Here is a 40,489-nt window from a genome sequence, read left to right on the forward strand (position 1 = left end):
GATATTCATCTTCTTCAGTAGTATTGGGATAGTTACACCCGCAACACCTGCCACAAGCAGGTTGGTCAGCATGGCTGCCGAGATAATCCCGCCAAGCATCCAGTTACCTTTCCAAGCTACTACAATACCACCGATGATCAGCGCCCACATGATGCCGTTCAGCAAGCCGATAGCCGCTTCTTTCATCAACAGTTCGCGTTTGTTCGAGTCACCGATATGACCGAGTGCTAAGCCACGGATCACAAGCGCAACGGTTTGGTTGCCTGCTACACCACCCATTGAAGGTACGATCGTCATCAGGACGGCAATCGCAGCCATTTGGTCTAGAGTCGCTTCAAACATGTTGGAGACAGAAGCAGCGGCCAGTGCAGCAAGTACGTTGGCACCAAGCCAAATACTACGTTTACGAGCAGACTTTACCACAGGCGCGAAGGTATCTTCGTCGTCATCCATACCCGCCATACTCATCATTGAGTGTTCGGCATCTTCACGGATAACGTCAACCACGTCATCGATGGTGATACGACCAACGAGGTGCTGATTTTCATCCACAACCGGAGCAGATACCCAGTTACGACGCTCAAACAGGCTTGCTACGTCAGAGTCACTAGTATCAACAGTAATCGCATCATCCGCATCTTCCATCACCTCACTGACTTTGACATCAGGTTGTGTGGTGATCAGCGTCGTGATCGGTAGTTCACCAATCAGTTTGCTCTCATCATCAATAACGTACAGCGCGTCAGTTGCTTCAGGCAGTTCGCCTTTCATACGCAGATAACGCAGGACAACATCCACATCAACGTCACCACGAATGGTGATTACGTCGGTGTTCATCAGTCCACCCGCGGTATCCTCAGGGTAGGATAGGGCGGTTTCCACGCGCAGACGATCGGCAGAGTCCATTTGAGAGAGAACTTCACGTGAGACGTCGTCAGGCAAGCTACGCAGTACGTAAGCCACGTCATCGGTGTCCATGCCTTCTGTCGCTTCTGCAAGCGCTTCAGGAGCCATTTTGGACACAAGACTGTCTTTAACATCTTCGTTCAGCTCGTCAAGAATCTCACCGTAATCTTCTGGATCGGTGAGCTGCCAAAGAACCTCACGACTCTTACGCGGCGAGGCTTCTAAAAGGTGTGCGATATCCTCAGGTTCCATGTCCTGCAGTTGGCGACGAACATGGACAAAGCGACCGTTTTCCAGTGCTTCTGTGACTTCTTGGAGGGCTTGGTGAGCTTGGTCGAATTCTATTTGCTCTGCCATTCATTCCTCCCAATTCCTGATATTTACAATGCTTTGAATAATAACTTAATTCTAGGCACCTTTTAATAACAACTTATGAAAGTCGACAAAATTATTTATCGGAATTTAAGCAGGAGGTGAAAGTTATGTGGGATATCTGGCTAGAGATAATAAAAAAGCGAGTGAATCACTCGCCTTCGTCAAACTTATCTTCAATCAAATGGCAAACCGCATCAAGAGCTTGCTCGGATTGATCGCCAGTGGCGTGGATGGTCACGTATTGTCCTTGGGCGGATTCCAGCATCAATAAGCCCATGACGCTGTCTGCGGTCGCGGTTTTGTCTTCTTCGTTGTCGATGGTGATTACCGCATCGAAGCTCTGTGCCAGTTCTACCAGTTTAACCGCTGCACGGGCGTGCAAGCCTAAGCGGTTTTGGATCAATACTTTACGACTTAGTTCCACCGTTATTCCTTAACATTCTTTTCCAGTGAAGTGTGGCGAATTTGTACTTGGTTTCCTTTATCCGCAAAGTACTCACCGATTTTTTGAGTGAGATAAACCGAGCGATGTTTGCCACCAGTACAACCAATCGCAACGGTCAGGTAGCTGCGGTTGTTTTTCTCTAATAGAGGCAGCCAAGTCTCAATGAAGCTTTCAATCTGGTATTTTAGGTCAAGTACCGACTGATGCTGCTCTAGGAACGCACCGATCGGAGCATCCAAACCAGTAAGAGGGCGCAACGCAGGCTCCCAATGTGGGTTTGGTAAGAAGCGCACATCAAACACGTAATCTGCATCTGATGGTAAACCGTATTTGAAACCAAATGACTCAAACACCATCACCAAGTCTTTACGCTCGCGCCCTTCAACACGCATACGTACGGTTTCGCTGAGATCATGCAGAGATTGACCGCTACTGTTCAGGACTAAGTCAGCATGCGCTTTTAGTGGCATCAGTATTTCATGCTCAAGCTCAATGGCTTGATCCAGTGATAAAGACTGGCTTCCCAATGATAAGGGATGAATTCGGCGGGTTTCGCTGTAGCGTTTAAGTAGCGTTTCTTTGTTCGCATCTAAGAACAGTACCGTAACGTCCAGCTCAGCCTTTAGCTTTTCTAGCGTGGTGTTTAGTTCTTTGAGTTTCTTAGGGATATTTCGAATATCGATGCTTACTGCAACGTTTTGTTTGCTCTCAGAGACTGATTGAACAAACGCGTCGAGTAAGTTGACTGGTAGGTTGTCTACACAGTAATAACCTAAATCCTCAAGTACGCGTAAGGCAACACTCTTCCCGGCACCAGAGTGCCCGCTAACAACGATTAATCGCATGGTGATTGCCTCGATTACTGATGAATCATAATGTCGTAGAGTTCTTCGTCACTCTGAGCTTTACGCAGCATTTTGAGTACTTGCTTATCACTCAAGCGCTCTGCCATAGAGGAAAGTGTTTTGAGGTGCTCTTTGCACTGTTCTTCGGGAACAAGAAGAGCAAAAAGAAGGTCGACAGGTCGGTTGTCGATAGCGTCAAACTCAATTGCTTCGTCGCATTGTAGTAAAACGGCGATAGCTTTGTCGCTGGATTGCATTCTTGCGTGAGGAATAGCAATACCATTACCGATACCAGTACTCCCCATTTTTTCTCTGCTGAGCATACACTCAAACAGTTGTGTAGAATCTTGGCCCGTGTTTTCAGCGACAATCTGACTGATCATCTCTAGGGCACGTTTCTTACTTGTACAATGGACTGCACTTTTGGTGCAGTCCAGTGACAGTATCTCGCTCAATTGCATGATTAATGACTGTTTAGTTTTTCTTTGTGCTTGTTAAGTTGACGAACTAATTTATCCACCAGCGAATCAATTGCTGCATACATATTTTCGTCATTCGATGACGCATGGATTTCGCCCTGATTTATGTGGAGCGTAGCTTCCGCTATTTGGTTGAGTTTTTCAACTTTTAGTACGACTTGTACTTGATTGATGTGGTCGAAGAACCTTTCGAGCTTCTGAAACTTAGATTGAACATAGTCTTGCATTGAATCGGTAAGATCAACGTGATGGCCTTGAATATTGATTTGCATAGACTTTCCTTTTCAGTTGGTGCCTTAAAGTAGGCGTTTACGCTGACTTGAAGGGGCGATACCCAAGGATTCACGATACTTCGCGATCGTTCGTCTTGCGACTTGAATCCCTTGGTCAGCCAGAAGAGCAGCAATTTTGCTGTCACTCAATGGTTTAGCGGTATTTTCCGCTGCGACCAGTTTTTTTATGAGAGCGCGAATTGCTGTGGACGAACATTCTCCACCATTGTCTGTACTAACATGACTAGAGAAGAAGTACTTCAATTCAAAAATGCCACGTGGGGTATGCATAAACTTCTGTGTAGTCACACGAGAGATCGTTGACTCATGCATGTCCACATCCAATGCTACATCGTTAAGTACCATTGGTTTCATGGCTTCTTCACCATACTCGAAGAAATCTTGTTGATGTTCAACAATACATCTTGCAACTTTGAGAAGCGTCTCGTTTCTGCTTTCTAGGCTCTTGATTAGCCATTTTGCCTCTTGCAAATTGCTGCGAATGTACTGGCTATCCGCACTGTTGCCTTTGCCTAGTTGCGCATATTGTTGATTTACTTTTAGTTTCGGAATGCTGTCAGGGTTTATGGAGACGGTCCATTTACCATGATCTTTAAATACGGACACATCCGGAATGACGTATTCAGTGTCATCGGGTGTGATACGACTACCTGGGCGCGGATCAAGTTGTTGAATCAACTTCAATACTTCACGCAAGTCCGCCTCTTTAAGCTTAGTTTCTTTGATTACCAGCTTGTAGTCGCGATTACCAAGGTGGTCGATATGATCGCTTAACACCATTTTTGCTTCAGCGAGCCACGGCGTGTCTTCAGGGAAGGTCGCCAGTTGCAGTAGCAAGCATTCTTGCAGGTTGCGAGAGGCTACACCAAGTGGGTCAAATTGTTGGATACGCTTACGTACCGCTTCTACTTCATCTAATTCCACTTCTTCGTTATCGAAGCTTTCGTGGATTTCTTCAGGAGAAAGGGTTAGGTAGCCGTAGTCGTCGATGGCATCGATTATCGCGAGGGCGATGGTGCGGTCGGTTTCACTGAAAGGTGTTAAGTCTAACTGCCACATGAGGTAATCGTGCAGCGACTCCGTGGTCTCACCTTGGTAGACTGGCATGTCGTCATCCAGCGCTAGGCCAGTGCTGCCCGTGTTTGCGCTGTATACGTCATCCCAAGTGGTATCAATTTCTAGCTCAGAGCTGATTTCCGATTTTTCAATCACGTCTGAGCTGTCTGGAAGGTCGGGCTCTGAGGCATCGTTGGCTTCGTTCGCACTGTTATCAGCAGATTCAGACGCTGATTTGTCTTCACCGTTTGCTTGAGGTTCTTCGTGGCCTTCTTCAACTTCCAGTAGCGGGTTGGAGTCCAGTGCTTCTTGGATTTCTTGTTGAAGATCGAGCGTCGACAATTGCAACAAACGAATCGCTTGCTGCAGCTGCGGCGTCATGGCTAACTGTTGACCTAGCTTGAGTTGTAATGAAGGTTTCATTCAGTGTTACTTACCTTGTAATGCTCAGAATCTTACCGTTCCTAATGTAATCATAGACGGAATTGTTCGCCGAGATAAACTTGTTTCACTTGTTCGTTGTTGAGAACTTCGTCCGGAGTCCCAGAAGCGATGAGGTGACCTTGGCTTACGATATAGGCTTTTTCACACACGTCCAAGGTTTCACGTACGTTGTGGTCAGTGATTAATACACCAAGACCGCGATCGCGCAAGTGTTCGATGATTTTCTTGATGTCGTTAACCGAAATTGGGTCAACACCCGCGAACGGTTCATCCAACAAAATGAACTGAGGGTTTGCTGCCAATGCACGAGCAATTTCTACACGGCGGCGTTCACCACCTGATAGTGCCATACCTGCACTGTTTCGTATGTGCTGTATGTGGAATTCTTCCAATAAATCTTCCAGTTTATCTTGGCGCTCTTCTCGTGTTAACTCTTGGCGAGTCTCAAGAACGGCCATGATATTGTCTTCAACAGATAGCTTACGGAAGATTGATGCTTCTTGTGGTAAGTAGCCGATCCCCATACGAGAACGGCTATGCATAGGTAGAATACTAATATCTTGGTCGTCGATAGTGATGATACCTTCATCACGAGGCACCAAGCCTACAATCATGTAAAATGATGTGGTTTTACCTGCACCGTTTGGCCCGAGCAGACCAACAATTTGGCCAGATTCGACTTCTAGACTCACATCAGTCACAACCTTGCGCTTTTTGTAACTTTTCGCAAGGTTCTTTGCGCGTAAAATTGACATTTTATTTTACCTGATTAGGTTGTAAGACCGTTGTTACTCGTTCTGTCTTTGAGCTATCGGCAACTAACTTCTGTTGTTGGATGTGATAGCGAATCGTTGAACCTCGAATAGTATTTCCTTCTTGCTCGAGTTCAGCATTTTTACGCATAACAAGCTGATCTGTTTTGATTATGTAATCAAGTTCGTTTGCTTGGCCATTAAGCGTCTTTCCATCATCCATTAGTTGAGAAAAAGTAGCGGGTTTTCCGTATGCCTCAATTTGGGATATTTCTTGAGTATTCGCATCTCTCGTAACAATTACTTTGTCAGCATTTATGTTAATACTCCCTTGCTTCAGGGATACATCCCCCTGAAAAACAACCTTGTTACTTTTCATATCAACTTGTTGTGTATCAGAGTTAATGTAAACAGGTTGCTCGGTATCTGATTTTAGAGCTAGTGCTGTTGGGGCTGCTAAAATCAATGTTAGTAAGCTAAGGTGTAACAGTTTCATATCGACCTTGAACATCATTTGTTAGAGTTGCAATGTGACTATTTAAGTTTCCGTGCATTGCGCCTCCAGTATTTTCAAACTGTGGTCCAACTAGAATAACTTTCTGATTGGCGTAAAAATCTCGATTATTTAGATTGATTGTCATTTTATCTGTCGCCATGGTGTCGAAGCTAGCGCCAGGTAATAGATTGTGCATTAGAACATCATCGTACAGAGTTAATACTTGGTCATCATCCAAGACTGCTGTTCTAGATGTTACTTTCCACTCTACAATTTCACCACCTTTGTATACGAACAAAATAGGCTGCTCAAAAAGAGTGCTTCCACTTTTAGCAAAGTAGTCTAAATGGTTTGCGACAATGACATAACTTCTAATGCCATCATCTCCGTATGTTGTATTTTCTAACTTGTTACCACTAAACATTGGCAACTCGGTGTTAGGTGCTATCTGGACATCTGAATTTCTTTCAGATGAAAAGATATAATAGCTACACCACGTGATGGAGACTATCAGCATCAAATATATGAAACGAGTAAAACTCATATAATAAAGGCCTTTATTTTAGCTCAGTACTTCCCTGACTATTGCCTTATTTAAATTGGGTGCAGTGCGCAGTACAGTGAGTACTGATCACATTACACCTGCTTTTAACAAATCATGCATATTCAGTGCACCAACAATTTTGTTGTCTTCGCATAAAACTAAAGCGTTGATGTTCTTATCTTGCATTAAATTTAAACCTTCCACTGCAAGCATTTCTGGGTGCGCTGTGGTTGGATTTCTAGTCATTACGTCACCAATCGCAGTCGTGTGGATATCAATACGTTTATCTAGCGTGCGACGCAAATCACCATCGGTGAATATTCCAAGCATAGCATCGTGTTCATCGACGATAGCCGTCATCCCCAAGCCTTTTTCTGAAATCTCGAGTAAGGCATCACGAATCAGTGCATCCGGTGAAACTTTTGGTAGTGAGTTTCCAAAGTGCATAATATCAGACAGCTTCAACAACAGTTTTCTTCCCAGCGCACCGCCGGGATGAGATAAAGCGAAGTCTTCTGCGGAAAATCCACGTGCCTGAAGTAAAGCTACCGCCAATGCGTCACCCATAACCAAAGTTGCAGTGGTACTACTGGTTGGCGCGAGACCAAGAGGGCAAGCTTCTTTTGGCACGGTGATTTGCAGATGCAGATCAGACAGCTTCGCCATGTTCGACTCTGGCTTGCCAGTCATGCTGATGATTTTGATGTTCAGGCGTTTCAACACAGGGAATAGAGATAGAATCTCATGAGATTCACCCGAGTTTGAAATCGCGATAACGATGTCACCCGCGCTGATCATACCAAGGTCACCATGCGCTGCCTCACCTGGGTGGACAAAAAATGCAGAGGTTCCAGTACTTGCTAGTGTCGCAGCAATCTTATTGCCAATATGACCTGATTTGCCCATCCCCATCACGACAACTTTACCGCTATTGGAAAGAATCAACTTACAAGCTTGTTCAAACTGCTCATTAAAGTATTGGTCTAGCTGTTGTAGAGCTGAAACTTCAATATCAAGAACTTGTTTAGCAGCTGCGCGAAAATCAAATTGAGTGGGCATATCAGAGCTCCAATTCGTGTTTACTTATTTTGTTATTAAGCGGCCATGTTTGCGAATAGGTATACTTGGTAAGCCAAGAAACACACAAACAGAATGGAACCTTCTAGTCGGTTGATGCTTCGAGATTTACCAAGACACATCGCTACGAGTAGCAGAGACACGCCTAGCATTACCCAGAAATCACGCCCCATTGCATATTCGCTCAGCATCGATGGGTTGATAATGCCTGGTAGGCCCATTACCGCAAGAATATTGAATACGTTTGAACCGATGATGTTACCTACAGCCATGTCGTCTTCGCCTTTAAGAACACCTGCAAGAGAAGCGGCTAGCTCTGGAAGGCTAGTACCAATGGCAATGATAGTTAGACCGATCACAAGGTCGCTCATACCAAAGTATTTAGCGATGATAACAGCATTGTCTACCAGCATGCTCGCTGCTAAGGGAAGTAGTATCAAGCCAATCACGACCCACATAATTGCTTTAGGGTTAGTTACGCCTTCTGGAACTTCAGATTCTTGTTCATCAACAAACGCGTCACCGGCTTTCTGCTCTTTACGGCTGATTTGCAGCATGGCAAATAAGAAACCAGCGAACAGAATGAATAACAAGATGCCTTCATAGAAACCTAAGTGGCTATCCCATAGCAAAATACCGGCAAGCACAGTAACTGCTATCATCAAAGGCAGTTCACGGCGAATCACGGCAGAGCTTATAGAAAGTGGTTTGATAATCGCAGTAATACCTAGGATCAAAGCAATGTTAGCGATGTTTGAACCCAGTACGTTACCAACCGCTGTATCGGTTTTGCCATCCCATGCTGCGGTTGCTGAAACCATCATTTCTGGTGCAGATGAGCCCATTGCTAGAATGGTCATGCCGATCACTAGTGGTGAAATACCGACGTTGCGGGCTAGAGCAGCGGAGCCAAAAACTAACTTATCTGCACTCCAAACAAGTAAAACAAGACCGACGATAAGCAACGCAACGGCTTCGAGCATGATGATTCCTAGGTAATAAATAAGCAAAATGAGTAACCGCTAATTTTGACCTTTTGCGACCAAAAATGGAAGATAAACAATGCATAAATTAAAAGTTAGTAACGAATTTGTGTTTAATTGTTGCTCAATCGCGAATGAAGATAATGCAACCGAGTGTAGGTCAACTCTAAACCGCTCTACACCTTAAAATGTGTGCTCTTTTGAGAATTCTTTGAAATTTTATGGTTTTCTTTAATTGAACAGTGCTTTTAATTCACTTTTAATCCACCGCCGATCTGCTTATGATGACAAGCTTGAGTCGTACTCAAATGATTTTTATTGCCAAGTCAGTTGGCTGAAATGAGTAGCTATTGGAGCAATGGGTATACTTTACTGATTGTCTTTACCTATGAGTAAGAGAAAAATGCTATGCCAAACGATGATTTAGTTACAGTGAACAATCTTACTTTCTCGCGAGGAGAACGTAAGATTTTCGATGGCATTGAGTTACATATCCCGAGAGGGAAAATTACCGCAATTATGGGGCCATCTGGAATAGGTAAAACGACTCTATTGCGCTTAATTGGTGGCCAATTATATCCAGAGCAGGGAGAGATTTGGTTTGACGGTGACAACATCCCTAGATTATCTCGAAAGCACTTATACCATGCTCGTAAAAAGATGAGTATGTTGTTCCAATCAGGCGCTCTGTTTACTGATTTGAACGTTTTCGATAATGTCGCGTTTCCTTTGCGTGAACATACAGATCTCCCCGAAGAATTAATCCGAACCATGGTGCTGCTAAAGCTTGAAGCTGTAGGGTTACGAGGGGCTGCGGAGTTAAAACCAAGCGAGCTCTCTGGTGGTATGGCTCGCCGTGCTGCATTAGCCCGCGCGATAGCGCTCGACCCTGACCTTATCATGTACGACGAACCTTTTGTTGGTCAGGATCCAATAACCATGGGTGTGCTTGTTGAGCTGATCAGTAATTTGAATCGAGCGTTAGGTGTGACCTCCATTATCGTTTCTCATGATGTGCCCGAAGTGATGAGCATTGCCGATTGGGTTTACTTGATGGCCGATGGCAAAGTGATTGCGTTTGGCACACCACAAGAGTTGAGAGACAATCCTGACCCTCGCGTGCAGCAGTTTTTACAAGGCGAAGCGGATGGGCCAGTACCATTCCGCTTCCCAGCTCAAAGTATCGAAAAGGATTTATTTGATGGTCGATAGCTTTATTCAATTTGTCGCTTCTTTAGGAAGACGCACATTAGCCATCTGCGAAGCATTCGGTCGTGCAACCTTGATGCTTGTTGGTGCATTATTGACTCGACCTCAGCCAATTAAAAATTTGCCTTTGCTGGTCAAGCAGCTTTATTCCGTAGGCGTTCAATCGTTGGCTATCATCGTGGTATCTGGTTTGTTCATCGGCATGGTGCTTAGCTTGCAAGGCTACGTGGTGTTGGTGGATTACGGTGCAGAGGGCAGCCTTGGTCAAATGGTGGCCTTGTCATTGCTACGTGAACTTGGGCCCGTAGTAACTGCGCTGTTGTTTTCAGGTCGTGCTGGTTCAGCATTAACGGCAGAAATCGGTCTGATGAAAGCTACTGAGCAGTTGTCTAGCTTGGAAATGATGGCGGTTGACCCGCTGAAACGAGTGATAGCGCCACGCTTTTGGGCGGGGGCGATCTCAATGCCTCTACTTGCTATGATCTTTATGGCTGTGGGGATTTGGGGCGCTCAGCTTGTTGGCGTCGATTGGAAAGGCGTAGATCATGGTAGTTTCTGGGCTGCAATGCAGTCTTCGGTCGAATTAGGTCAAGACATCGGTAACAGCATGATCAAGTGTATCGTGTTTGCTATTACCGTTACTTGGATTGCTTTGTTTAATGGCTATGACGCTATTCCGACGTCTGAAGGGATCAGCCGAGCAACGACGCGCACTGTAGTGCATTCTTCTTTAGCAGTACTGGGCTTAGACTTCGTACTGACCGCATTGATGTTTGGGAATTAATCATGCAACAAACACGTAAAACAGAATTATGGGTTGGCAGCTTTGTATTAGCGGGAATTTGCGCGATTCTTGTGATGATTTTTCAGGTTGCTGACGTAAAAAGCATTGGCTCTGGCAATACTTACACCTTGAAAGCCGAGTTCGATAATATTGGTAGTTTAAAAGTTCGCTCACCTGTGAAGGTTGGTGGTGTGGTTATCGGTCGAGTGAGTGATATTACGCTAAATGCGGATAATCTACTGCCAGTAGTGAGCTTGTCGATTAACAGTCAATACAACCAGTTCCCAGAAACCTCGAGTGTGCAAATATTGACATCGGGATTGATTGGTGAACAGTACATAGGCTTAGTGCCTGGTTTTGTTTTTGACGATGAAGAAATGCTTGTAGATGGCGATACCATCGAAGACACCAAGTCAGCATTGGTCTTGGAAGACCTAATCGGGCAGGTTCTATATAGCATTGGTGGCTCAGGCGATACGAGTAAGGAATAACCCATGTTTTCTAGATTATTACTTTCTTTTTTAGCAACGTTCGCAGCATTTGGTGTTGTTGCTGATGAAGTCGATAAAACACAGCCATACCAAATGATGAAGCAAGTTGCGGAAGTGACGTTTGACCGCCTCAAGGCTGAACAGCCGAAGATCAAACAAGACCCTAATTTGTTAAAAACCATCGTTGAAGAAGAGCTGATGCCTTACGTTAACGATCGCTACGCTGCATTGAAATTGCTTGGACCTAACTTAAAAGGGGCAAAGCGTGAAGATGTAGGGGAGTTTATCAAAGCATTTCGGGCTTACTTAGTGACATCTTATGCGCAAGTATTAACGCAATATTCTGATCAACAAATCGCTTTTGGCCCAGAACCAAAATTGGATTCATCTAAACGTATTACGAGCATTAAGGTAGATATTATTGATGCTCCGCGTCCTAACATTAGGCTTGAATTCAAATTGCGCAAAGACAAGAAAACAGGCGAGTGGTTGGCATTTGATATGGTTGCTGAAGGTATTAGCTTACTGTCGAGCAAACAATCTGAATGGAACACGAAAATCCGTCAAGATGGTATTCTTGCGGTAGCAAAAGATCTAGAAAAGCTGGCGGAACAACCGATTCGCTTTGAGGCGGAAAAGTAATGGAACAGTGGCATTTACAGGCTGGTATTCTTAAACTTACAGGAGCGCTGGATCGTGAAACCGTTCCGGCTCTTTGGGTTGAGGCACAGAAGTGGCAACCATCACAAACCGAATTAGAGTGCTCTTTATTGGATATTGAGCGTGTTGACTCTGCAGGAATGGTGATGTTAATCCACTTATTAGAGCATGCAAAAAAGCAAAACTGTCATATAATGCTGAGTTTCGTGCCAGCGCAACTGCGCACTTTGTTTCAACTTAGTAATGTTGAATCCTTAGTGGCAAAACACATACAGAATTATCAGGGGTAAATTGTGGATAGCGCAAAAGTACAACAGCTATTAGAAGAAGCACTAAACCTTCAAGAAGTGCATGTAAAAGGTGAAGGTAGCCATTATGAGGTGGTTGCTGTTGATGCTTGTTTCGATGGAATGAGCCGCGTTAAGAAGCAGCAGTTAATTTACGGTCCTCTGATGGATTACATTCAGCGTAACGACATTCACGCACTATCGATTAAAGCGTTCACTCCAGATGAGTGGGCTCGTGATAAAAAGCTAATGTCGCTATAAGGTTTATAATGGAAAAGTTTCGAGTTATTGGGTCAGATCAGCCGTTGGTTGGTGAAGTGACCATTTCAGGTGCAAAAAACGCAGCACTGCCGATTTTATTTGCGTCAATTTTGGCTGAAGAGCCAGTAGAAGTAGCAAACGTACCACACCTTCGTGATATCGACACAACCATGGAACTGCTAAAGCGCTTGGGCGCTAAAGTCAGCCGCAATGGTTCTGTTCATGTCGATCCAAGCAGTATTAATGAGTACTGTGCGCCTTACGACTTGGTGAAAACCATGCGAGCATCAATTTGGGCACTTGGCCCATTAGTGGCTCGTTTTGGTAAAGGTCAAGTTTCTCTACCTGGCGGTTGTGCGATTGGTGCTCGTCCTGTTGATCTACATATCACAGGTCTAGAGCAGCTTGGTGCAACCATCACACTAGAAGATGGTTACGTTAAAGCGGAAGTAGATGGTCGCCTAAAAGGTGCACACATCGTGATGGACAAAGTAAGTGTTGGTGCAACCATCACTATCATGTGTGCAGCAGCACTTGCTGAGGGCACAACAACGCTAGACAACGCAGCGCGTGAACCTGAAATCGTTGATACAGCGGACTTCCTAAACACGCTAGGTGCGAAAATCTCTGGTGCAGGTACTGATACCATCACTATCGAGGGTGTTGAGCGTCTAGGTGGTGGTAAGCACAACGTCGTTGCTGACCGTATCGAAACCGGTACTTTCCTAGTAGCGGCAGCGGTTTCTGGCGGCAAAGTGGTATGTCGTAATACCAATGCACACCTTCTAGAAGCGGTACTGGCTAAGCTAGAAGAAGCAGGCGCATTGGTAGAAACTGGCGATGACTGGATTTCTGTTGATATGACTGACCGTGAGCTGAAAGCGGTAAGCATCCGCACGGCTCCGCACCCAGGTTTCCCTACTGACATGCAGGCGCAATTCACACTATTGAACATGATGGCGAAAGGCGGCGGCGTAATCACAGAAACGATCTTTGAAAACCGTTTCATGCACGTACCTGAACTGATGCGTATGGGCGCGAAAGCGGAAATTGAAGGCAACACGGTTATCTGTGGCGATGTAGATTCACTAAGTGGTGCACAAGTAATGGCAACTGACCTACGAGCTTCGGCAAGTTTGGTCATTGCGGGTTGTATTGCGAAAGGTGAAACCATCGTTGATCGTATTTACCACATTGACCGCGGTTACGACAAAATCGAAAATAAACTGGCTGCACTTGGCGCAAATATTGAGCGAGTGAGCGAGGCAAGTTAAACTGCGGTGCAGGTGACTTGGATATGAAGAGAGCCGAAACGTTGGTTTCGGCTTTTTTGTATCGCGCTTTCTTGCATAGTTCATGACTATGTCAAAAGAGACAATAATAGCTGTAGCTGGCGTAAAGCTGGTTCTTGGAGAACAACAATGATTGCACTGTTACGTGTATTTGCTGTCGCAATTTTCGCAATTGTGATGTTTATTGGTGGTTGTGGTTACTGCCTACTAAGCCCTAGAAACCCTAAGCATGTTTTCACCTTCGGCCGTCTATTCGGCAAGATGTCGCGTGTATTTGGTATCAAGCTTGAGCTACGAATTCCAGAAGATGCGTATTCGCGTGGTCAGCATGTTTATATTGCAAACCACCAAAACAACTGGGACCTGTTCACCGTGTCTTCGGCGGTTACACCAAAAGTGGTTACCGTAGGTAAAAAGAGTTTGGCGTGGATGCCTCTATTTGGTCAGCTTTACTGGCTAACTGGCAATATTCTGATCGACCGTGCGAATCGTTCTAAAGCGAAAGGTACCATTGACCAAGTTGTGGATAGCATCAAGAACAGTGATGTTTCAATATGGATGTTCCCAGAAGGTACTCGCTCTCGTGGCCGTGGTTTGCTGCCATTTAAGACTGGTGCGTTTCATGCGGCTATTGGTGCAGAGGTGCCAATCATTCCAATCGTATGCAGTTCGACTGATCATATTAAATTAAATCGTTGGAACAACGGACATGTAATCATTGAGATGCTGCCGCCAGTAAGCTCTGAGGGCTACGGTAAAGAGAGTGTCCGTGAGCTGGCGAACAGCTGTCGTGAGCAAATGAAAGAGAAACTAGAAGCGTTGGATGAAGAAGTGAAACAGCGCAACGCAGCTTAAGCCTGACTGCGATACAGCAGCAAAAAGACAATAGAAAACGGGTAGCCTGAGCTACCCGTTTTTTTATGCTTGTTAGCAAGTGCAATTATTTGCGAACTGCGATTGCTTCAATCTCGATGCCAACATCTTTAGGCAGACGAGCGACTTCTACACAAGAACGTGCAGGGTAGTTTGCTACTTCGTGTTCATCGAAGAATTTACCGTAAACTTCATTTACTGTACCGAAGTCGTTTAGGTCTTTCACGAATACTGTCATTTTAACGATGTCTGTTACTTTAAGGCCTGATGCTTCAACTACAGCTTTTACGTTTTCTAGAGATTGACGAGCTTGCTCTGCGATGTCGGCAGACACTTCACCTGTCGCTGGGTTTACCGGGATTTGGCCAGAAGTAAGAACCATGTTGCCTAGATCTACGCCTTGAACGTAAGGACCGATTGCTGCTGGTGCAGACTCAGTGTGAAGTACTTTCGTCATTTGAATTGTTCCATCTGTTTAGGGGAATAAAGAGTTTACTCAAGCATTTTGAGTGTTCTTAAGAATAAGCAGTGTGCCTTTAAACATGAAGCACGTAAAGAGCAAAATACCCCGCATGAGCGGGGTATTGGTCAATTTATCGTTAGCAAGAATCGAAGCGAGAAATTAACGCTCAGTGACGATCTCACGTGCGAATACTTTCTCACAGTATTTACACTTTAGACGGATTTCTTCCTTCTTCTCGAACACTTGGAAGCTGCTCGCTACAGGCTCGTTGTGTGTAATACAGTTGCTGTTCGGACACTCAAACACGTTGTTAATTCGCTCAGGCAGTTCTAGTGCAAGCTTCTTAACTACTTCGTAGTTTTCGATTTGGTTTACGGTTGCATGTGGTGCGTAAAGTGCAAGCTTGCTTGCCTGCTCTTCATTGATAAACACGTTTTCAATCTTTAGTAGGTCTTTGTGACCCAGAGCTGAAGAAGGCAAGTTCAGACCGATAGTTACGCGCTGAGAAGAATTATGCATGTCGAACAGTTTCAGCACTTTGATACCAATTTGCGCAGGAATATGGTCGATTACCGTGCCGTTTTTGATTGCCTCTACCTGCAATTGAGTTTCTTTAGTCATGTCTTTTCTCCCTCGATTACAGTGTTTCGTTAAGAACCAATGCCAACAACGCTTGACGAGCGTATACACCGTTCTGTGCTTGTTGGAAGTAGTACGCGTGTGGAGTTGCATCCACATCCGTGGTGATTTCATCCACGCGAGGTAGTGGGTGGAGTACTTTTAGGTTGTCACGCGCACCTTCTAATAGTGCTGCTGTTAGGATATAAGCGGACTTGATATGTGCGTATTCAGACTCGTCAAAACGCTCTTTTTGTACGCGCGTCATGTAAAGAATATCTAGCTCAGGGACGACACTTTCCATATCAGTGTGCAGGCTGTATTGAATGCCTGCTTCGTCAAGCTCCTCACAGATGTAATCTGGCATTGCCAGTGCGTCTGGTGCGACGAAGAAGAAACGAATGTTGTTGAACTTTGCCAGTGCTTGCGTCAAAGAGTGCACAGTGCGACCGTACTTTAGGTCACCAACAAACGCGACGTTAAGGTTATCCAGGCGGCCTTGCGTTTCGGCGATTGTGTATAGATCGAGTAGGGTTTGCGTAGGGTGTTGGTTTGCGCCGTCACCTGCGTTGATGACTGGTACACCGTTAGAGAACTCAGATGCAAGGCGAGCCGCGCCTTCCTGAGGGTGGCGCATCACGAATGCATCAACGTAAGAGGAGATAACTTGTACCGAGTCAGACAGTGTCTCGCCTTTTTTTGCCAGGGAGGTGTTTCCATCATTGTCAAAACCAATCACATCGCCACCGATACGTTGAATCGCAGTCTCGAATGACAAGCGAGTACGTGTGGATGGTTCAAAGAAACAGCTAGCTACGACCTTGTTTTTAATCAGTTCTGGACGAGGTTCTTTTTTTAGTTGACCTGCAGTTTCAACAATCAGTTCCAGTTCTTCACGTGAAAGCTCTGGAATAGAGATGATGTGCTTCTGGTAAAGCGAGTTCGCCATGATCTTCTTCCCTATAACAGTAGTGACTATCTCCAAAATTCACCACGATTGAATTTTGGACATAAAAAAACCTCCCCAAATGGGGAGGTTTTAAAATTCAATAGAATTAACAAAAATAACCGCACGTAAGCGTAGTCGCTTAGCTAGAGCAAATCGCGTTTTTACGTCAGCAATCAGCTTGGTCATTTCGTAATCCTCAGACAAATTGCCGAGCATTATACGCTTAACTTTCGTGAGCGCAAGCGATTACATCATGGTTTTTGTTACCATTTCTAATGCTTTGCTTTAGCTACCTAGTGTTGCTACCATCACGGCTTTAATGGTATGCATTCGGTTCTCAGCTTCATCAAACACGACTGAGTATTCTGACTCAAATACTTCTTCTGTTACCTCTAAACCATTCATGCCGTATTTTTCTGCCACCTCTTTGCCCACCGTTGTTTCGTCGTTGTGGAAAGCTGGTAGGCAGTGCATGAATTTCACGTGAGGATTGCCTGTTTGCTTAATCACGTCCATGTTAATTTGGTATGGCGTCATGAGTGCAACACGCTCGTCCCAAGCATTGGCGGACTCGCCCATGGAAACCCAAACATCGGTGTAGAGAAAGTCGCAACCTTTTACGCCTTCTTCGACACTTTCAGTTAAAGTGATTTTCGCACCGGTTTGTTGAGCAATCGCTTGGCAAGTCGCGACTAATTCTTCTTCTGGCCAGAATGCTTTTGGCGCCACGAGACGAATGTCCATGCCGACTTTGGCGGCTCCGACCATGAGAGAGTTACCCATGTTGTTACGTGCATCACCCAGATAGGCAAAGGTCATCTCATGCAGTTGTTTACCACGTCCGTGTTCTTGCATGGTGAGGAAATCCGCCAGTATTTGTGTAGGGTGAAACTCATCAGTCAAGCCATTCCATACCGGAACACCTGCGTAAGCCCCTAGCTCTTCCACAATAGACTGACCAAATCCGCGGTATTCGATGCCATCATACATGCGACCAAGAACTCGAGCCGTGTCTTTCATTGATTCCTTATGACCGATCTGCGAGCCAGAAGGGCCGATGTAAGAGACTTGAGCGCCTTGATCAAAGGCCGCGACTTCAAACGCACATCGGGTACGAGTAGAAGATTTCTCAAAGATTAGTGCAATGTTTTTGCCTTGAAGTTTCTTCTGCTCTGTCCCTGCATATTTAGCTTTTTTTAGCTCAGCAGACAGTTCGAGCAAAAAGAGAATTTCTTTTGTGGAGAAATCCAATAGCTTCAAAAAGTTGCGATGATGTAGATTGAAAGCCATAGCTCGTCCTTTAGGTCGTTTGGTTGATAAGTAATAAAAGCATTAAAGCATGAAAATGCTATATATGTGAATAATTATTTTCAAGTAAGGCAAAAAAAGGTTGATGCATTCACATCAACCTTAGTCTTTATTGGTTTTATTTGGTGAGAGAGATTTCTCAAATATCGTCACGTTCGATTGGGCAACTCATACAACGTGCACCACCACGACCGCGACCAAGCTCGTTACCCGGAATGGTCAGGACTTCAATGCCAGCTTTGTCATACTTTTCGTTAGTGTAGACGTTACGTTCGTAACCAATCACAACACCAGGTTTAACTGTTAGTACGTTGTTGGCATCGTTCCATTGCTCACGCTCAGCTTCATAGCTGTCACCACCAGTGGTAATGATCTTCAGTTGGTCTAACCCCAGTGCCGATTCAATTGCGTGCAGATAGTTGTGTGATGCTTCGACATGCATTTCCCCATTGCCTTTTGGTGTTAGGCGCCATGTGTCTAAGTCTTTACGCATGATCTCTGGGTATACCGAGAAAGTATCGACATCCATATGCGTCATTACCGTATCAAGGTGCATGCATGAACGGTGTTTCGGTAGGTCGATGGCAATGACTTCTTTCGCCTGACCGGATTTGAATAGGCTTGCCGCTAGGTTTTCTACACCCTGTGGAGTTGTACGCTCAGACATGCCAATCAGAACCGCACCCTTACCGATAACCAGAACATCACCGCCTTCAACGTTGGCATTGTCGTAGTGTTGGTCTTCATCGCCAAAGTAGTTTATGAAGTTTTGCCCAGCAAAGGTTGGGTGCCAACGGTAAATCGCGCGCAGGTGGTTGGTTTCGCGCTGACGTGCAGGCATCATCATTGGGTTGAGTGATACACCACCGTAAACCCAGCATGAAGTATCGCGAGTGAATAGGTGGTTAGGTAAAGGTTCGATAACGAAGTCTAGAGAACGCTTCATTTTCGGTAGCATCGATGAAGATTTGATTGGCAGTTCCGAGTAAGCCAATCCGCCAAGAAGAATGCTGGCCAGGTGTTCATCGTCCATCTCTGCGAAGTACTGGCGCAGGTCGCGAGCGAAAGTCGGACCGTAACGGAAGTCAGAAATCTGAGTGTTTAACAACCATTGTTTTGCTTCTGGAACCGCAAGGGTTTCGACTAGTAGATCATGAAGCAGTAACACCTCAACACCTTGCTCACTTAAAGTTCGAGCGAATGCATCGTGTTCTTCACCTGCAGCTTCGACTGCCAATACGTCATCAAATAGTAATTCATGGCAGTTTGATGGTGTTAAGTGGGTGAGGGCACGCTCTGGGCGATTTAATAGAACTCGTCTAAGTTGACCTACTTCTGATCCAACGTACAGCTTGCTCATTTTGTATCCTTACAAATATTCCAGCCATTAGTTATGACAAGCTTGGTGCTAAGATGCAAGTTCCTTTGGTTGGCTTATATTTTGTAAAAATATCATTTTTTAGATTTATGTTTTGTGAATTTTAATTTGGTGTATTTTGATTCTATATTTTGCAGTTCATTCATAGCTTTTAGAAAGTGCGTTTTTATTCTTTTTAGTTTGGTGAAGAGAGGGTACATCAATAGTGCATAAAACGTGCATAACCATTCTGAAATATGCAGTTTTTAGCTTTTCTTTATTCGTTAGGCCAGAGTAACCGAGCTGTCACTGTATTCACTCCAAGATCATAAACACGCAAACAAGTCTAAAATTACTCGTTTAAGGCTCAATTAGGATCTTCTGAATATTAAAGATTACCCGTTTTTGTTAAATTTTTGTTTCTGTGAGCGAGGTTTCGATTTGCGAGTCAAAATTATCATCAAGAATCACCGTAGTTTGGTGTTTGTTTGTGGCTTTTCATCGCAATCCGTGCCATATTTCACCGCATTAACGTACTCAGTTTAGAGTATAGTGTTTCCATCAAGTAACTAATCTGGAGCCAAAACATGTCTCACGAAGATGAATATCTATCAGTAGAAGAATTAATTGAGATTCAAAAGGAAGAGACTCGCGATATCATTGCAGCATTGCTAGAAGATGGCAGCGATCCAGATTCACTATACGAAATCGAGCACCACCTATTTGCTGAAGACTTTGACACACTAGAGAAAGCGGTTGTTGAAGCGTTTAAGATGGGCTTTGAAGTTCTTGAAGCTGAAGAAACAGAAGATGAAGATGGCAACAAACTACTTTGCTGTGATGCAACAATGGAATCTGCACTAAACGCAGAAGCAATTGATGCACAGGTTGAGAAATTGGTTCATCTTGCGGAAAAATACGACATCATCTACGACGGTTGGGGTACTTACTACGAAGGCGAAGATGCGCTTTACCCTGAAGAAGATGATGAAGACGAAGAGTAATCAGCTCATTTATATTAAGAAGCCAGCGTTTATCGCTGGTTTTTTTGTGCCTTGAAAATGATAACCGCTGGTGAGGATAAATAATTCTCATTGAGTTTGTGTGCTTATTATCTCTATAATGCGTGAAAATTGATCTAGCTCAAGGTAACTATGCAACTCTCACTCGCCGGTTTATGGCAAGTCTCTCCACTGACGGACCTTTCTATCCCACAGGATGACATCACTTTCCCTGCGCCTTTGAGTCAGGTATTGCCTGCTGAGCTGACAGAAGAAGCAATTCGTCAGCAAGAGTGGCATCTGATGCACGACATTGAAGTAGATGAATCCATGATGGCATTCCCAGCGGTAGAAATGGTGTTGGGTGGTGTGGATTACCATGCTGAAGTGCGTTTAAACGGGGTAGCATTGTTCGACTGTGACGGTTCACAAAGCATGTACAAAAAAGACATTCGTCCGTTCATGCAGATGGGGCGTAACCGTTTTGAGATCCTGTTCCTTGAGGAAGAAGAAGATCTTCTGCTGGATGAGGATAAACCAGAGTTGTGCTCACTTGCGGATCATGAATACCAAAAGAGTGATGAGCGCTTGGGGGTATGGCAAGAGCCGTATCTGCAGTTTATTCGCAATGTGCGTTTAGACCGTGTAGCAACCGAGCAGATTTGGCACCACGGTGGTGGTTGTGAGTTTAAGGTGGATTTGTACTACCAAACTTTTGCGCCGGGTCTAGTATCGGCATCGGTTAAGTTTAATGGCATGACTTACCATATTCCTATTGATGTCCGAGCGGATCATGCGAGTGCTTTATTCCAGATCGAAGCGCCAAAGTATGCCGATCTTAATGATCCCGATCCAAAAGATCTCTACGAACTCGTGGTGGAGTTGGATGGGCAACGCCAAGCATTTACAGTGGCGCTTAGCCAAGAGCTCTGTGTTACCCATCTTGTACTTTAAGTTTGGGGATAAAATTCTATAACGTTTTAAGCATCACGACTTCACATGCATCATGCCCTGTTTGTCCAAGCGGGGCATCGAGATGCTCAAAGCCTAGCTTTTCATACAAGCCTACCGCTTCTCTTAGACATTCTGTCGTTTCTAAATAGCACTGCTGATACCCAAACTGTTTCGCTAGCTGTAAGCTCAATGCGACGATGCGTTTAGCTAAGCCGTGCCCTCGTGTTTGAGGCAAGAAGTACATCTTTTGTAGCTCACACACATTTGGCTCACCAGCTAAAGGTGCAAAGCCGCCGCCACCCACAATCTCGCCTTGGTATTCGACTACCCAGTAGGCTGCGCCTTGCTGGTCGTAAACCGAGTACATGTCATCAAGCGTTGGATCTGCCACACCATAACCTTTGTCTGCGGTTAAACCATATTCTGCAGAGACTTTACGAATCACGTCTGCAACTCGTGAGTTATCTGCTTTGGTAAGAGGTCGAAGAACGTATTCCTCTGCCTGACACACTTTTGTTAGCCCTTTTAGGTAAGTCTCTAAACCAAGTTTGAGTTGCTCTTGTTCAATGTCACCGAGTTGGGTAAGCAGTTGTTCAAAGAAGCGGTTTTGTTGTTGGTCTAGTTGCGATAACGCCTGTTGCCCTTGCTCTGTAAGCCCTGCGAGTTGGCTGCGTTTGTCTTTTGGGTTTTCGATACTCTCAACCAGACCTAATTTGATCAGCCCGGTAACGGTTCGGCTCGCATTGGACTTGTCGACATTAAGCTGCTGTGCCAATTGATTGATGGTCAACGGCTGCAATTGGATTTCACCCAATGCGTGCGCTTGCACTGGAGTGAGTGCGACATCGCCGCATTGTTTATCGAGCAGACCAAGCAATCGGACGGCTTGGCGGGAATAGTGTCGGAGTTGACGAGCATGCATTATCACTTACCTCTAAAAACAAAGTTGCGCACCGCAATCAAATTAATTGCGGTGCGCAACTTTGTCAATGGTAAATGTCATTTTGCTTGTTAGGAGGCGTATTGAGCTTCCATGTTTAAGCGTGTTGGTGTAGGCAAAATTGTGGCGCTTGGCTATCTGATTTACGCATCCATACTTTCTCGTGGAAGTAGTAAGCCACAGTGTTCAAGCTAGGCTCTAGCATCGCCATAATACCGCCGACAAACGCATCACCTGTTAGCAAGTAAACCACGGTAAAAGCAACACTGAAGTGGATAGTGGCAAAGCTTGCGGTTTTTAATTTGGTCATCCACTGACGAGCTTTAAGCGCTGGGACTTTTGCCCATGCCTTTTCATGAAAGTAGAAAGCGACGGTGTTCACTGAAGGCTCAATCATGGCAATTAAACTACCAATTAGAATGTCGCCAGTAAGCACGTAAGCGACACTAAACGCGATAGTAAAATGGAGTGCTGCAAAGGTTAGTGTCTTTTTCATGATAATTACTCAATCGTTGTGTTGTTTCGATAGGTCTATTATTGAGAATTATTATCATTAAATCTAATGGGCAGTAAAGATTAGTTTGATAGGTAAAAACTATTAAATAGGAGGGAGACTAGGGGAGAAGAGTGAATATCTTTGAAAGCTTTCCGAGTGATAAAATGCAAAAAGGGTTGATGCTTTCACACCAACCCTTTGATTCTTTTATTCTAGCCTTTAGCGATTAAAGTGCAGCGATCGTTGTCTTCTGCTCTTCTAGCTTAGCTAGTGTCTCTTTGTAGCCTTCAAGCTTCTCACGCTCTTTAGCAACAACTGCTTCAGGTGCTTTCGCTACGAAGCCTTCGTTACCTAGTTTGCCTTCGATACGCTTGATTTCGCCGTGAGTTTTCTTGATTTCGCCATCTAGACGAGCAAGTTCTGCGTCTTTGTCGATCAGACCCGCCATTGGGATCATCAGCTCAGACTTAGCAACCAATGCTGTCGCACACGCTGGCGTTTCTTCGTCAGCAGCAAGTACGCGTACAGATTCTAGTTTCGCTAGAGACATCAGTACTTGTTTGTTTGCTTCTAGACGAGCTGCGTCTTCTGCGTTTGCAGCTTTCAGCATAACGTCAAGCGGCTTACCTGGGTTGATGTCGTATTCAGCACGTAGGTTACGGATGCTGGTAATGAACGCTTTCACCCATTCAATATCGTCTAGCGCTTCTTGGTTGAAGTTTGCTTCGTCGAATTGAGGCAGTGCTTGAAGCATGATTGTCTCACCTTCTACACCTTCAACTAGTGGCTTGATGCTTTGCCAGATAGTTTCAGTGATGTAAGGAATCACAGGATGAGCCAGACGTAGAGTCTTCTCAAGAACCGTGATTAGCGTACGGCGAGTACCACGTTGTTGCGCTTCAGTACCTTTCCATAGAACTGGTTTAGTTAGCTCTAGGTACCAGTCACAGAATTGGTTCCAGATGAATTCGTAAAGCGTGTTAGACGCCATATCTAGACGGAAGTTGTCGATATGGTTGTTGAACGCTTTCGCTGCAAGTTCAAACTGAGACTCGATCCATTTATCCGCTAGTGAGTATTCAATCTCACCACCGTTGAAGCCACAATCTTGCTCTTCTGTGTTCATCATTACGTAACGGCTCGCGTTCCATAGCTTGTTACAGAAGTTACGGTAACCCTCAAGACGCTTCATATCCCAGTTGATATCGCGACCTGTTGATGCCATTGCAGCAAGAGTGAAACGTAGTGCGTCTGTACCGTATGCTTCGATACCATTTTCAAACGTCTTACGAGTGTTCTTCTCGATTTTCTTCGCTAGCTGAGGCTGCATCATGTTGCCACAACGCTTCTCTACTAGAGACTCTAGGTCGATACCATCGATCATGTCGATTGGGTCAAGTACGTTACCTTTCGACTTAGACATCTTGTCGCCGTTTTCGTCACGGATTAGACCAGTAACGTAAACCGTCTTAAATGGTACTTGTGGTTTGCCGTTTTCGTCTTTCACGAAGTGCATGGTCATCATGATCATGCGCGCAACCCAGAAGAAGATGATGTCGAAACCAGTTACTAGTACGTCTGAAGGGTGGAATACTTTCAGATCGTCAGTTTGCTCTGGCCAACCTTGAGTACCGAATGTCCATAGTGCAGAAGAGAACCATGTATCCAGTACGTCTTCGTCTTGGTGAAGTTCGATAACTGACTCTAGGTTGTTGTTCTTACGAACTTCTTCTTCGTCACGACCTACGTAAACATTGCCTTGGTTGTCGTACCAAGCTGGGATGCGGTGACCCCACCATAGCTGACGAGAGATACACCAGTCTTGAACGTCACGCATCCAAGAGAAGTACATGTTTTCGTATTGCTTAGGAACGAATTGGATGTCGCCGTTTTCTACTGCTTCAACCGCTGTTTTCGCTAGAGGTGCAGTACGTACGTACCATTGGTCAGTTAGCATTGGTTCGATAACCACACCACCACGGTCGCCGTAAGGAACTTGTAGATCGTGATCTTTCACTTCTTCAAGTAGACCTAGCTCGTCGAATTCTGCAACGATAGCTTTACGAGCGGCAAAACGCTCCATACCGTGGTACTTAGCTGGTAGCTCAGTGCTGTATGCGTCGCTTGCTTCGCCGTTGGTGTTGAATACTTCAGAAGCGTCACGGATGTTCGCGTCGAAAGTCAGAATGTTGATCATTGGTAGCTGGTGGCGCTTACCAACTTCGTAGTCGTTGAAGTCGTGCGCAGGTGTGATTTTCACACAGCCAGTACCTTTTTCCATATCTGCGTGCTCATCGCCCACGATTGGGATGCGACGATCAACGATAGGAAGGATGATTTCTTTACCGATAAGATCTTTGTAACGTGGATCTTCTGGGTTAACCGCAACACCAGTATCGCCTAGCATGGTCTCTGGACGAGTGGTTGCCACAACGATGTAGTCTTTGCCATCCGCTGTTTTAACGCCATCCGCTAGTGGGTAGCGGAAGTGCCACATGTTGCCTTTGGTGTCTTTGTTCTCTACTTCTAGATCTGAAATCGCTGTGTGTAGCTTTGGATCCCAGTTAACTAGACGCTTACCGCGGTAGATTAGGTCGTCTTCGTATAGACGTACGAACACTTCTTGAACCGCGTTAGATAGACCATCGTCCATCGTAAAGCGCTCACGATCCCAGTCTACAGATGCGCCAAGACGACGAAGCTGCTTAGTGATAGTACCGCCGGATTCGCCTTTCCATTCCCAGATTTTGTCGATGAAAGCTTCACGACCGTAATCGTGTTTTGTTTTGCCTTCTTCTGCAGCGATCTTACGCTCAACAACCATCTGAGTTGCGATACCTGCGTGGTCAGTACCTACTTGCCAAAGAGTGTTCTTGCCCTTCATGCGCTCACAACGGATAAGAGTATCCATGATCGTGTCTTGGAACGCGTGGCCCATATGTAGGCTACCAGTGACGTTCGGTGGCGGGATCATGATGCTGTAAGCTTCTTTAGTAGTGTCACCGTGTGGCTTGAAGTAGCCTTTTTCTTCCCAAGTCTGATACAGAGCTTGTTCGATTGAAGTTGGGTTGTATGTCTTTTCCATAGCGCTCTTTTAATGGATACGTTGATGGTTGAATCTAAGTCAATCTTTATAAGTGAACTCTCTGAGTGGAGAGCTTAACTATAAGGATTGACCGTTAAGGATATTGAATTTCGATCGTTTGCAGTTGATAACCTGCCTGACGGTAAATTTTATACCTTTCTCTTGCGAGCTGTTTAGCTTTTTCTTCGCAAGGCACGAAGTCTACCACTTGAGCAAACTTGTTCGCAAAGGTTGTCTCATTTTCCGCCAAATTAATTACTAACTGACGATTCCAATTCGGCTTTACGCCGTTATGGCCGATCTCAATATTGGTGGCGTATTTCGGTCCTTCGCCTACGAGATTATGTGCCATGAACTTATCTGCATCAATTTGCCAAAAGGTTTCGGCGAGTTGTTCAGCGTGCGGTTTATCTTCGCAATTCAAGTACACTTTTGCGCCTTGGCGAGCAAAGTGCTGAGCCAAAAACACGATGTATTCTTCAAAGCCAGCCACGGTTGCTTGCGGGCTATCTTCTTTAATGATGTAGAAAGTTGCAGTTTGCATCATTCTCTCGCTTGCCGTTGGTCTCATCCTAAGACCATCATAAGTCCCATTTTCAATTAAGAAAATCGAGGTAATAAAAAAGGGCCTTGCGGCCCTTTTAGATTTTGTTCAGAAATTACTCTTCTGTCTCTTGGCCGCTGCGGTTCAAAAGGAATTGGACAAGCATTGAGACAGGACGGCCCGTTGAGCCTTTCGCTGCGCCTGATTTCCACGCAGTACCTGCGATATCGACGTGTGCCCAGTTGTACTTCTTAGCAAACTTAGACAGGAAGCAACCCGCAGTGATAGTGCCAGCAGGACGACCACCGATATTTGCCATGTCAGCAAATGGGCTCTTTAACTGCTCGTGGTATTCGTCTGCCATTGGTAGACGCCAAGCACGGTCACTCGCTTGCTCAGAAGCGTTTACTAGCTCATGAGAAAGTGGGTTATGGTTAGAGATTACGCCGCTGATATGGTGGCCTAGTGCGATAACACAAGCACCAGTTAGCGTTGCAACGTCTACTACGCAGTCTGGTTCGAAACGCTCTACGTAAGTCAGTGCGTCACAAAGAACAAGACGACCTTCCGCATCCGTGTTCAGAACTTCTACAGTTTGACCAGACATGGTTGTTAGGATATCACCAGGACGGTAAGCGTTGCTGCCAGGCATGTTTTCACAGCCTGCTAGGACACCAATAACGTTGATTGGTAGGTTTAGCTTCGCTAGCGCTTTCATTGTACCGAATACAGATGCCGCACCACACATGTCGTACTTCATCTCATCCATACCTTCACCAGGTTTGAGAGAGATACCGCCTGAATCGAACGTCAGACCTTTACCAACTAGTACGATAGGTTTTGCTTCTGACTCTGGGTTACCTTTGTATTCGATGATAGACATCATTGATTCGTTTTTCGAACCACGACCTACTGCTAGGTAAGATGTCATGCCCAGTTTTTCCATCTCTTGTTCACCAATGATCTTGGTGGTTACTGTTTCGTAGTCGTCAGCAAGGCGACGAGCTTGAGATGCAAGGTAAGCTGGGTTTGCAACGTTTGGTGGCATGTTGCCAAGATCTTTTGATGCTTTTACACCAGAAGAAATGGCTAGACCGTGAGTGATTGCTTTCTCACCTAGGTTCAGTTCACGACGTGTCGGTACGTTGAACACTAACTTACGTAGTGGACGACGGGTTTCCGGCTTAACGCTCTTGAACTGGTTAAATGTGTAAAGACCATCTTTAGTCGCTTCAACAGCTTGACGTACTTTCCAGTACGTATCGCGACCTTTAACGTGCAGTTCAGTTAGGAAACATACTGCTTCCATAGAACCTGTTTCGTTAAGTGTGCTGATCGTCTTTTGAATGATTTCCTTGTACTGGCGCTCGCCTAGCTCACGTTCTTTACCACAACCTACGAGTAGAACGCGCTCTGACAAAACACCTGGTACTTGATGCAGTAGCAGCATCTGACCAGGTTTACCCTCTAGATCACCACGGCGAAGTAGTGAACTGATGTAACCGTCACTGATTTTATCAAGTTGCTCGGCTACTGGAGAAAGGCGACGTGGTTCAAACACACCAACAACGATACATGCGCTACGTTGTTTCTCTGGACTGCCACTTTTAACACTGAACTCCATGCGTACTCCTACATCCTGAAGACAAATTGCTCTAAATGTTAGATAATGATCGCTTACTTGTTGAATTTAAGCTCAGGTCTTACCAATAGAGCTGATTTAAGCGCTAACATCTAGTTTATAATTTTTAAAAAAATAAATGGTTCAACGGGAAACTATAGTGATTCGACCAAAAAAACAAGTTTTGTATAGGTAATTTGAGCGTGATTATTGTTAGATATTTGATCCGCGAAACACTCAAGAGTCAATTTGCGATCTTTTTCGTACTTTTTTTGGTGTTTGTGAGCCAGAAGTTTATCAGTGTTCTTGCCGATGCTTCAGACGGAGACATCCCAGCAGGATTAATTTTTTCTATTGTTGGCTTAAACATGCCAGCGATGGGGTTATTAATGCTGCCTTTGAGTTTGTATATCGGCATATTGATCACTTTTGGCCGCTTATACGCAGAGAGTGAAATTGTGGTAATGAATGCGACGGGGATTGGGAATAAATTTTTGATCCAGGCCGCCTTGTCTTTAGCTGTCATTACGTCAAGCGTTGCTGCTTTTAACTCGTTGTGGTTGTCCCCTTGGTCTCAAGACAAAGTAGAGTCTCTCCTAGAACAAGTTGCTTCTGAAAATAGCGTTGATTTGCTCAAGAAAGGACAATTCCAAGGTACGCCTGATGGGTCTTCAGTTGTTTTTATTGATGATATAAGAGACAACGAGCTTAAGCATGTGTTCGTGGCTCAAATGCGTCCAAGAGACTCGATCTTACCAAGCGTGATTTTTTCGACCTCAGGGGTTGTGAAAGAGCTATCAGATGGCCGTCAGGTTATTACCATGCAAGATGGGACGCGTTATGAAGGCGTGCCAACTCGTGTTGAGTATATGGTAACAAAGTTTGATGAGTACGAAGGCCTAATCGGTCAGAGGGAAGTAAAACACAAAGGTCGAGATTGGGAGGCCTTTGCTACAGTAGATTTGATTGGTCATCCTAGTCGCCATGCCCAAGCCGAATTGCAATGGCGTATTTCGCTATTTGTATGTATTCCACTTTTGACCATGTTAGTCATTCCCTTGTCTGCGGTGAACCCACGTCAGGGGCGATTTGCCAAAATGGGTCCAGCTATATTGATTTACCTAGCTTACTTCTTAGCTATGAGTGCAACAAAGTCGGCAATTGAGGATGGCTCTTTACCTACATATGTTGGTATGTGGCCCATTAATATAATGCTACTTATAGTCGCTGTTATGGCAAACATGATGGACAGTGTGTCTGTCAGAAAAGTTAAAGATAAATTCCGCAAGAAGAGGCTCGTGTAAGCTGTGTTTAAAATTCTAGACCTTTACATAGGTAGAACAATTATTTCTACAACAGCCTTGGTTTTAGCGACCTTCGTTGGCCTCTCAGGGATAATCAAATACGTAGAACAATTGCGAAAAGTAGGAAAGGGTGCTTATGACTTACTTCATGCATTGTATTTTGTCCTACTAAGTGTGCCTAGAGACATTGAAATGTTTTTCCCTATGGCAGCTTTATTGGGGGCATTGATTGGTTTAGGTATGCTGGCATCAAGTTCTGAACTGGTTGTTATGCAAGCATCGGGTTTCTCTAAGTTGGATATCGGTCTATCGGTGCTTAAAACTGCGGTGCCATTGATGCTTATCGTGATGACGCTCGGTCAGTGGGGAGCCCCTGAAGCTCAGAAAATGGCACGAGACTTACGCTCATTTGCGCTGTCTGGAGGGAGTATTGTCTCTGTACGAGCCGGCGTATGGGCAAAAGATGCGAATGACTTCATCTTTATCGGTAAAGTCGAAGATGAAAAGCTGTACGGCTTGAATATGTGGCGTTTTGATGACGATAAGAATCTTGAAAAAGTGATCTTTTCTGAAGAAGTTGATTATCAAAATAACAATAATTGGCTAATGCACAATGTTCAAGTTACTGATATGCAGAATGAAAATGTCATTTCTAAGCGTCAAGTGGAACAGATGGAGTGGCATACCTCATTGGCGCCAGACAAACTGGCAGTCGTAACGGTGAAGCCAGAAGAGCTCTCTTTAAGTGGCTTGTATGACTATGTGACCTACTTGAAAGCCTCGGAACAAGATGCTTCACGTTATGAACTGGCATTTTGGCGCAAGCTATCTCAGCCGCTGTCTATTGCAGTTATGATGCTGATGGCGTTGTCGTTTGTCTTTGGGCCGTTACGTAGTGTTACCATGGGCGCAAGGGTACTCTCAGGCGTGGTAGCGGGTTTTACTTTCTATATATCCAGTGAGTTCTTTGGACCACTTACCTTGGTATATGGCATACCGCCTGTATTCGGCGCACTAGCGCCAAGCTTGGTGTTCCTAGCCATTGCAGTATCTTTGCTAAGAAGAAAACTGTAGGTTTTCAAAAGCGATAAATATGAAAAAGGAAGGCACCGTGCCTTCCTTTTTTATTCTACTTTTGCCACTAAACTATTTTGCTTTAGGCAAGACCACGACTTCAGTTTTTGCCCAAATATCGTGGAAACCACGTTTTTGAGGGTCAATTGGCACCGTTAGGTTAGCCAGACCAAAACCAGATGTCGCTATACGAATAAGAGCCTGTGTCACTGTAATTGGTGCACCATCTTTGCTATTACGTACTTGTATCTTCCAAGCTCGCATACCTAAGGTTTGCCCCGCACGAGTCCAGAAGAACACAAAAAAGTAGATCCATACCACAGCAAGATACAGCGTGAACAATGGGCTTAATACCGGATGCTTTCCTAGCATATCTGCTGCATCCACATATTCTCCATAGCTCAGCAATCCTGCCGCGTTCAGCGCAAAGACAATCGCCATTACTACACCTGCCGCCATCATCTCAATCGCAAGGATAATCAGTGTGTCGTAAAACAACGCTGCGAGTCGACGGAAAAAACCCGCTGGTGGAAGAGTTGTAGAAGTAGTCATAATTCCATTACTTACCTTTAAAATCGTGCGTCAGAATATAGATTCCGTCCGCCGGTGAAAAGAGAGCTAACGCACAGAGTCTCTAATTGTAAACAAATCACGTGTTCAAAGTGGCTTTATCGTGACTCACAAAGTAATCCAGTTCAAAGTTCGTATCATGCAAACTGTGAAACCGTCAAACATGCGTTACCTTGCTTAGTAAAGAAGATTACGAATGACATAGTTAGAGGTACAAGATGATCGTAATTACTGGCGCAAGCAGTGGCTTAGGAGCTCAACTGGCCAAATTGTATGATGCTCAAGGTAAAGAAACCCTGCTAATAGGGCGTAGTGAAAAGAAGTTAGATACGCTGGCTCAACATCTCTCAAACAAAGCTCAGACGAGAAGCTGCGATCTTATCGACGCATATCAAGTTGAGCGTTTGTTTGATGAGTTGCCTCAAACGCCCTCGACTCTGATTCATTGTGCTGGAAGTGGTTATTTTGGTTTGTTAGCAGAGCAAGACCCGCAAGAGATTAAAAAGCTAATTGAAAATAATCTCACTTCGGCGATTCATGTCCTGAGAGAGTTAGTAAAGCGCTATCAAGATCAACCAATCAGCGTCGTGATGGTGATGTCTACAGCTGCACAGTTACCAAAGGCACAAGAATCGACTTATTGCGCAGTGAAGTGGGCAGTAAAAGGTTTGATTGAGTCCGTTCGTATGGAGCTAAAAGGCAAACCGATGAAGATTATCGCTGTGTATCCTGGCGGTATGGCAACGGAGTTTTGGGAGACGAGCGGTAAATCACTAGATACTAGCGGTTTTATGAGTGCAGGTGATGCTGCGAAGATGATTCATGATGCACTCTCTAGCGTTGGCAATGGTTACGTTTCGGATATTACCGTTAACCGCTTATAAGGGCTGAGCAGTTTGTAGGGGTAGCTAAGCTAAGATCTTCTTTGTCACACTTTGTGGCGAAATTATCAGCAAACGATAGTTATTAAAGGTTTTTCTGCTTGCGTAGGTCAAAAGCTTCCGTATAATGCCAACCATCAAAGGGCGATAGCCCAGAGATGCCGGTGTGGTGAAATTGGTATACACGACGGATTCAAAATCCGTTGCCTTCGGGCGTGGCGGTTCAAGTCCGCCCACCGGTACCATATTCCAAGACAGAGCCTCGACGAAAGTCGGGGCTTTGTTGTATCTGGAGTTTGTGAATTCAAACCCAGTGTGACGTCAGGAGTGCCTGCCCAGTCAAGTCACCCGCTGATATCATACGTAGAAAGGTCGCTCTTGTAGCGGCCTTTCGTCGTTTTAGGCGTTTGAAAATGGTGGAAGAAAAGATAGCGTTGCCTTCGCGGTGACAGCAGGCGCCTTGTCCGGTTGAATGTCCCCTAATTGTTCGTCCATCAGAACCATATTGCAAAGGTGACTTTTGTGTTAGTACTGGTATTTGTTGATTCGAATCATATTACTTTATAAATCATACAATTATCATTAAAAAACAAATAAAAAGTATAGTTAACTAATAAATGTGGTTGTTTTATGAATGGTAAGTATTTAGCAGTGTTTGCGTCTGGCGTTGTTGTATTGGCTGGTTGTGGAGGAGGAGATGGTGGATCAGCACCAACGACTGTTGGTGGGGATGAGTTTACTAGCCTTGTTAAGGAAACAAACTTTGTGCAAGGTTTCCCTAGTTTATACAGTGATTATCTAGATGGCCAAAAATTGGTTCAGAATGGAACGGTGAGGTTTGATACGACTAACCAGATACCGCTTTACTATGTTTCTTTAGAAGGAACACAGCCACCAACTGCCGTCGTTGAAGCCGTAAACCAAATCGAAAGCCGCTTGGGGAATATTTTTACTGATTTTCACCTTCTGACAGATGATCTCAGTGGCTACAGAGATCTCTCTTTTCCCACTGAGAACCGCGGGAATTATACGTATAGCGAAGCAAGCTTTAAAAACGCTCATGGGATTATTGGGGGCTTAGTTTTTTCCCAAGGAACCGCATACTATAGTACTGAGTGGGCGAACGATCCGCAGGAAATGTGTGGGAATGCATCGATAGGGCCATATACCGGTAATTTGAGTTTGGTGGTTAATCCTGCAACACATACTTATAGTGCTAGTTCTTTATTGTGGGTGAATATGGGAAATGGGCAGTGCAGCTGGGATTACCAAATGGCCAAGCATGAGATGGCGCACGCAATGGGGATGTTCTCCCACCTTGATGGTTACTTTGGGCTTTGGAGTGAAACGGCAATGGACATTCTAGCAACGCTATACAGCAACTCTGCTGGTACGCCTTTTAATGAATTACAGAAAGCGAACTAAATTTACCCATAGTAAAATCTGCTAGGACTATCATAGTCAGTAATGTAGAGCCAAAGGTCATAGAGTTAATTCTGTCATCTTTGGCTTTTTTTCACATAACTAAATCATTCTTTAGCTTAAAGTTTATTGGCAGTTTAAATAAAAATCTAATGATGATTAATTCCTTTTTATACTCCGATATAAATTTATTTTTAATAGATAATCTTCACCAAAATTCTTATTGAGCTCAGTTTTTCTTACTCGATAAAGATGAGGTTGAATTTCGTTAAATAACGAAATGACACACTTTTCATATTGAAAATGGGATCTTGTTCATACTCAGCGCAACCGGTTGCGCTTTTTTGTGTTGGTTATTTTTGCTACAGTTTTTGTAGGTTGAAATTTACACAACGGGAGTAAGGCCATGAAAAAAATTCTTTTATGCTGCAGCGCAGGGATGTCGACCAGTATGCTTGTGAAGAAAATGGAGCAAGCTGCTGAAAAGCAAGGGCTTGAGTGCAAGATTGATGCGTTATCGGTAAACGCATTTGATGAAGCGATCAAAGAGTACGATGTGTGTTTGCTTGGTCCTCAGGTGCGATTCCAACTAGAAGAATTGCGTAAAACCGCACAAGAGCACGGTAAAAATATTGATGCTATTTCTCCACAAGCTTATGGAATGATGAAAGGCGAAGAAGTATTACAACAAGCATTAGAACTGATTAACTAATTCAATAACTTTAAATAGAAAGAAGAATATTCACTAAATATAAATATTTGGTGCGGGATTCTTTTGTCTAAAAATAAGGATAGACTCTATGAAGCTTTATGATGCGATTATAGGAATAGTCGAAAAGCATATAGCCCCTATTGCGGCAAAAGTGGGAAATCAACCCCATGTTAGAGCAATGAGAGACGGATTTATTGTGGCAATGCCGTTTATTATTGTTGGTAGTTTTATCTTAATTTTTGCTTTCCCACCATTTGCTGAAGACACCACATTTACACTCGGGCGAGTTTGGTTAGACTTCGCCACCACACATTTCGACACCATTATGATGCCCTTTAATATGTCGATGGGGATCATGACTATATTTGTCTCGCTTGGGGTCGCCTATAGCTTGGCAAAAGCGTACAAAATGGATGGGATCACCAGCGCGGTATTATCACTGATGAGCTTCCTTTTGGTTGCTGCTCCAGCTAAAGATGGAGCACTAGCGATGAAGCACATGGGCGGTACCGGAATCTTTACCGCGGTAATGTGTGCTTTCTTTGCGGTTGAGCTTTACCGCTTTATGAAAAAGCACAACATTACGATCCGCATGCCAGAGCAAGTACCACCTGCAATCGCTCGTTCTTTCGAGGTCCTTTTGCCAGTACTCGCTATATTCCTAACCTTGTATCCGCTAAGTATTTTTGTTCAAACTCAATATGACATGCTGATCCCTGATGCGGTTATGGCGATGTTCAAACCACTGATCAGTGCATCGAATACCTTACCTGCAATCATTGGTGCATTGCTGGTGTGTCAGCTACTTTGGTTTGCTGGTATTCACGGTGCGGCGATTGTAGTTGGTCTTCTATCGCCAATCTTCCTTACCAACATCAGCGCTAACATCGATGCGTTTGTTGCGGGTCAGCCAATTCCAAACGTATTCACCCAACCATTCTGGGATTTCTATATCTTTATTGGTGGTTCGGGCGCAACACTTGCGCTAGTGATGCTGATGTCATTTAGCCGTTCCGCGCACCTTAAGAGTATCGGCCGAATGAGTGCTGTGCCGGGTTTCTTCCAAATCAATGAACCTGTGATTTTTGGTAGCCCAGTAGTAATGAACCCAATCCTGTTTATTCCCTTTGTATTTGCGCCAATCGTTAACGCAACTATTGCTTACTTTGCAGTACAGCTTGGCTTTGTGGGCATGGGGGTTGCGACTACACCTTGGACAACGCCTGCACTGATTGGTGCTTCATGGGGCAGTGGTTGGACGTTCTCACCAGTGCTGTTGGTGATTGGCCTACTGATTCTTGACCTCTTTATTTATCTGCCGTTCTTCAAAATGTTTGAGAAGCAGGTGATGGAACAAGAGTTACCTACGAGCAAAGAAAGTAAGGATGCTGAACAGCCATCTGGCGAAGGCGTGACTGCTTAATAGTAATTGGGCTGTCACATGGCAGCCCATGTTTCTGGAGAGAAAAGATGGAACAAGAATTAGTCGTAATGGAAATTATCTGTAATGCAGGTGAAGCCAGAAGTTTGAGCTATGAGGCATTGCGTTTATCGAGAGAGAAGGATTTTTCAGCCGCAGAGGAAAAGCTTTCTCAAGCAAGAGAGTGCATCAACAAAGCCCACCTGATTCAAACCCAACTAATTGAAGAAGATCAGGGTGAAGGTAAAGTGCCAATGACCTTGGTGATGGTACACGCTCAAGATCATTTGATGACGACCATCTTAGCGCAAGAAATGGCAGTGGAAATTGTCGCGTTGAATAAGCAGTTAGCAGAAAAATAAGGACGTGGCTATGCCAAGAAATGCAATTAAACTCGCCATTATTGGTGGTGGTAGTAGTTATACTCCAGAGCTTGTTGAGGGCGTAATAAAACGCTTGGAGTTCTTGCCTGTAAAGCAAATGCACTTTGTGGATATTGAGTCTGGCGCAGAGAAATTGGAGATCATTAAAGGCTTAGCACAACGAATGGTCGACAAGGCAGGGGCGGATATTGAAATCAAAGCGAGCTTTGATCGCCGAGGTGCGATTAAAGACGCTGATTTTGTTATGACTCAGTTCCGCGTTGGTGGCTTGGCTGCGCGAGCGAATGATGAGCGCATTCCGATTAAATATGACGTTATAGGCCAAGAAACAACAGGGCCTGGTGGTTTTGCCAAAGCGCTGCGTACCATTCCGGTTATTCTTGATATTTGTAAAGATATTGAAGAGCTAGCGCCTAATGCGTGGATGCTCAACTTTACTAACCCTGCGGGTTTGGTATCAGAAGCTGTCAGTAAATACACCAACGTAAAGAGCATTGGATTGTGTAACGTTCCGGTGTCTATGGAAATGATGATTGCTGAAATGATGGATTGCGAGCCGAAAGAGCTTCAACTTGAGTTTGCAGGTTTGAACCATCTTGTTTGGGTATTGAAGGCGTGGCTTAAAGGCGAAGATATTACTCAAATAGTTCTGGAAAAAGTTGGGGATGGCGCAAACTTCAGTATGAAGAATATCTGGGAAGAACCGTGGGATCCGGCATTTCTTAAAGCGCTTGGAGCCATTCCTTGTCCTTATCATCGCTATTTCTATCAAACCGATGCGATGCTAGCAGAAGAAAAGCAGAGTGCGGGGGAGCAAGGCACGCGAGCAGAGCAAGTAATGGAGACGGAGAGTGCGTTATTTAAGCTGTATCAAGACCCGAACCTAGACCACAAACCAAAAGAGTTGGAAGAGCGAGGCGGTGCCTATTATTCAGATGCGTCATTAAATCTCGTCGATTCAATTTATAACAACCGTAACAGCATTCACGTAGTGAACGTGTTAAACAATGGGGCTATCAATGGCTTACCAGATGACGCTGTGATTGAGTGTAGTGCTGTGATCGGCAGTTGGGGAGCGAAGCCGCTTGCGGTTGGTGAGCTATCAAGCAATGTCAAAGGCCTACTTCATCAAGTTAAAGCTTATGAGCAACTCGCTATCGAAGCTGCAGTTGAAGGAAGCTACGACAAAGCATTAATGGCGTTAACCAATAACCCACTTGTTCCAGATATTGGTCGAGCCAAATCCATATTGGATGAGATCTTAGCAGTGAATGCTCCTTATCTGCCTCAATTCAAATTAACAACGTTGTAGAGCGAGGAGACACGCCAATGAAAGTAATTTTTAATGCCGATGATTTTGGTTTAACACCCGGTGTGAATAAAGGCATTGTCAAAGCCCATCAACAAGGTGTGGTTCGTTCAACCACTATGATGGTGGGAATGGATGCTGAAGAACATGCTGTGGAATTGGCAAAGCAAAATCCGAACTTAAAGATTGGCGTGCACCTTCGTTTTACCACAGGCTCTCCGTTAACAGGGAATCCAAACCTGACCAATGGCCAGGCGCGATTTGTTAGTTATGATGAATTGTGGAAGAAACAGGACTTCGAAGAAGAGGTGGTCTACCAAGAGGCAATCGCTCAAGTCGAGGCATTTCTAAAATTGGGATTGTCTCTGAGTCATTTAGATAGCCATCATCATGCGCATACGCACCCACAACTGCTTCCGGTGATTCGAAAGGTTGCTCAGAAATACAAAGTCCCTTTGCGTGGTAGCGGTTTGTGCTACATAGAAAATAGAGTGAATTATTACTTTACTGATGAATTCTATGATCAAGGGGTTAGTTTAGAAGGCATCATGAAGCATTTGTTGAGTTTGAAAGCCCAATATGATGTGGTTGAAGTTATGTGCCATCCAGCTGAAGCTGATCAGCCTCTTCTGCTGAAAAGCAGTTACGCCTTGCAGCGTGAGTTGGAACTTCAAGTGCTGACGTCTTCGATTCTTCAACAAGAGCTCACGAAGCATGGTATGACTGTCACGGATTACTCGGCTCTTATTTCTCCAAGCAAAGTCGCCAGTGTATGATTAAGGCTGTCAGCATCGCCCCCTAAGCACCTTACGATTTGCTGGCAGCCACTTTTCGTATTGTCACCATTATTAAAACAAGCTGTTGGGATATATAAGCATTATGGCAAGGATTAAAGACGTCGCCGAACTAGCAGGAGTAAACCGTTCAACCGTTTCTCGCATTATTAATGGGGAGGGGAAGTTTCGTGAGGAAACAAGGAAGAAAGTTGAAGCTGCTATGGCGGAGCTAAACTATCGTCCTAGTGCAATCGCTCGCTCACTTGCCACCTCTTCTAGCAATATGGTCGGTCTTCTTGTGACCTACTACACCGGGGGATTCTTTGGTGAGATGATGGAACAAGTTCAGACTGAACTGGACACTCACAAGAAGTTCCTCATTACAGCGCAAGGACATCATTCAGCCGAAGGTGAGCGAGAGGCTATTCAACGATTTAGTGACCTTCGCTGCGATGGGTATGTTCTCCATAGCCGTTATCTTTCTGATGATGACTTACGTGAACTGGCTAAATTACCGACCCCCTTTGTGCTTTTAGATCGTCAAGTTGATGGTTTGGAAGATAGGTGTGTTACGTTCGATCATTTGAATGCAAGTCAAGTAGCGACTGAGCATCTGATAAAGCAAGGGCACAAGAAGATTGGTTGCATATCTGGTCCTTCAAGTCGTCACAATAGTCTATTGCGTAGATTAGGTTACATAAACGCAATGAAAACGGCGGGTATAAGCGTGGATGACAGCTGGTGGGTCGAGGGTAATTATGGCCGTCAAAGTGGCTTTGATGCAATGGAACAACTTATCCATCGTCATCCTGATATTACCGCAGTGTTTTCTTGCAGTGAGGAAATGACCTTTGGCGCAATGCAATACTTAAATAAAGAAGGGATAAAAGTACCAGATCAAATTTCATTGGTTAGTTTTGATAGCGTAGATCTTTGTGCAGGTTTGTATCCACCAGTATCAGCAGTTCACTTTCCTATCAGTGAAATGGCCCGCTCGGCAGTGCAGGCTCTTATGACTCAAATCACCCAACAAGCGAAAACGCGTTGCTGCCACTTTTCCGGTGAACTTAAATTAAGACAAGCAGATAGAGCATTCTTATAGATATTTTCTTACACAAAGCGCTCCAATCAGTGGCAGCTATGGATGATTTAATTTACAAAATCCACTACTATTAAAAATCCTAGTTAGGTTAATTCGTTGTTTTAAAAGTGGCTAGTATCAAAATTACAGTGGATCGTATTCAACCTGGGCTTCATATTCGCCTTCCTTTAAAGTGGAATGAGCATCCATTTCTTCTTAATAGCTTTAAGATCAAAGACCAAGAACAAGTCGAAATGATTCGTCATTTGGGCGTAAAGTTTGTATATCTCAATCTCTCACAAAGTGATGCAGAGCCTCTTCCTGTAAACAGTGAAATAAAACAAGAAGTGGTCAATGAGAGCTCTATTGATGAGGAAACAAAAAAGCTATGGCAAGAAAAGCAAAAGCGAATTGAAAAGCTGAGTGCTTACCGTCGTAGAGTTATCCAATGTGAAAAAGAGTTTGAGCGCTCGCTGGCAAGAATGCGATCAGTGATGACGAAAATACGTAACCGACCAATAGACGCTGTCGATGAAGCTGTGTTGTTGGTGGATGATATCGTCGAGAAACTGATGTGCGACGATAACGTAACTTTGCATCTTATGAATGGCAAAAATGAGTTTGAGGATATTTACTTTCATTCTCTTAACGTAGCAGTTATCTCAATGATGATCGGTAAAGCAAAAGGTTTTAATGCTCAACAGCTGAAGGAGTTATCTTTTGCTGCACTGTTTCATGACATGGGGAAAATCAAAATCCCCACTGCTATTTTGAGAAAACAAACACCGTTGACAGAACCAGAGTGTAACTATTTAAAGCTGCATACTAAATATGGAGTTGACTTAGCTAAGAACATTGCAGCATTCCCAGAAAGCGCAAAGCGTGTAATCGCGCAGCACCATGAGGTAGCAGATGGTTCAGGTTACCCTGAAGGGCTAAAGGGGAGCGAAATAGATCCTTATACCCAAGTAGTATCTGTCGCAAATGCGTTTGACAATTTGTGTCATAACCCGATTGCGTCAGAGCAAAAGATTCCTTACACCGCACTCTCTCATCTATATAAGAATTGCAAGCACCTTTATGATAACGATAACTTGAATATCTTAATCAAGTTCATGGGTGTTTTCCCTCCAGGAACAGTTGTGCAGCTATCTAACAACATGGTCGGGTTAGTTATCTCGGTTAATAGTTCGAACTTACTTTGCCCAAATGTCCTCATTTATGATCCCGAAGTGCCAAGAACGCAAGCACCCATAATTGACTTGGCGGCTAAAGACTTAAAAATTGTTAATGCAATTCATCCATCGAAGTTACCTGATAAAATCAAAGAGTACCTTAACCCAAGATCTCGTATTTCATATTTCTTCGATAGTGATGATTAACCAATTATCCACAGAAAATTGTGGATAAGATGTACAAAAGATGAGTCGTTCCTTGGGGTAATGTGGGTTCTGGGTGAAAAGCATCCAGTTGGCATGTTTTTTAGAAAAAAATGCGCTTTTGCTATTGCCAAAAATGTCCGCTTCTCTATAATGCGCATCCATCGACACGGCAGAAGCGATAAGGCTTCAGCAGGGTCGAAGAGGTAAATAGCTTCTGAGAAAATAAATTGAAAAAGTGTTTGACACTCTCAATTATCTCTTTAGAATTCACCTCCGCTTTGAGAGAA

The 40,489-nt window shown here is 44.4% G+C and carries 44 protein-coding genes and 1 tRNA gene (1 of these 45 running past the window's edge); 22 read left to right on the forward strand and 23 right to left on the reverse strand.

What is annotated here, in order from left to right:
- The 11 genes from mgtE to KIV41_RS20580 all read right to left on the reverse strand — a co-directional run.
- On the reverse strand, nucleotides 1-1,263 hold the 5' portion of the coding sequence (gene mgtE / locus KIV41_RS20530; RefSeq protein WP_010450444.1) for a magnesium transporter. 93 nt of this gene lie to the left of the window's left edge; only the first 1,263 of its 1,356 coding nucleotides appear in the window; it begins with the start codon at nucleotides 1,261-1,263; the stop codon falls past the left edge of the window.
- A 166-nt stretch (nucleotides 1,264-1,429) separates the two neighbouring features.
- Nucleotides 1,430-1,705 carry an HPr family phosphocarrier protein gene (locus KIV41_RS20535; protein ID WP_005432843.1) on the reverse strand — a complete coding sequence of 92 codons (276 nt, stop codon included), beginning with the start codon at nucleotides 1,703-1,705 and terminating at the stop codon, nucleotides 1,430-1,432.
- Nucleotides 1,706-1,707: 2 nt separating this feature from the next.
- Nucleotides 1,708-2,571 (reverse strand): RNase adapter RapZ, encoded by an 864-nt coding sequence (gene rapZ / locus KIV41_RS20540; RefSeq protein ID WP_285337592.1) that lies wholly within the window; start codon nucleotides 2,569-2,571, stop codon nucleotides 1,708-1,710.
- Nucleotides 2,572-2,585: 14 nt separating this feature from the next.
- On the reverse strand, nucleotides 2,586-3,032 hold the full coding sequence (gene ptsN / locus KIV41_RS20545; RefSeq protein ID WP_010450439.1) for a PTS IIA-like nitrogen regulatory protein PtsN: 447 nt from the start codon (nucleotides 3,030-3,032) through the stop codon (nucleotides 2,586-2,588).
- A gap of 2 nt (nucleotides 3,033-3,034) precedes the next feature.
- A complete protein-coding gene (hpf, locus tag KIV41_RS20550) occupies nucleotides 3,035-3,322 on the reverse strand; it encodes a ribosome hibernation promoting factor (RefSeq protein ID WP_010450437.1) in 288 nt (95 codons plus the stop codon).
- Between the two features lie 24 nt (nucleotides 3,323-3,346).
- Nucleotides 3,347-4,822, reverse strand: coding sequence for an RNA polymerase factor sigma-54 (locus tag KIV41_RS20555; RefSeq protein ID WP_038884578.1), 1,476 nt, complete (start codon nucleotides 4,820-4,822; stop codon nucleotides 3,347-3,349).
- 50 nt (nucleotides 4,823-4,872) lie between these two features.
- Nucleotides 4,873-5,598 (reverse strand): LPS export ABC transporter ATP-binding protein, encoded by a 726-nt coding sequence (gene lptB / locus KIV41_RS20560; protein ID WP_010450433.1) that lies wholly within the window; start codon nucleotides 5,596-5,598, stop codon nucleotides 4,873-4,875.
- A gap of 1 nt (nucleotide 5,599) precedes the next feature.
- Complete coding sequence (lptA, locus tag KIV41_RS20565; protein ID WP_010450431.1) at nucleotides 5,600-6,091, reverse strand: lipopolysaccharide transport periplasmic protein LptA; 492 nt, start codon at nucleotides 6,089-6,091, stop codon at nucleotides 5,600-5,602.
- Nucleotides 6,072-6,635 carry an LPS export ABC transporter periplasmic protein LptC gene (lptC, locus tag KIV41_RS20570; protein WP_252041205.1) on the reverse strand — a complete coding sequence of 188 codons (564 nt, stop codon included), beginning with the start codon at nucleotides 6,633-6,635 and terminating at the stop codon, nucleotides 6,072-6,074. Before lptC ends, lptA begins: the two co-directional genes overlap by 20 nt.
- Nucleotides 6,636-6,722: 87 nt before the next feature.
- Nucleotides 6,723-7,694, reverse strand: coding sequence for an arabinose-5-phosphate isomerase KdsD (gene kdsD, locus KIV41_RS20575; protein WP_071236291.1), 972 nt, complete (start codon nucleotides 7,692-7,694; stop codon nucleotides 6,723-6,725).
- Nucleotides 7,695-7,729: 35 nt separating this feature from the next.
- Nucleotides 7,730-8,695: a calcium/sodium antiporter gene (locus KIV41_RS20580; protein WP_010450425.1), complete on the reverse strand. Its 966-nt coding sequence runs from the start codon at nucleotides 8,693-8,695 to the stop codon at nucleotides 7,730-7,732.
- 408 nt (nucleotides 8,696-9,103) lie between these two features.
- On the opposite strand from KIV41_RS20580, the gene mlaF reads away from it, so the two are divergent.
- The 8 genes from mlaF (at nucleotide 9,104) to KIV41_RS20620 (ending at nucleotide 14,534) form a co-directional block, all read left to right on the forward strand.
- Entirely contained in the window at nucleotides 9,104-9,907 is an 804-nt protein-coding gene (gene mlaF / locus KIV41_RS20585; RefSeq protein WP_252041203.1) for a phospholipid ABC transporter ATP-binding protein MlaF, read from the forward strand.
- On the forward strand, nucleotides 9,897-10,688 hold the full coding sequence (gene mlaE / locus KIV41_RS20590) for a lipid asymmetry maintenance ABC transporter permease subunit MlaE (protein WP_285337593.1): 792 nt from the start codon (nucleotides 9,897-9,899) through the stop codon (nucleotides 10,686-10,688). The genes mlaF and mlaE overlap by 11 nt, the downstream gene beginning before the upstream one ends.
- A 2-nt stretch (nucleotides 10,689-10,690) precedes the next feature.
- The gene (gene mlaD, locus KIV41_RS20595) at nucleotides 10,691-11,179 is read left to right on the forward strand and encodes an outer membrane lipid asymmetry maintenance protein MlaD (RefSeq protein WP_010450419.1); all 489 of its coding nucleotides are present in this window, start codon (nucleotides 10,691-10,693) and stop codon (nucleotides 11,177-11,179) included.
- A gap of 3 nt (nucleotides 11,180-11,182) precedes the next feature.
- The gene (gene mlaC, locus KIV41_RS20600; protein WP_010450418.1) at nucleotides 11,183-11,821 is read left to right on the forward strand and encodes a phospholipid-binding protein MlaC; all 639 of its coding nucleotides are present in this window, start codon (nucleotides 11,183-11,185) and stop codon (nucleotides 11,819-11,821) included.
- Entirely contained in the window at nucleotides 11,821-12,129 is a 309-nt protein-coding gene (locus KIV41_RS20605; protein WP_010450415.1) for a lipid asymmetry maintenance protein MlaB, read from the forward strand. The genes mlaC and KIV41_RS20605 overlap by 1 nt, the downstream gene beginning before the upstream one ends.
- 3 nt (nucleotides 12,130-12,132) lie before the next feature.
- Entirely contained in the window at nucleotides 12,133-12,387 is a 255-nt protein-coding gene (ibaG, locus tag KIV41_RS20610; protein ID WP_010450413.1) for a BolA family iron metabolism protein IbaG, read from the forward strand.
- An 8-nt stretch (nucleotides 12,388-12,395) separates the two neighbouring features.
- On the forward strand, nucleotides 12,396-13,661 hold the full coding sequence (gene murA / locus KIV41_RS20615; protein WP_010450411.1) for a UDP-N-acetylglucosamine 1-carboxyvinyltransferase: 1,266 nt from the start codon (nucleotides 12,396-12,398) through the stop codon (nucleotides 13,659-13,661).
- Nucleotides 13,662-13,808: 147 nt separating this feature from the next.
- Nucleotides 13,809-14,534 (forward strand): 1-acylglycerol-3-phosphate O-acyltransferase, encoded by a 726-nt coding sequence (locus KIV41_RS20620; protein WP_038884575.1) that lies wholly within the window; start codon nucleotides 13,809-13,811, stop codon nucleotides 14,532-14,534.
- A gap of 85 nt (nucleotides 14,535-14,619) precedes the next feature.
- Here the strand turns inward: KIV41_RS20620 and KIV41_RS20625 are convergent, their stop codons facing one another.
- The 6 genes from KIV41_RS20625 to arcA form a co-directional block, all read right to left on the reverse strand.
- Nucleotides 14,620-15,009 (reverse strand): RidA family protein, encoded by a 390-nt coding sequence (locus tag KIV41_RS20625; protein ID WP_005432832.1) that lies wholly within the window; start codon nucleotides 15,007-15,009, stop codon nucleotides 14,620-14,622.
- Between the two features lie 165 nt (nucleotides 15,010-15,174).
- Entirely contained in the window at nucleotides 15,175-15,636 is a 462-nt protein-coding gene (gene pyrI / locus KIV41_RS20630) for an aspartate carbamoyltransferase regulatory subunit (RefSeq protein WP_010450405.1), read from the reverse strand.
- A 16-nt stretch (nucleotides 15,637-15,652) separates the two neighbouring features.
- On the reverse strand, nucleotides 15,653-16,582 hold the full coding sequence (gene pyrB, locus KIV41_RS20635) for an aspartate carbamoyltransferase (protein ID WP_010450403.1): 930 nt from the start codon (nucleotides 16,580-16,582) through the stop codon (nucleotides 15,653-15,655).
- A 90-nt stretch (nucleotides 16,583-16,672) separates the two neighbouring features.
- Nucleotides 16,673-16,768 carry a hypothetical protein gene (locus KIV41_RS20640; protein WP_010450401.1) on the reverse strand — a complete coding sequence of 32 codons (96 nt, stop codon included), beginning with the start codon at nucleotides 16,766-16,768 and terminating at the stop codon, nucleotides 16,673-16,675.
- A gap of 99 nt (nucleotides 16,769-16,867) precedes the next feature.
- Complete coding sequence (gene argF / locus KIV41_RS20645; RefSeq protein ID WP_285337594.1) at nucleotides 16,868-17,872, reverse strand: ornithine carbamoyltransferase; 1,005 nt, start codon at nucleotides 17,870-17,872, stop codon at nucleotides 16,868-16,870.
- A 157-nt stretch (nucleotides 17,873-18,029) separates the two neighbouring features.
- Nucleotides 18,030-19,250 carry an arginine deiminase gene (gene arcA, locus KIV41_RS20650; protein WP_010450398.1) on the reverse strand — a complete coding sequence of 407 codons (1,221 nt, stop codon included), beginning with the start codon at nucleotides 19,248-19,250 and terminating at the stop codon, nucleotides 18,030-18,032.
- Nucleotides 19,251-19,834: 584 nt separating this feature from the next.
- Here arcA and rraB point away from each other — a divergent pair.
- Entirely contained in the window at nucleotides 19,835-20,251 is a 417-nt protein-coding gene (gene rraB / locus KIV41_RS20655) for a ribonuclease E inhibitor RraB (protein ID WP_005432867.1), read from the forward strand.
- 150 nt (nucleotides 20,252-20,401) lie between these two features.
- Nucleotides 20,402-21,202: a hypothetical protein gene (locus tag KIV41_RS20660; protein WP_005448814.1), complete on the forward strand. Its 801-nt coding sequence runs from the start codon at nucleotides 20,402-20,404 to the stop codon at nucleotides 21,200-21,202.
- Nucleotides 21,203-21,218: 16 nt separating this feature from the next.
- On the opposite strand, the gene KIV41_RS20665 is transcribed toward KIV41_RS20660, so the two are convergent.
- From KIV41_RS20665 to pepA, 5 genes are all read right to left on the reverse strand, one after another.
- Nucleotides 21,219-22,124: a bifunctional helix-turn-helix transcriptional regulator/GNAT family N-acetyltransferase gene (locus KIV41_RS20665; protein WP_285337595.1), complete on the reverse strand. Its 906-nt coding sequence runs from the start codon at nucleotides 22,122-22,124 to the stop codon at nucleotides 21,219-21,221.
- 115 nt (nucleotides 22,125-22,239) lie between these two features.
- Nucleotides 22,240-22,638, reverse strand: a complete 399-nt coding sequence (locus KIV41_RS20670) for a DUF2061 domain-containing protein (RefSeq protein ID WP_038884572.1) — start codon at nucleotides 22,636-22,638, stop codon at nucleotides 22,240-22,242.
- Nucleotides 22,639-22,864: 226 nt separating this feature from the next.
- Nucleotides 22,865-25,723, reverse strand: coding sequence for a valine--tRNA ligase (locus KIV41_RS20675; protein WP_010450388.1), 2,859 nt, complete (start codon nucleotides 25,721-25,723; stop codon nucleotides 22,865-22,867).
- Nucleotides 25,724-25,817: 94 nt separating this feature from the next.
- Nucleotides 25,818-26,267 (reverse strand): DNA polymerase III subunit chi, encoded by a 450-nt coding sequence (locus KIV41_RS20680; RefSeq protein WP_010450386.1) that lies wholly within the window; start codon nucleotides 26,265-26,267, stop codon nucleotides 25,818-25,820.
- 115 nt (nucleotides 26,268-26,382) lie between these two features.
- The gene (gene pepA, locus KIV41_RS20685) at nucleotides 26,383-27,891 is read right to left on the reverse strand and encodes a leucyl aminopeptidase (RefSeq protein WP_010450385.1); all 1,509 of its coding nucleotides are present in this window, start codon (nucleotides 27,889-27,891) and stop codon (nucleotides 26,383-26,385) included.
- A gap of 200 nt (nucleotides 27,892-28,091) precedes the next feature.
- Here pepA and lptF point away from each other — a divergent pair, with 200 nt between their 5' ends.
- Nucleotides 28,092-29,192, forward strand: coding sequence for an LPS export ABC transporter permease LptF (gene lptF, locus KIV41_RS20690; RefSeq protein WP_252041193.1), 1,101 nt, complete (start codon nucleotides 28,092-28,094; stop codon nucleotides 29,190-29,192).
- A gap of 3 nt (nucleotides 29,193-29,195) precedes the next feature.
- Nucleotides 29,196-30,266, forward strand: coding sequence for an LPS export ABC transporter permease LptG (gene lptG / locus KIV41_RS20695; protein WP_010450382.1), 1,071 nt, complete (start codon nucleotides 29,196-29,198; stop codon nucleotides 30,264-30,266).
- A 72-nt stretch (nucleotides 30,267-30,338) separates the two neighbouring features.
- Here lptG and KIV41_RS20700 read toward each other — a convergent pair whose 3' ends face one another.
- On the reverse strand, nucleotides 30,339-30,818 hold the full coding sequence (locus KIV41_RS20700; RefSeq protein WP_010450380.1) for an RDD family protein: 480 nt from the start codon (nucleotides 30,816-30,818) through the stop codon (nucleotides 30,339-30,341).
- 236 nt (nucleotides 30,819-31,054) lie between these two features.
- Between KIV41_RS20700 and KIV41_RS20705 the strand changes: the two genes are divergently transcribed.
- The 10 genes from KIV41_RS20705 to KIV41_RS20750 all read left to right on the forward strand — a co-directional run bounded on the left by KIV41_RS20705 (nucleotide 31,055) and on the right by KIV41_RS20750 (nucleotide 40,202).
- Nucleotides 31,055-31,720, forward strand: a complete 666-nt coding sequence (locus KIV41_RS20705) for an SDR family NAD(P)-dependent oxidoreductase (RefSeq protein WP_252041191.1) — start codon at nucleotides 31,055-31,057, stop codon at nucleotides 31,718-31,720.
- 157 nt (nucleotides 31,721-31,877) lie between these two features.
- Nucleotides 31,878-31,962: transfer RNA gene (locus tag KIV41_RS20710), tRNA-Leu, on the forward strand.
- Nucleotides 31,963-32,347: 385 nt separating this feature from the next.
- Nucleotides 32,348-33,142 (forward strand): hypothetical protein, encoded by a 795-nt coding sequence (locus KIV41_RS20715; RefSeq protein WP_045391633.1) that lies wholly within the window; start codon nucleotides 32,348-32,350, stop codon nucleotides 33,140-33,142.
- A 403-nt stretch (nucleotides 33,143-33,545) separates the two neighbouring features.
- Nucleotides 33,546-33,851, forward strand: a complete 306-nt coding sequence (locus KIV41_RS20720; RefSeq protein ID WP_005448803.1) for a PTS sugar transporter subunit IIB — start codon at nucleotides 33,546-33,548, stop codon at nucleotides 33,849-33,851.
- Nucleotides 33,852-33,939: 88 nt separating this feature from the next.
- Nucleotides 33,940-35,274: a PTS sugar transporter subunit IIC gene (locus KIV41_RS20725; protein ID WP_010450374.1), complete on the forward strand. Its 1,335-nt coding sequence runs from the start codon at nucleotides 33,940-33,942 to the stop codon at nucleotides 35,272-35,274.
- A 47-nt stretch (nucleotides 35,275-35,321) separates the two neighbouring features.
- The gene (locus tag KIV41_RS20730; RefSeq protein WP_005432874.1) at nucleotides 35,322-35,633 is read left to right on the forward strand and encodes a PTS lactose/cellobiose transporter subunit IIA; all 312 of its coding nucleotides are present in this window, start codon (nucleotides 35,322-35,324) and stop codon (nucleotides 35,631-35,633) included.
- Between the two features lie 10 nt (nucleotides 35,634-35,643).
- On the forward strand, nucleotides 35,644-36,966 hold the full coding sequence (locus KIV41_RS20735; protein WP_285337596.1) for a 6-phospho-beta-glucosidase: 1,323 nt from the start codon (nucleotides 35,644-35,646) through the stop codon (nucleotides 36,964-36,966).
- Nucleotides 36,967-36,983: 17 nt separating this feature from the next.
- Nucleotides 36,984-37,739: a chitin disaccharide deacetylase gene (gene chbG / locus KIV41_RS20740; protein WP_282067322.1), complete on the forward strand. Its 756-nt coding sequence runs from the start codon at nucleotides 36,984-36,986 to the stop codon at nucleotides 37,737-37,739.
- Between the two features lie 103 nt (nucleotides 37,740-37,842).
- Nucleotides 37,843-38,841, forward strand: a complete 999-nt coding sequence (locus KIV41_RS20745) for a LacI family DNA-binding transcriptional regulator (RefSeq protein WP_285337597.1) — start codon at nucleotides 37,843-37,845, stop codon at nucleotides 38,839-38,841.
- A 107-nt stretch (nucleotides 38,842-38,948) separates the two neighbouring features.
- Nucleotides 38,949-40,202 (forward strand): HD-GYP domain-containing protein, encoded by a 1,254-nt coding sequence (locus KIV41_RS20750; protein ID WP_010450368.1) that lies wholly within the window; start codon nucleotides 38,949-38,951, stop codon nucleotides 40,200-40,202.
- The last annotated feature ends 287 nt before the right edge of the window (nucleotides 40,203-40,489 follow it).

The sequence above is a fragment of the Vibrio sp. D401a genome, from assembly GCF_030248515.1.
Classification (GTDB): Bacteria; Pseudomonadota; Gammaproteobacteria; order Enterobacterales; family Vibrionaceae; genus Vibrio; species Vibrio rotiferianus.

Coding starts and splice junctions, on each gene's coding strand:
- rapZ (WP_285337592.1), bottom strand. CDS start 2,571: ATGCGATTAATCGTTGTTAGCGGGCACTCTGGTGCCGGGAAGAGTGTT.
- ptsN (WP_010450439.1), bottom strand. CDS start 3,032: ATGCAATTGAGCGAGATACTGTCACTGGACTGCACCAAAAGTGCAGTC.
- hpf (WP_010450437.1), bottom strand. CDS start 3,322: ATGCAAATCAATATTCAAGGCCATCACGTTGATCTTACCGATTCAATG.
- KIV41_RS20555 (WP_038884578.1), bottom strand. CDS start 4,822: ATGAAACCTTCATTACAACTCAAGCTAGGTCAACAGTTAGCCATGACG.
- lptB (WP_010450433.1), bottom strand. CDS start 5,598: ATGTCAATTTTACGCGCAAAGAACCTTGCGAAAAGTTACAAAAAGCGC.
- lptA (WP_010450431.1), bottom strand. CDS start 6,091: ATGAAACTGTTACACCTTAGCTTACTAACATTGATTTTAGCAGCCCCA.
- lptC (WP_252041205.1), bottom strand. CDS start 6,635: ATGAGTTTTACTCGTTTCATATATTTGATGCTGATAGTCTCCATCACG.
- kdsD (WP_071236291.1), bottom strand. CDS start 7,694: ATGCCCACTCAATTTGATTTTCGCGCAGCTGCTAAACAAGTTCTTGAT.
- KIV41_RS20580 (WP_010450425.1), bottom strand. CDS start 8,695: ATGCTCGAAGCCGTTGCGTTGCTTATCGTCGGTCTTGTTTTACTTGTT.
- mlaF (WP_252041203.1), top strand. CDS start 9,104: ATGCCAAACGATGATTTAGTTACAGTGAACAATCTTACTTTCTCGCGA.
- mlaE (WP_285337593.1), top strand. CDS start 9,897: ATGGTCGATAGCTTTATTCAATTTGTCGCTTCTTTAGGAAGACGCACA.
- mlaD (WP_010450419.1), top strand. CDS start 10,691: ATGCAACAAACACGTAAAACAGAATTATGGGTTGGCAGCTTTGTATTA.
- mlaC (WP_010450418.1), top strand. CDS start 11,183: ATGTTTTCTAGATTATTACTTTCTTTTTTAGCAACGTTCGCAGCATTT.
- KIV41_RS20605 (WP_010450415.1), top strand. CDS start 11,821: ATGGAACAGTGGCATTTACAGGCTGGTATTCTTAAACTTACAGGAGCG.
- murA (WP_010450411.1), top strand. CDS start 12,396: ATGGAAAAGTTTCGAGTTATTGGGTCAGATCAGCCGTTGGTTGGTGAA.
- KIV41_RS20620 (WP_038884575.1), top strand. CDS start 13,809: ATGATTGCACTGTTACGTGTATTTGCTGTCGCAATTTTCGCAATTGTG.
- KIV41_RS20625 (WP_005432832.1), bottom strand. CDS start 15,009: ATGACGAAAGTACTTCACACTGAGTCTGCACCAGCAGCAATCGGTCCT.
- pyrI (WP_010450405.1), bottom strand. CDS start 15,636: ATGACTAAAGAAACTCAATTGCAGGTAGAGGCAATCAAAAACGGCACG.
- pyrB (WP_010450403.1), bottom strand. CDS start 16,582: ATGGCGAACTCGCTTTACCAGAAGCACATCATCTCTATTCCAGAGCTT.
- KIV41_RS20640 (WP_010450401.1), bottom strand. CDS start 16,768: ATGACCAAGCTGATTGCTGACGTAAAAACGCGATTTGCTCTAGCTAAG.
- argF (WP_285337594.1), bottom strand. CDS start 17,872: ATGGCTTTCAATCTACATCATCGCAACTTTTTGAAGCTATTGGATTTC.
- arcA (WP_010450398.1), bottom strand. CDS start 19,250: ATGAGCAAGCTGTACGTTGGATCAGAAGTAGGTCAACTTAGACGAGTT.
- rraB (WP_005432867.1), top strand. CDS start 19,835: ATGTCTCACGAAGATGAATATCTATCAGTAGAAGAATTAATTGAGATT.
- KIV41_RS20660 (WP_005448814.1), top strand. CDS start 20,402: ATGCAACTCTCACTCGCCGGTTTATGGCAAGTCTCTCCACTGACGGAC.
- KIV41_RS20665 (WP_285337595.1), bottom strand. CDS start 22,124: ATGCATGCTCGTCAACTCCGACACTATTCCCGCCAAGCCGTCCGATTG.
- KIV41_RS20670 (WP_038884572.1), bottom strand. CDS start 22,638: ATGAAAAAGACACTAACCTTTGCAGCACTCCATTTTACTATCGCGTTT.
- KIV41_RS20675 (WP_010450388.1), bottom strand. CDS start 25,723: ATGGAAAAGACATACAACCCAACTTCAATCGAACAAGCTCTGTATCAG.
- KIV41_RS20680 (WP_010450386.1), bottom strand. CDS start 26,267: ATGCAAACTGCAACTTTCTACATCATTAAAGAAGATAGCCCGCAAGCA.
- pepA (WP_010450385.1), bottom strand. CDS start 27,891: ATGGAGTTCAGTGTTAAAAGTGGCAGTCCAGAGAAACAACGTAGCGCA.
- KIV41_RS20700 (WP_010450380.1), bottom strand. CDS start 30,818: ATGACTACTTCTACAACTCTTCCACCAGCGGGTTTTTTCCGTCGACTC.
- KIV41_RS20705 (WP_252041191.1), top strand. CDS start 31,055: ATGATCGTAATTACTGGCGCAAGCAGTGGCTTAGGAGCTCAACTGGCC.
- KIV41_RS20715 (WP_045391633.1), top strand. CDS start 32,348: ATGAATGGTAAGTATTTAGCAGTGTTTGCGTCTGGCGTTGTTGTATTG.
- KIV41_RS20720 (WP_005448803.1), top strand. CDS start 33,546: ATGAAAAAAATTCTTTTATGCTGCAGCGCAGGGATGTCGACCAGTATG.
- KIV41_RS20725 (WP_010450374.1), top strand. CDS start 33,940: ATGAAGCTTTATGATGCGATTATAGGAATAGTCGAAAAGCATATAGCC.
- KIV41_RS20730 (WP_005432874.1), top strand. CDS start 35,322: ATGGAACAAGAATTAGTCGTAATGGAAATTATCTGTAATGCAGGTGAA.
- KIV41_RS20735 (WP_285337596.1), top strand. CDS start 35,644: ATGCCAAGAAATGCAATTAAACTCGCCATTATTGGTGGTGGTAGTAGT.
- chbG (WP_282067322.1), top strand. CDS start 36,984: ATGAAAGTAATTTTTAATGCCGATGATTTTGGTTTAACACCCGGTGTG.
- KIV41_RS20745 (WP_285337597.1), top strand. CDS start 37,843: ATGGCAAGGATTAAAGACGTCGCCGAACTAGCAGGAGTAAACCGTTCA.